Annotated in this window: 50 protein-coding genes (1 of these 50 running past the window's edge); 25 read left to right on the top strand and 25 right to left on the bottom strand. The window is 52.8% G+C overall.

The window, feature by feature from the left end:
• From H8K43_RS18220 to H8K43_RS18200, 5 genes are all read right to left on the bottom strand, one after another.
• On the bottom strand, positions 1–1,585 hold the 5' portion of the coding sequence (locus H8K43_RS18220) for an ATP-binding protein (RefSeq protein WP_186905174.1). 1,229 nt of this gene lie to the left of the window's left edge; only the first 1,585 of its 2,814 coding nucleotides appear in the window; its start codon is at positions 1,583–1,585; its stop codon lies off the left edge, out of view.
• Between the two features lie 5 nt (positions 1,586–1,590).
• Complete coding sequence (locus H8K43_RS18215; protein WP_186905173.1) at positions 1,591–2,301, bottom strand: hypothetical protein; 711 nt, start codon at positions 2,299–2,301, stop codon at positions 1,591–1,593.
• A complete protein-coding gene (locus tag H8K43_RS18210) occupies positions 2,298–3,641 on the bottom strand; it encodes a hypothetical protein (RefSeq protein ID WP_230404102.1) in 1,344 nt (447 codons plus the stop codon). The genes H8K43_RS18215 and H8K43_RS18210 overlap by 4 nt, the downstream gene beginning before the upstream one ends.
• A 141-nt stretch (positions 3,642–3,782) precedes the next feature.
• A complete protein-coding gene (locus tag H8K43_RS18205; protein WP_162021457.1) occupies positions 3,783–4,115 on the bottom strand; it encodes a hypothetical protein in 333 nt (110 codons plus the stop codon).
• A gap of 119 nt (positions 4,116–4,234) precedes the next feature.
• Positions 4,235–5,158 carry a LysR family transcriptional regulator gene (locus H8K43_RS18200; protein ID WP_186905172.1) on the bottom strand — a complete coding sequence of 308 codons (924 nt, stop codon included), beginning with the start codon at positions 5,156–5,158 and terminating at the stop codon, positions 4,235–4,237.
• A 206-nt stretch (positions 5,159–5,364) separates the two neighbouring features.
• Between H8K43_RS18200 and H8K43_RS18195 the strand changes: the two genes are divergently transcribed.
• The 3 genes from H8K43_RS18195 (at position 5,365) to H8K43_RS18185 (ending at position 7,436) form a co-directional block, all read left to right on the top strand.
• On the top strand, positions 5,365–6,015 hold the full coding sequence (locus H8K43_RS18195; protein WP_186905171.1) for a DsbA family protein: 651 nt from the start codon (positions 5,365–5,367) through the stop codon (positions 6,013–6,015).
• Between the two features lie 252 nt (positions 6,016–6,267).
• Positions 6,268–6,798: a peptide-methionine (S)-S-oxide reductase MsrA gene (gene msrA / locus H8K43_RS18190; protein WP_408058564.1), complete on the top strand. Its 531-nt coding sequence runs from the start codon at positions 6,268–6,270 to the stop codon at positions 6,796–6,798.
• Between the two features lie 125 nt (positions 6,799–6,923).
• Positions 6,924–7,436, top strand: a complete 513-nt coding sequence (locus tag H8K43_RS18185; protein WP_186905170.1) for a lysozyme — start codon at positions 6,924–6,926, stop codon at positions 7,434–7,436.
• A 35-nt stretch (positions 7,437–7,471) separates the two neighbouring features.
• On the opposite strand, the gene H8K43_RS18180 is transcribed toward H8K43_RS18185, so the two are convergent.
• The 6 genes from H8K43_RS18180 to H8K43_RS18155 form a co-directional block, all read right to left on the bottom strand.
• Positions 7,472–8,107: an SRPBCC family protein gene (locus H8K43_RS18180; protein WP_186905169.1), complete on the bottom strand. Its 636-nt coding sequence runs from the start codon at positions 8,105–8,107 to the stop codon at positions 7,472–7,474.
• Positions 8,108–8,137: 30 nt separating this feature from the next.
• On the bottom strand, positions 8,138–8,746 hold the full coding sequence (locus tag H8K43_RS18175) for a dual specificity protein phosphatase family protein (RefSeq protein WP_222611084.1): 609 nt from the start codon (positions 8,744–8,746) through the stop codon (positions 8,138–8,140).
• Complete coding sequence (locus H8K43_RS18170; RefSeq protein ID WP_186905168.1) at positions 8,743–9,213, bottom strand: hypothetical protein; 471 nt, start codon at positions 9,211–9,213, stop codon at positions 8,743–8,745. Before H8K43_RS18170 ends, H8K43_RS18175 begins: the two co-directional genes overlap by 4 nt.
• Before the next feature lie 10 nt (positions 9,214–9,223).
• Positions 9,224–10,351, bottom strand: coding sequence for an MGDG synthase family glycosyltransferase (locus H8K43_RS18165; RefSeq protein ID WP_186905167.1), 1,128 nt, complete (start codon positions 10,349–10,351; stop codon positions 9,224–9,226).
• A 179-nt stretch (positions 10,352–10,530) separates the two neighbouring features.
• The gene (pdxH, locus tag H8K43_RS18160) at positions 10,531–11,166 is read right to left on the bottom strand and encodes a pyridoxamine 5'-phosphate oxidase (protein ID WP_186905166.1); all 636 of its coding nucleotides are present in this window, start codon (positions 11,164–11,166) and stop codon (positions 10,531–10,533) included.
• A 53-nt stretch (positions 11,167–11,219) separates the two neighbouring features.
• Entirely contained in the window at positions 11,220–11,750 is a 531-nt protein-coding gene (locus tag H8K43_RS18155; protein WP_186905165.1) for a hemerythrin domain-containing protein, read from the bottom strand.
• A gap of 115 nt (positions 11,751–11,865) precedes the next feature.
• Here H8K43_RS18155 and tcdA point away from each other — a divergent pair, with 115 nt between their 5' ends.
• On the top strand, positions 11,866–12,669 hold the full coding sequence (gene tcdA / locus H8K43_RS18150; RefSeq protein ID WP_186905164.1) for a tRNA cyclic N6-threonylcarbamoyladenosine(37) synthase TcdA: 804 nt from the start codon (positions 11,866–11,868) through the stop codon (positions 12,667–12,669).
• Between the two features lie 70 nt (positions 12,670–12,739).
• Positions 12,740–13,231, top strand: coding sequence for a chemotaxis protein CheW (locus H8K43_RS18145; protein ID WP_230404101.1), 492 nt, complete (start codon positions 12,740–12,742; stop codon positions 13,229–13,231).
• 49 nt (positions 13,232–13,280) lie between these two features.
• Here H8K43_RS18145 and H8K43_RS18140 read toward each other — a convergent pair whose 3' ends face one another.
• The 4 genes from H8K43_RS18140 to H8K43_RS18125 all read right to left on the bottom strand — a co-directional run bounded on the left by H8K43_RS18140 (position 13,281) and on the right by H8K43_RS18125 (position 19,583).
• Positions 13,281–14,060, bottom strand: a complete 780-nt coding sequence (locus H8K43_RS18140; protein ID WP_186905163.1) for an energy transducer TonB — start codon at positions 14,058–14,060, stop codon at positions 13,281–13,283.
• A gap of 574 nt (positions 14,061–14,634) precedes the next feature.
• Positions 14,635–15,675, bottom strand: a complete 1,041-nt coding sequence (locus H8K43_RS18135) for a GMP reductase (RefSeq protein ID WP_162021445.1) — start codon at positions 15,673–15,675, stop codon at positions 14,635–14,637.
• A 199-nt stretch (positions 15,676–15,874) separates the two neighbouring features.
• The gene (locus tag H8K43_RS18130; protein WP_186905162.1) at positions 15,875–16,795 is read right to left on the bottom strand and encodes a metallophosphoesterase family protein; all 921 of its coding nucleotides are present in this window, start codon (positions 16,793–16,795) and stop codon (positions 15,875–15,877) included.
• 130 nt (positions 16,796–16,925) lie between these two features.
• Positions 16,926–19,583 (bottom strand): heavy metal translocating P-type ATPase, encoded by a 2,658-nt coding sequence (locus H8K43_RS18125; protein ID WP_186905161.1) that lies wholly within the window; start codon positions 19,581–19,583, stop codon positions 16,926–16,928.
• 181 nt (positions 19,584–19,764) lie between these two features.
• Here H8K43_RS18125 and H8K43_RS18120 point away from each other — a divergent pair, with 181 nt between their 5' ends.
• The 8 genes from H8K43_RS18120 to H8K43_RS18085 all read left to right on the top strand — a co-directional run bounded on the left by H8K43_RS18120 (position 19,765) and on the right by H8K43_RS18085 (position 28,124).
• Positions 19,765–20,196 carry a MerR family transcriptional regulator gene (locus tag H8K43_RS18120; protein WP_186905160.1) on the top strand — a complete coding sequence of 144 codons (432 nt, stop codon included), beginning with the start codon at positions 19,765–19,767 and terminating at the stop codon, positions 20,194–20,196.
• Positions 20,197–20,369: 173 nt separating this feature from the next.
• The gene (locus H8K43_RS18115; RefSeq protein ID WP_186905159.1) at positions 20,370–20,612 is read left to right on the top strand and encodes a hypothetical protein; all 243 of its coding nucleotides are present in this window, start codon (positions 20,370–20,372) and stop codon (positions 20,610–20,612) included.
• 61 nt (positions 20,613–20,673) lie between these two features.
• Positions 20,674–21,945 carry an efflux RND transporter periplasmic adaptor subunit gene (locus tag H8K43_RS18110; RefSeq protein ID WP_186905158.1) on the top strand — a complete coding sequence of 424 codons (1,272 nt, stop codon included), beginning with the start codon at positions 20,674–20,676 and terminating at the stop codon, positions 21,943–21,945.
• Positions 21,946–21,954: 9 nt separating this feature from the next.
• A complete protein-coding gene (locus H8K43_RS18105; RefSeq protein ID WP_186905157.1) occupies positions 21,955–22,680 on the top strand; it encodes an ABC transporter ATP-binding protein in 726 nt (241 codons plus the stop codon).
• 13 nt (positions 22,681–22,693) lie between these two features.
• Positions 22,694–24,007: an ABC transporter permease gene (locus H8K43_RS18100; protein WP_186905156.1), complete on the top strand. Its 1,314-nt coding sequence runs from the start codon at positions 22,694–22,696 to the stop codon at positions 24,005–24,007.
• An 8-nt stretch (positions 24,008–24,015) separates the two neighbouring features.
• Positions 24,016–25,272, top strand: coding sequence for an ABC transporter permease (locus H8K43_RS18095; protein ID WP_186905155.1), 1,257 nt, complete (start codon positions 24,016–24,018; stop codon positions 25,270–25,272).
• A gap of 84 nt (positions 25,273–25,356) precedes the next feature.
• The gene (locus H8K43_RS18090; protein WP_186905154.1) at positions 25,357–26,706 is read left to right on the top strand and encodes a sigma-54-dependent transcriptional regulator; all 1,350 of its coding nucleotides are present in this window, start codon (positions 25,357–25,359) and stop codon (positions 26,704–26,706) included.
• Entirely contained in the window at positions 26,703–28,124 is a 1,422-nt protein-coding gene (locus H8K43_RS18085) for a sensor histidine kinase (RefSeq protein WP_186905153.1), read from the top strand. Before H8K43_RS18090 ends, H8K43_RS18085 begins: the two co-directional genes overlap by 4 nt.
• A gap of 92 nt (positions 28,125–28,216) precedes the next feature.
• On the opposite strand, the gene H8K43_RS18080 is transcribed toward H8K43_RS18085, so the two are convergent.
• Complete coding sequence (locus H8K43_RS18080) at positions 28,217–29,314, bottom strand: alkene reductase (RefSeq protein WP_186905152.1); 1,098 nt, start codon at positions 29,312–29,314, stop codon at positions 28,217–28,219.
• Between the two features lie 138 nt (positions 29,315–29,452).
• Positions 29,453–30,079, bottom strand: a complete 627-nt coding sequence (locus H8K43_RS18075; RefSeq protein WP_186905151.1) for a TetR/AcrR family transcriptional regulator — start codon at positions 30,077–30,079, stop codon at positions 29,453–29,455.
• Between the two features lie 287 nt (positions 30,080–30,366).
• On the opposite strand from H8K43_RS18075, the gene H8K43_RS18070 reads away from it, so the two are divergent.
• The 5 genes from H8K43_RS18070 (at position 30,367) to H8K43_RS18050 (ending at position 38,382) form a co-directional block, all read left to right on the top strand.
• A complete protein-coding gene (locus tag H8K43_RS18070; RefSeq protein WP_186905150.1) occupies positions 30,367–32,679 on the top strand; it encodes a putative bifunctional diguanylate cyclase/phosphodiesterase in 2,313 nt (770 codons plus the stop codon).
• Between the two features lie 401 nt (positions 32,680–33,080).
• Positions 33,081–35,003 carry a PrkA family serine protein kinase gene (locus H8K43_RS18065; RefSeq protein WP_186905149.1) on the top strand — a complete coding sequence of 641 codons (1,923 nt, stop codon included), beginning with the start codon at positions 33,081–33,083 and terminating at the stop codon, positions 35,001–35,003.
• Positions 35,004–35,148: 145 nt separating this feature from the next.
• Positions 35,149–36,420, top strand: a complete 1,272-nt coding sequence (locus H8K43_RS18060; protein ID WP_186905148.1) for a YeaH/YhbH family protein — start codon at positions 35,149–35,151, stop codon at positions 36,418–36,420.
• A gap of 8 nt (positions 36,421–36,428) precedes the next feature.
• Entirely contained in the window at positions 36,429–37,970 is a 1,542-nt protein-coding gene (locus tag H8K43_RS18055) for a SpoVR family protein (RefSeq protein WP_186905147.1), read from the top strand.
• Positions 37,971–38,061: 91 nt separating this feature from the next.
• A complete protein-coding gene (locus tag H8K43_RS18050) occupies positions 38,062–38,382 on the top strand; it encodes a hypothetical protein (RefSeq protein ID WP_186905146.1) in 321 nt (106 codons plus the stop codon).
• Here the strand turns inward: H8K43_RS18050 and H8K43_RS18045 are convergent.
• Entirely contained in the window at positions 38,379–40,652 is a 2,274-nt protein-coding gene (locus H8K43_RS18045; RefSeq protein ID WP_186905145.1) for a heavy metal translocating P-type ATPase, read from the bottom strand. The two genes, H8K43_RS18050 and H8K43_RS18045, sit on opposite strands and share 4 nt — an antisense overlap.
• Positions 40,653–40,760: 108 nt before the next feature.
• On the opposite strand from H8K43_RS18045, the gene cadR reads away from it, so the two are divergent.
• Positions 40,761–41,213, top strand: a complete 453-nt coding sequence (cadR, locus tag H8K43_RS18040) for a Cd(II)/Pb(II)-responsive transcriptional regulator (protein WP_186905144.1) — start codon at positions 40,761–40,763, stop codon at positions 41,211–41,213.
• On the opposite strand, the gene H8K43_RS18035 is transcribed toward cadR, so the two are convergent.
• Positions 41,190–41,870, bottom strand: coding sequence for a MarC family protein (locus H8K43_RS18035; RefSeq protein ID WP_230404100.1), 681 nt, complete (start codon positions 41,868–41,870; stop codon positions 41,190–41,192). The genes cadR and H8K43_RS18035 overlap by 24 nt on opposite strands.
• Before the next feature lie 228 nt (positions 41,871–42,098).
• Here H8K43_RS18035 and H8K43_RS18030 point away from each other — a divergent pair, with 228 nt between their 5' ends.
• From H8K43_RS18030 to H8K43_RS18020, 3 genes are all read left to right on the top strand, one after another.
• Entirely contained in the window at positions 42,099–42,695 is a 597-nt protein-coding gene (locus tag H8K43_RS18030; RefSeq protein WP_186905143.1) for a GNAT family N-acetyltransferase, read from the top strand.
• 33 nt (positions 42,696–42,728) lie between these two features.
• The gene (locus tag H8K43_RS18025) at positions 42,729–43,811 is read left to right on the top strand and encodes a calcium:cation antiporter (RefSeq protein WP_186905142.1); all 1,083 of its coding nucleotides are present in this window, start codon (positions 42,729–42,731) and stop codon (positions 43,809–43,811) included.
• 74 nt (positions 43,812–43,885) lie between these two features.
• A complete protein-coding gene (locus H8K43_RS18020; protein WP_186905141.1) occupies positions 43,886–45,580 on the top strand; it encodes a M28 family peptidase in 1,695 nt (564 codons plus the stop codon).
• Positions 45,581–45,671: 91 nt separating this feature from the next.
• On the opposite strand, the gene H8K43_RS18015 is transcribed toward H8K43_RS18020, so the two are convergent.
• The 3 genes from H8K43_RS18015 to H8K43_RS18005 form a co-directional block, all read right to left on the bottom strand.
• The gene (locus H8K43_RS18015) at positions 45,672–47,114 is read right to left on the bottom strand and encodes a PepSY-associated TM helix domain-containing protein (RefSeq protein WP_186905140.1); all 1,443 of its coding nucleotides are present in this window, start codon (positions 47,112–47,114) and stop codon (positions 45,672–45,674) included.
• 181 nt (positions 47,115–47,295) lie between these two features.
• On the bottom strand, positions 47,296–49,608 hold the full coding sequence (locus H8K43_RS18010; protein WP_230404097.1) for a TonB-dependent receptor: 2,313 nt from the start codon (positions 49,606–49,608) through the stop codon (positions 47,296–47,298).
• 194 nt (positions 49,609–49,802) lie between these two features.
• The gene (locus tag H8K43_RS18005) at positions 49,803–50,174 is read right to left on the bottom strand and encodes a DUF2946 family protein (RefSeq protein ID WP_186905139.1); all 372 of its coding nucleotides are present in this window, start codon (positions 50,172–50,174) and stop codon (positions 49,803–49,805) included.
• Positions 50,175–50,453: 279 nt separating this feature from the next.
• Between H8K43_RS18005 and H8K43_RS18000 the strand changes: the two genes are divergently transcribed.
• From H8K43_RS18000 to H8K43_RS17990, 3 genes are all read left to right on the top strand, one after another.
• Positions 50,454–51,917 carry an APC family permease gene (locus tag H8K43_RS18000; protein WP_408058565.1) on the top strand — a complete coding sequence of 488 codons (1,464 nt, stop codon included), beginning with the start codon at positions 50,454–50,456 and terminating at the stop codon, positions 51,915–51,917.
• 94 nt (positions 51,918–52,011) lie between these two features.
• Entirely contained in the window at positions 52,012–52,482 is a 471-nt protein-coding gene (locus tag H8K43_RS17995) for a CreA family protein (RefSeq protein WP_186905138.1), read from the top strand.
• Positions 52,483–52,768: 286 nt separating this feature from the next.
• Positions 52,769–53,632, top strand: coding sequence for an HDOD domain-containing protein (locus H8K43_RS17990; RefSeq protein ID WP_186905137.1), 864 nt, complete (start codon positions 52,769–52,771; stop codon positions 53,630–53,632).
• 79 nt (positions 53,633–53,711) lie between these two features.
• Here H8K43_RS17990 and H8K43_RS17985 read toward each other — a convergent pair whose 3' ends face one another.
• The 3 genes from H8K43_RS17985 to H8K43_RS17975 form a co-directional block, all read right to left on the bottom strand.
• Positions 53,712–55,838, bottom strand: a complete 2,127-nt coding sequence (locus tag H8K43_RS17985) for a peptidase domain-containing ABC transporter (protein WP_186905136.1) — start codon at positions 55,836–55,838, stop codon at positions 53,712–53,714.
• 105 nt (positions 55,839–55,943) lie between these two features.
• Positions 55,944–57,329, bottom strand: coding sequence for a M16 family metallopeptidase (locus tag H8K43_RS17980; protein WP_186905135.1), 1,386 nt, complete (start codon positions 57,327–57,329; stop codon positions 55,944–55,946).
• A 73-nt stretch (positions 57,330–57,402) separates the two neighbouring features.
• Entirely contained in the window at positions 57,403–57,564 is a 162-nt protein-coding gene (locus H8K43_RS17975; protein ID WP_186905134.1) for a hypothetical protein, read from the bottom strand.
• Positions 57,565–57,671 lie beyond the last annotated feature (107 nt).

Raw genomic sequence — 57,671 nt, 5'->3', positions numbered from 1 at the left:
CAAAATGATAGGCATCCGGTGTGATCCATTCCTGCTGGCGTGCCAGCTTCATGCCGCTGTCAATAGAATCGACTGTGACTATGCGTTGTAATTGCTCGATCAGCCAGGCGGGTGCCTGAGCGGTGAAGTTGACTACAGAGAGCAGGCTCTTATCTTTGACGACAGGCGCACTGATGCGTTCCGGTACGATGAAGTGATTGTATTTTTGTTTTTCACCGATGCGATAAGCAGCGCTGGCATCACTGGCCTTATCCAGCAAAATGACTGAGGTATAGGCGCGCAGCACACCCTCAATGGCGGCCTGCCATTTGGGTTCTGTGACCTCTACGATATCGGTTAGCATGCAGTGAGCGATATCAGCTTCCGACAGTGCACGCCGCATTTGCCGCACGTTCTCCGGCTCCGGCATGGAAGACTTACCCTGTAACGCAGCGATCGTATCCATGTCGCTCGCGATGCGCTGATTTAAGGTATCGCGTTCCTGCTTGAGGCGGGACAGACTGGCTTCTTTGTTTTCCAGATCGTTGGCGATATGCGCGACATCTGCATCCGCTTCAGCAGCCAGCTTTTGCAGACGGGTTTTCTGTTCGAGCAGACTTTCCTGGGGCTTGAGTTTTGCATTAATCTGCTGCAGTTTTTCACGCAGCGCTCCTTCCTCTGCCTCTAGCGTGGTTTCGGCCTGCTTGGCTTCGCTCAGCAATTGTGCTTGCTGCGCTAATTGTTGACGACGACCAGACAGCGCCTCATCCTGAGTTTTCAGAAAACGGCGTGAGGCACGTAGAGCATCACTGGTGGTCGCTGCTTTCGCCAGATCTTCGTGATATTGCAAGGTAGGTAAAATCGCTTCCTGCAAGTCGCGTTTTTCTTTGTTCAGACTCTCGTATTGATGATAGTTCGCGACTTTGAGGCGTAAGCCTTCCAAATTGGCTTTAGCCGCTTCCAGCTCAGTTTCAAATCGTTGTAATTCCAGTTCAGTATCCTGCTGATGATGTTTGGCATCATCATAGGCATCCAGCACTTCTTTATCACCGAATACCTGAAACACCAGGTCGAGTAACTGGCGTGGAGAATACTCACACAATTTATCGGTTTCACCTTGTTCCAGCGCGAGCACTTTGCCCATCGCATTAGATAAACCCGCATGCGACAGACGTTTGCGATAGCTTTCTACACCCAGCCAGTCATTGGCATCAATGATGTCTTCGATATCGACTTTACCGCCGCGCATCAGATACTGACGCTTCCAGTCACCGCCATTTTTTTCTATCTTGCAGAACAGCGTGACTTCATCTTCATACAAACCGGACAGGCGGAAGGGACGGTTAGAAATCTGTGGCCCCACCGCGCTGTTATCCACGACAGCGCGCAACCATGCGGTTTGCTGGCCAGAATGGCGTGCATAGTGTTTATACGAGCGGCCCATCGAGCATTCCAGTCCAAACAAGGTGCGTAAGGCATCCAGCAGCGTTGTTTTTCCTGATCCGTTTTGGCCGGCAATGGTGATGATTTTTGCATCCAGCGGGATATTTTTAATACGTTGCCAGTAATCCCAATGAACCAGTTCAAGTGATTTGATATGAAACATGGTGCTTAATTTTCTTCTGTATCGGTTGGGCCAGGCATATCGGAGTCTGCAAGTTGATCGGTGTTAGCGATGATGGTTGCGGGTGTCCGCGCTACCGGGATATGGAAAATATCCGAGAGTGCACCATTGATGATGCGGTCTTTCAGAGTGTCGGTATCCATCAGCAGATCAAGCAAGGGACCTTCCACGATCAGATCCGCTTTTTTCTCGACAAAGCCCAGCCTGACCAGTTGACCGAGATTCATATCCATGCGGGTTTTCTTGCCCAGTTTGTCGCCGAAATCGGCCAGCAAAGCCCGATAAGAAATTCCAATTGAGGTATCTTCCGCGCGTGGCAATGGCTTCTCTTTGCCGAACATATCGTTCTGATCTTCTTCCGCCAACTGATGCGCTTCTTGCCGCTCACGTTTCGGTAAGATGATCAGTGACCACAGCACCACCAGTAAGGCGACGCCATCGCGTGCCAGACCAAAATTATTATTTTGCCAGGTGTCTTTGGTGCCGAATACTTTGGATTCACTATCCCGTGTGAGCGCCAGCGTCACATGGTCAGCATACACATTATCGACAAATTTCATGCCACAGGCTTTGAGTCGTGTATCCAGTTCTACGCGGAACAGTTCATCGGATAAGGCGCGTTTAACCAGTTTGTCTTCACGGCGCAAAGTTTGATGCGCGAGCAGTCGCGCAATCAGAATTTGTACATCTTCAGTCATGGTGTTTCCTGAATAGGGGAGGCTGCAGTTGGTGTATCGTCTGCGCGTGGCGCAGCGACCAGACTGGCAATGGAAATCGCAGCGAGCTGCGTATCATTGAGCTTCTGCATTTTGTCTTTGGACTGAAATATCAGTGGCAGCCGTGCCAAAGTGCCGGTTGCACCTTGCAAGGCAGACTCATTGGGATCACCCAGTAAAGGCAGCATGGAGGCGCGGTAAGACGCAACTGCAAAGCTGGCGGGCAGCAGCAAATCCTGGAGTGGAACACCTTTTTCACCAGGCTCGATATTGCTCAGCAAGTCCAGCCAGTGATCGAGTTCATGCAGTGCATCGTCATTGTCATTAGCGATAGAAACTGCATTTTCACCTGCCGGTAAAGCACCGGCCAGCGCTGATACACGGTGGCTCAGCAACTCACTTTCTGCCACGTCTATCATTTCTGAAGGCGTGATAAACAGGGGCGTCACCGGATGTGCGAGGGCCTGATCTGCCAGTGCGGCCAGGTCCTCTTTTTGCAGCAGCCAGGTTTTGATATCTGTAGTAGATAAGCCCGATTGGCCGAGATGTACCCGCTGTCTTTCTATCTGATTCAATGCGCGCGAAAACATGCCCTGCATATTCAGCAGCGCACTCTGGGCGCGTCCTATCGCCTGAGCTGCTTTGTGAGTCGCCGCATCAGCGCGTTCATCATGGGTAATGGCATGAATAATCTTTGAGCCTTTTTCGACCCAGTCGCATGCGGTATGCCATTTCTTTTGCGCTGCGCGTAACTGAAATTCTGAGCCGGACGCGATCGCGTCTGAAAATTCCTCAGTCAGTTCTATCAGTCGTCCCAGCAAATGATGTAATTGTTCGACCGATACGCCACCGACCGCCTGTGCACCGGCTACCTGGGTCAGCATATAACTCATTTCCGCCTGGTCATTGTGTTCCTCGACCTGTATCAAGGACTCCAGTGCAGCCATCACATTTCTTGCTGTCGGCGTGATGCGATAAACCCCGGCGCCGGAATCCCAGGCCAGCAGGCCATTGCCGCGTAAGCGCGATAGTACGGTTTCCAGTGCCTCTGGTTCCAGATAAGCCAGTTTGGCATTGATATCCGCACGTGTTAAAGACGGCGATTCCACATCGGCCGCCAGTTCGCGCAGCACCAGCAGACGTAACAGCACTGCATTAAACCCACCGTGAAACAATGCGGTAAAAGCCTGTAACACAGGCTGGGCACGTTTAAGTGGGAATACAGCGGAAACGTCGTCGGGTGAAATTCCTGCTTTGAAATACGTCTGCAGCGCGAGGTCATCCCCGGTCTGGACGTGAGCGTCGTCACTAAAATTTTGCATACGGCATTTTACCCGCTTGCAAGAGGCTTGAATATTGTTTTAAGTGAAACTTTTATGCATGATTACCTATGCCTGAGACTGGTCAGGATGTCAGTCAGGAACACTGCGAATGTGTCGCTAAGGCTTTCGCTAAGGCAGTCGCTATTCCAGTCTGCTGCGTGGATAGCGATAACTGATCACGCGCTGATGGATATGCTCGCGTTCTTCCTTCGACGCGCTTAACATGCGTTGCACTGCATTGCGTGGCACCCGGAAATAACGGCGGCGGTTTTCCCGCATATCCATGGTGCGCCATCCGTGGCCAGTCAGCCAGTCCCATTGCTCGTAGTCGATGGGGAGAAACAATTGAATCTTGATTTGTTGATTAACGATAGTCGCGCCGAATGCCGGCTTGGGCCCCGGCGGTGGCAAACTACGTTGCTGGCGTATACGGAATAAGCTACGCAGACAGTCTTGGATATCTGAGATGTTCATACCATCCTGAAATGCAGAAAAAAAGTTTCTGCATTGTAGACGGATTTATTGTTACTGCTGCAACTAGCTTGTAATGCTTTGTAAGTGATGTAAAACCGGCAGCGGGTGCCGGCTCAAGCTCAGCTCTGTAGCGGCGGCAGCCACACTTTGTTCTCGAGATAGCGGGTCAGCGCTGTGATAGCCGCCTGTACTTTGGGTGGTTGCAGCTTGCGCTTTAATGTCACCGCAAAAATTCCACCACCATGTAGTTTCCAATCTGGTAGCAAGCGTACCAGGCTGCCCTGCTGAATTTCATCGGCAACTGTGAATGAAGGTACTCGCGCAATTGCATAAGAGTGCACACACATTGCGACCATGGTAGTGACGCTGTCGGTCATCGCATATGCTTGCATAATAACTTTTTCCTGATGGCCATCCAGGTGCTGCAGACTGAACTGGCATGGGTCATTGAGTCTGGTCAGGCTGATCATCTTATGTTTTTGCATTAGTTCTGCCGGGGTTTTTGGTACGCCGGCTGAGCGTAAATAAACTGGGCTGGCGACCAGAATTTCATCCAGATCAGCTAGTTTACGCGCAACCTGTGCAGACTCCCTTAACCAGCCGGAACGGATGGACAAATCGATCTGATGTTCAGCCAGATCTATGATTTGATCGGAAACGCGGATATCCAGCATCAATTGTTTATGGTTCGCTGCCATAGGACCTAGCGCAGGAAGCACGATACTGGTGGCGACATCAGAGGCGCAGGCTATCCTTAAGCGACCACTGATTTCGCCTGAATGTTCATGAATGATCTCTTGTGCTGTCTCTGCAGTCGACAGCATGTCGGCACATTTTTCGTAAAATTCCTGGCCAATTTCAGTCAATGACAGACTGCGGGTTGTTCTGTGCAACAAGCGTACGCCAAGTTCATCTTCCAGTTGTGTAACTGCGGCACTAATGACAGAGGTTGTTAAGTCCTGCGCTCTGGCTGCTGCTGAAAATGAACCGTATCGTACCACTTGTGCAAATATGGCCATGCGGCGTAGTTGGTCAAATTGCATAACGCTGTTTCCTTCTTTTGAGAACAGTATCTAAACTGAGCTTAAAAGATTTGGAAATAGCAAAGTAACTTTTTTTGCAATTGTTATCAATTTAATTAATAAGATTATTTCACTAAACAGAAAAGTGATTTTCACTAATATCACTAGGTCCCGCATCTTGTGCTGATTACAATTACTTACATCCTGCTTCTGTAGAGATAAAATGTATGAGCATCAAGCTGCATTTAATTTTTGATCCACTATGCGGATGGTGCTATGCGATGCAGCCTTTTTTGCGTGCCAGTCAGACTTATTTCGAAGGCCGCTTGAAATTAGAGTTCCATCCAGGCTTGCTGTTTCCTGAGCCCATGCCAATCTCGTCTGAATATCGTGAACATATGCTGAATTCGGATGCAAGAATTGCTGCACTGACTGGCGTTCCATATGGCGAGGCCTATGTGAACAAACTGATGCGGGATCATGAGCTCAGCTATCATTCGGTGCCACCTGCCATTGCGGTTTTATCTTGTGACCGGCAGTCAGTAAATCTCGCGTTATTGATGCTGGAGAGAATTCAATATGGACATTATGTCGAAGGACAGGATGTGTGTGACTTGCAAGTTCTGGCAGCTTTTGCGGAAGAATTAGATTTCTCGAAGACAGCCTTTCTGGATAGTTATGCGGAACTGGTTCAGTGTATCGCTGAAAAAAACAGCACCTGTCAGGAATTACAGCACAGTGTGGGTTGCAGTGGATCACCCAGCCTGATACTGGAAATAAACGCTAAGCGGCGCTATCTGAATCCCAGTCTTGCTTACCAGGCGCCACGCCAGATGATCCTGCTGATAGCGCGACAACTGCTGCATCATCAATCTTAATCCAAGTTTAATTCATCGTATCTTCATTGCTACCCAAAATCGTTCAAGGCGATCAATAATTTGGTGAATGCAAGCTTCAATTCACAAGCAGCACTGCAATCAGCTTCGATTCAATAACGGCGACTGCCTGACGCTAGCTTGAAGCAAGAAATGACAACCTCTGTCAGAATAGCTGACAAAGATTTTTTTTGCGATGATTTGCATTTCGTGCATATCATGCAGATCAGAACGTCTATCTGGGAGGAAATGACTATGCGCGAATCAGCGACTTTGGGTGGCGGTTGTTTTTGGTGTTTAGATGCTGTTTACCGACGTATTCATGGTGTGCTCAGCGTCGAGTCTGGCTATAGCGGTGGACAGCTTCATCAACCTAGCTATGAACAAATTTGTACCGGCAAAACCGGGCATGCGGAAGTGGTCAGGCTCAGCTTTGATCCCGCCATCATCAGCTATCGCGAGATACTGGAGATTTTTTTCTTAATTCATGACCCGACGACACTGAATCGTCAGGGCAATGACGTAGGTACCCAATACCGCTCCGTGATTTACAGTCACAGCCCTGAGCAGCATGCAATTGCTGAATCCGTCAAAACCGCTGTGGCTGAACACTGGGACGCACCTATCGTGACTGAGCTAGCGATGGCACCCATGTTTTACCCGGCAGAAGACTACCATCAGGATTATTTTACCCGGCATCCTCAACAGGGTTATTGTGCTTTTGTGGTCGCTCCTAAGGTGAGTAAGGCACGTCAGGCCTTCCAAAAATTTTGGAAAGAGGGCTGATATTTTTTCGCATTTGAGGATGGGTTTTTGTTAATATTCTTCCTGCGAAACAAGTGCTTATATGTAATTTTTCTGCGCTATCGTTACGCCTCTGTATTTTTTCTAATTCAGCCGGAGAGTGAACTATGGCGTTACGCAATGTGAATCAGGCTACGCTTGATCTGGTTCAGCAGTACGAAGGAATTCCAGATGGAAATTCCATCACGCAGAATATTGATCCCTATCTGGATCCGGTTGGCATCTGGACCATAGGCTGGGGCCATGCAATTACATTTCAGGGCCGTTTTTTAAAAGGTGAAGCGGACCGCGCGCAGGTGCTGGCTTTGTATCCGCAAGGTATCACGATGGCGCAGGCACAAAGTCTGCTACAAAGCGATTTGATGAATGCGGGCCGGGATGTCTCATCGGTGGTCAGCGTGGCCTTGAATGACAACCAGTTCGGCGCCTTGACCAGTTTTACTTTTAATCTGGGCATAGGCAATCTGAAGAGTTCGACCTTACTCAAAAAACTGAATCAGGGTGATTATCAGGGCGCTGCTGATGAATTCGGCCGCTGGGTGATGGCCGATGGCAAACCTTTCCCCGGCCTGGTGAAGCGGCGCGCAGCAGAGCGCGCCTTATTCCTGAAGCACTGCTGAACCATCAGCCAGGGCTTGTTAACACATTGAGCGGATTAGCGTAGTTTAGTCCGCAGCGCTTCCAGCATTTTCGGGATACTGTCTTTACTCATGCTGTCGACGATCCAGCCCAGCCCTAACGGAACCGGTCCCGGATCGGTTTCCACCACATAGCGCACCACCGTCTTTTGTGTGTCATTGCTGACACTGCTGAGTGACCAATAGCCTTGCGTGTCTGCGATGGTTTCTTCCTGTTTTAAGCCTTCCCAAGGCAGCATTTTCCAACTCAGATGGCAGTTAGTGCCAGTCTGTTTAGGTGTCATCCTGAGCCGGTATTTTTTGGTTTTACCCAAAGGCAGTGACAGTGTGAAATCCACTTGCGAGGCATTGTCATTCAGTTTGACAACGCTGACTTTGCTGGTATTTGGCATAAAAGACGGATAGCTGTCATACGCCATAATTGCCGCACATACTTGCGCGACTGGTGCATCCATCAGAGTCGCAGCTTCAAACCGTTTAGCGCGGCTGTCGGCTTTGCTTAAATCCAGCAACTGAACACTGTGATTGATTTTGCTCAGTTCTATCTGTTCTGCCTGGCTGCTTTGACATAACAAAAACAGACTGGACAGGCCGACTAGTGTGCGTGTGCAGATTGTGCGCTGTAGCGGGACAAGGTAGCGATGACTATTCATAGAAAAAGAAGTGAACTTATAAAGACAGAATTAGGGAAGATTGACGCCCTGACGGATTTTTTCTACATCTACCCGGCGCAGATAATCAGGTATGTTTTTCCACATGCTGTGATAGCCGTAGCCACCCTGAGTCAGTTCTTCCAGCGCCTGTTCCTTGCTCCATGACTGATACAGGATGCGGTACATCGCAGTGATCAGGCCGGTACGGTCTGCACCGTGCTGGCAGTGTAATAACACCGGGCCTTGCTGCTGTGCGCTGCGCAAAGTGCGCAAAGCCAGGATGACATTGTTATCGTTGATATCCCAGGTATTGATGCCGATACGCTGCATGCGTATGCCACTGTTTTTCAGTATCTGTTCATCCGAATGAAACGCACGCAGACTGACCACCGTTTTGATACCCAGGGCTTGCAATGTAGGTAGTTGTTCTGCCTGTATCTGCGCACTGCGATAAAACGCATCGTTCACTTTGAATAAATTGGCAGTGCTATCGACCGCTTGCGCCCATTGTTGCGGACGCTGGATTGCGGTCGAGGTTTGAGTCGCAGCCCCGGCTGCGACGGCATTCTGCTGCCAACTGAACAAACTCAGGCACAGTGCCAGCATCAGGCCGCCGGTACGCAAATCGTAGCGCATCATTTTCTCCGGTACGAAAGATAAAATAAAACAAAAGCCGCCGCGCTTCCCAGCCAGTAATCGACCGGCAAGCCCCACCACCAATGGTGATGCCAGGGCACAGTTTCCGGGCGCAAGGCATGCCAGCCAAAGGCAGGATTCATAATGAACCAGCTTGCATCTTCTATGATCCAGAACACGATGATGCAGGCTATCGTACGTGCCTGTAAGGCCAGAGACCATTGCTGCAGCATAAACATAGGGAAGTGAAAAAACATCGCGATCAGCGGAAAGACCCAGGCATGGTAGCCGGTCATGGCACGCCCACCCCAGAACAGATCAAGCAGCCAGTGTTGTTCTATGCGCCAGGTCGGCAAATTCACGGCCCAACCCGCGCTGCCTTCTATCTGGATTTCTACCTGGGCAAAAAATATCGCCAGCAAGGCAACCCAGCTCAGGGTGAGCAGTATCGAGTTTCGAGTAGATTTCATGCTTACTCCATTACAGATCAGCCGTTACCATTGCGAGTACGCGTGCAGCAGCATCCGGTTTGCCCAGCGCCTTGGCGCGCGAACGCATAGCGCTGAGTCTGGCCGTATCGTTCAGCAGGTGCTTCACGCGATAGGCGAGGCTGATGTCATCATAGGCTTTCAAAGCCACGCCTTGCTCCAGCAGAAAATCTGCATTGCGTTCTTCCTGACCAGGTATCGGCGAGTTCACGATCATAGGCAAACCCAGCGCCAGACATTCAGAGGTAGTCAGGCCACCGGGCTTAGTAATCACCAGATCTGAGCATGCCATCAGGCGCTCCACCTGCTTGGTAAAACCTTGCGGGAACAGGCGGCCAGGGTAGCGTAGCGCCAGTGTTTGCAAGGCTTGCAGCGCAGCTGCATTTTTACCGGCCAGTGCAATCAGTTGAAAGTCGGGCTGTTGACTTAATAAGCGTGCCGCAACCTGATCCAAACCGCCCAGGCCAGCACCGCCTCCCATCAGCAAGATAGTTGTGCGCTCAGCTTGCAATCCAAACTCTGGGGCACAGCTTGCACGTTCCAGTTTTTGCTGGAACGCAGGCATGATGGGGATGCCGGTGACGTGAATTTTTTCCGCCGGAATTCCATTCTCCAGCATACGGTCTGCGACTTCTTCGCTGGCTGCAAAATAGCCTGCCATATGTTCATGTACCCACATACGGTGCAGGTCAAAGTCGGTGACTTGCACCCAGACCGGGCAATGCAAACGCTGTTTGCGTATTTCGCGCGACAACATCTCAGCGGGTAAAAAATGGGTGCAGATAATGGCGTCAGCCTGAAACTCTTCTATCGCTTTCAGCAGGCTGCGTGCATTCAGGCGTTCCAGTGCACGACGCAGTTTTTCCGTCGTACTGTCGCTTTGTGCTTCGTTACTTGCATGGTAGAGATAGCCCCATAATGCAGGCGCCTTATTGACCAGCTTGATATAAAAATCGGTGTAGATTTTACGAAAACCAGCTGTCACAAACTCCATCGCATCCAGATGCAGTACGTCGAACTGGCTGTCCTTGAGCAGCGCTGCACTGCGTATGGCCTCAGCTGCACGTTGATGTCCGGCGCCCGCAGAGACGCTCAGTAAAAGAATTTTTTTCTTGCGCATGGCATGCCACCAAAAAGTCGGAATCGGAGAAACAGGTGGGCAGAATACCATGCACTTGTCAATATCGCCATTCAGTAAGTGTAAGAGATCGCGACATAGATCAGGGTAAAAATGGGAACATAAAAAAAACGGCCTGCCCTATGACAGGCAGGCCGCAGCATTGCTTATTTCAACCTGAATCAAGGTTGCAGGCGCGAGATGCTCCAGCTGTGATCCGCATTGCGGGTGTAGACGATGCGGTCATGCAGGCGTGAGGCACGACCTTGCCAGAATTCCAGACGCTCGGGAATCAGGCGATAGCCACCCCAGTGTTCCGGGCGCGGCGGCTGATCGCCAAATTGCGCAATCACAGCTTGCAGTTGCTGCTCCAGGACTTCGCGACCAGCCACAGGCTGACTCTGATGCGATGCATTCGCGCTTTGCTGACTGCCCAGCGGGCGGCTATAAAAATAACGGTCGTTTTCTTCAGCAGTGATTTTCTCTACCTTGCCTTCGATGCGGACCTGGCGTTCCAGCGCGGTCCAGAAAAACAGCAAGGCCGCATGGGGATTTACGTCCAGATCACCGCCCTTGGCGCTGTCGTAATTGGTGAACCAGCAAAAACCACGCTCATCAAATTCCTTGATCAGTACGATGCGCGATGATGGGCGACCCTCAGCATTGACCGTCGCCAGGCTCATGGCATTCGCTTCCGCCACATCGGCTTTCAATGCCTGTTGAAACCAGATGCCAAACTGCGCAAACGGATCGGCCTGCACATCGGCCTCGGATAAACTCGCTTGTTGATAATCTTTACGAATGTCAGCAATAGACATAGATTTCCTTGTTAATTAAAAAATCAGCAGTGCTGGTCTTTGCGCTGGCCAGCTCAGGTGATGCCACGCCGGGCTTGCATCGATGCGCCCAGCTGTTTCATTTGCGCCTCGCTCAGCACTCTTAATGCCATCGGTGCGATCTGCGTTTCCTCGATTTGCATATGCGCCTGATACAGGGTGGTAAAGTCGTCTACGTCTGAGGGCGATAAATCGTAGCCGCTGCCATCTTCCAGCGCTTCCAGCTGAACCTGCAATATCTTCCATTGCTGATCCATTTGCGCATGGTGCTGCATTATCGTTTTGCTCAGCTCGTTGAGTAATTCCGCATCAGCGCCACTCACCGTCGCCCGTAAGGCTGGTAACAGATCGACTTCTTCATCCTGATGATGCAGCGGTGCCGCTTTGATGAAGTATTTCAGCACTGCTTTGGCAGCCTGCTGCACACTCTCATCCACGCCCCGGTCTGGCAGATAATTGACTAATTTATCCAGCGTTGCCAGTTGTTTGCGGATACGATCATGGCAATGTTTTAACACGGCGATAGGCGTATCGAAACCGGGTGCAGCATCAAATAAAGTGCTCATAGTGACTCCTTTGGGAGAAGCAAGTTCGCATTATGCAGTAGGTACCTGGTACGTGCTTGCGTCATATCAAGCGCGCTCTTGTAAAATGTAGTCTGAATTCACCATTACTTCAATTATGCAACAAGATTTAGAAATTGACTTTGAACGTCGTTTTGGCGGTGTCGCACGCTTGTATGGCAGTGCCGGACTGGCACGTTTTCAATCCGCACACATCTGCGTGATCGGCGTCGGTGGCGTGGGTTCCTGGGTGGTCGAGGCGCTCGCACGCAGTGCCATCGGTCGCATCACCATGATAGATCTGGATAATGTGGCGGAATCGAATATCAATCGCCAGATTCAGGCCACCACCGATACGCTGGGCAAAGCAAAGATTACTGCGTTGTCGGAAAGAATACGGCTGATTAATCCAACTTGTCAGGTTACAGAGCTTGAAGATTTCATTACAGCTGATAATCTGGAACAAATGTTGTCGTCGTCTTTTGATTATGTGATCGATGCGATTGATGACGTGAAAGCAAAAACGGCGTTGATCGCGTACTGCCGTCAGCACCAGCTTCCTTTAATCACGATAGGCGCGGCTGGTGGACAAACCGATCCGTCGAAAATAGAAATTCGCGATTTGTCGCGTACTGAGCAGGAACCTTTGCTGGCGCTGGTACGTAAGCGTTTGCGGCAGAATCATGGTTTCCCGCGTGGCACCAAGAATAAGTTCGGGATTGATGCTGTGTTTTCTATGGAAGTGCTGAGCATGCCAGAGACAGCCGAGCTGTGTGAGGTGGATGCCGCTGCGGCAGAGAATGCCGGGATTACCGGCCTCAATTGCGCAGGGTTCGGATCCTCCGTAGTGGTGACCGCATCGTTTGGACTCATGGCCGCAGCCCATGTGCTGCGTAAGTTGGCCGGCTTAGATCAGAAATAGAGCAGAAATAGAGCAGTAACTACGTTTAGCATAATCTTGACGATGGACTGAACTTTTCAGGGAGTGAGCAATGAGTGAAGCCGTATTGCAGGATGAAGCTGTACAGGATGGTACAGGTGAGCAGGAGTATCTGGCATTTCGGCTGGGGCCGGAAGAGTATGGCATACATATTCTGCAGACCCAGGAAATCCGTAACCTGGAACCACTGACGCGGATTGCCAATGCGCCGGACTATCTGCGCGGCGTGCTGAATCTGCGTGGGGTGATCGTACCGGTGGTCGATATGCGCTTACGTTTTGCGACCGGTGAGGCCAGGATGGATGAAGCGACCGTGAATATCATCCTCAATATCCGTGGTCATGTGATCGGTATGATGGTCGACAGCGTATCGGATGTGGTTACACTGTCTCAGTCTGCCATCAAGCCGCCGCCAGAACTGGGTTCGGTATTTTCCACTGACTTCATCACCGGTCTGGGCGAAGTAGATCAGCGTATGTTGATTTTGCTGGATATAGACAAGCTCATGAGCAGCCCTGAGCTCGGTTTGATACAGCCTGCCTGATGTGCATACCGGGCCGCATAGACTGCTGCCCGGTATGTGACGGCCACGGTTATTGATCCAGTTTAAAGCTGAATTCAGCAACCGTGGTCTGCGCCTTGGAGACAGGTGCGTATTTCCATTGGCTGGCGGCCGCAATGACTTCTTTATCAAACATTTTTGGTGGTCTGGCCTTCAAAATTTCAACCTGGGATACCCTGCCATCCGCCTCCACATGTAGTCTGGCACTCACGCTGCCTTCGGCGATACCGGCGCGCGCCGCAGCGGTCGGATATTTGGGTTGCACCCTGTTTAGCAATTTCAAACTGGTGTTTTGTTCTGGCTCAGTTGCTTTGGCGACCGGAGCGGGTGCCACAGTGGCTGGTGCGACTTCCGGTGCTTTGGTGGCTGGTGCTGCGGCGGCAGTCTGCACGGGGGCAGGCGTGGCTTGTGCCGGCGCCTGAATTGGGGTCACCGTTTCTTTGATAGCGCTGGTCGCAGTTTTAGGCGCTGCAGCTTTGCTTTCCAGTGCCTTCTTCGCGTCTGCTGCCTGTTTTTCTTTTGCTTCGCGCGCCAGTTTTTCTTCTTGTGCGATTTGTGCCGGTGTTTTCTTGGAAGCCTGATCCATCCACTTGGTCACGTCGGCGGTATGCGCATGTTTGACCGGGTCTTTCACCAGTCCGGTAGGTTGCGCATTGTTGCTGCTGGCAGCACTGGCAGCACTGGCGGCATCGGCTGCCGGTGCAACTGGTTCAGGATCTTTGGAACAGGCGGATAACAACATACTGCCGCAAACAAAAACAAGTGCTGGCGCAGCCATGGCTGGCCATGCCTTATTGACTACCTTCTTCATATCTCTCCACTCACAAATTTGGTTTTTTTATTTCTCAGGACTTAAACAAAAGTGCTGCAGCGGCATGATGCTTGTCTGTGGTATCAGTCATCGTCATCGCTTACCGCAAAAAATCGGCAAAAGTCCTGTTCTGAATCTGGCATAGCAGCGATCTGCGTCGGCTTTTTACTATGGAAAACTGGCTCACTCAGCACAGCATGATTCAGTATGCATACGGTTTATATTGAAACTATGCTGCCACGGAAATTTTCTTATCGCAATATTCAATGAATAACAATTTTCATTCCTGCCTGCTGCAATGCTCTGTTTTACCTAGCAGGGATCGTGCCAATCAGAAATATAATGTGTGGTAATTTTGCCGCATAGACAGATACAGACTGGCTGCAGAGTAGCTTAGGACAGTTGCAGGCAGTTTCCCGCTATGGACAGGATACAAGGACAGTCTTGCCGCAGCTCGGGTTAAAGAAAAAGCCGTGTCGCATGCTGGTGCAACACGGCTTTCAGATCGGGCAATATCGCACGATATTTGTTTAGTATTTGCTCAAGGTCAGCTCAATCAAGGATCAGTAATCAATCAGGACTTACCAAACACTTCATTCAACTGCTGCGTTACGCGGATGAAGGTGGTACGTTTGGTCAGCTCCTTGAGCTTGTGCGCGCCGACATAGGTGCAGGCAGAGCGTACGCCGCCCAGAATGTCTTGCAGGCTGGCATCGACCGGGCCACGGTAAGGAATCAGCACTTCTTTACCTTCCGAGGCACGGTATTTCGCCACACCACCCGCATATTTATCCATCGCAGCACGGCTGCTCATGCCGTAGAAGCGTTTGAATTGCTGACCATCGCGCTCGACCAGATCACCGGCACATTCATCGTGACCAGCCAGCATACCGCCCAGCATGATGAAGTCGGCGCCGCCACCAAAGGCCTTGGCCAGATCACCCGGAACCACACAACCACCGTCGGCGCAAATTTGTCCACCCAGACCGTGGGCAGCATCCGCGCATTCGATAATCGCCGATAACTGCGGATAGCCAACGCCCGTCATTTTCCGTGTGGTACAGACCGAGCCGGGACCAATGCCGACTTTCACGATGTCCGCGCCAGCCAGAATCAGCTCTTCGGTGATGTCACCGGTTACCACATTGCCGGCCATGATGGTCAGATGTGGGTAGGTATCGCGGACTTTTTTCACGAAATGGATGAAGGTTTCGGTGTAGCCATTGGCGACGTCGATGCAGACGTATTCGATCGCATTATGGGCACGCGTCATCACGGTGGTGAATTTTTCAAAATCACTCTGGGTGATACCCATGGAGTAAAACGCAGTCGATTTTTTTTCCAGCGAGCTGAAATACGCGACCAGGGTATCGACGTCGTAATGCTTATGCAGGGCGACCGATAACTGATGGCCTTCCAGTGCGCGCGCCATTTCTATGGTGCCGGTGGAATCCATATTGGCTGCGATGATAGGAATGCCGTGGTAAGTTTTACGTGAATGGCGGAATACAAATTCACGCGCTAATTCGACTTGGGAACGGGATGTCAGGGTTGAGCGCTTAGGACGTATCAAAACGTCTTTAAAGTCCAGTCTCAGGGTTTCTTCGATGTGCATAACGACTCCGTAATGCGTCTGGCGGACGCGGGAAAAGGCAGTTTTGTCGAGAAGACGAACAAAACCGTTGAGCCGTAGTTCAGTATAGTCCTGAAGCGGCCTTCGTTTGCATCAGATTTATGGATACCGGGTATCACGCTTCGCGTATACCCGGCGCAGAGTCATGACTGAATTAACTCAGTCTCAACTCAGTCTCAACTTAGTGGCAACTGCCTTTGCCTTTGTCGCTGAAGTTACTGTCACCAACAGAAATGAAGTCCCATTCATAGGATTTTTCATGCAAAACCAGCTTCAGCACGCCATGGGTATTGTTGTCACGGATTTCTGTCGTGCCCTTAGGGAAAAACATAGGCGTGAGTTTGGCACCGCCAGTGCCAACCACGAAGCTGCGTATGCCACCTTGCTCATCTTTGTCGCCATTGCCATTCATCGGTGCGAAGCGTTCGTAATCGTGGTCATGTGAGGTCAGTACAATATCCGTTTTGGCATCGGCCAGCATTTTCCAGACCGGGTGCATGAAACTGTTATTGCCATGTCCGCCGGAGCTGTAAGCCGGATGGTGCCAGAATGCGAGTGTGCATTGCTTTTGATTGCTGCTTAATTCTTCGCGCAGCCACTCGATTTGTTTTTGCATCTGGCTGCCGCTCAGATTGCTGTTGATCGACAGGATATGCCATTGCCCTATGCGCTTGCTGTAATAGCCGCGTCGTTCCGGACCTGCGATGTCGCCGAAATAATTGTAATAACCCAGAGCCTTAGGCTGACCGTAGTCATGGTTGCCGGGTGAGGGCAGGGTGCGCTCCTTGAAGCGGCCCCAGGTCGGATCGTAGCAATTCGCGAATTCTTCTGGCTTACCAATCGGGTAGGTATTGTCACCCAGGGTCATGGCATAGGCATTGCTGTCTTTTTCCAGCGCAGCCAGGATCAGATCCGACGTGCGCGCCGCCATGGTCTCACTCGCAGGCTGCTTACGGCAGTCGGCAATATCACCGGCGATATACAGCGTGAGCGGGCTTTTCAGTTTTTGGGGTTTTCTGACTTGCGACCCAGTATCGTTAGCACGCAGACTGGTGCTCAGTAACAGGCCGGAAAGCAGGGGAAGTAAATAATACAGTCGCATAATTGAGATCACAGGTGCAGGTACAGGTGGCACGCGGCAGCGGCTAAGATTGGCTACCAAAATGCGTATTTTACCTGAGGCCGCTGGACAGAGCCCTATACGGTCTGTCCGCAGCGGCACTTGGCATGACTTACAGACGCGCGTGTCGCAAACGCAGCGCATTGGTGATGACAGACACCGAACTCAGACTCATCGCTGCGCTCGCGATCATGGGACTCAGCAAGATGCCTAACCATGGGAACAGAACACCGGCCGCGACTGGCACGCCTGTCAGGTTATAGGCAAACGCAAAAAACAGGTTTTGACGGATGTTACGCATGCTGAGTTTAGATAACTTGCGCGCTTTCGCGATGCCGCGTAAATCGCCTTTGACCAGCACCACATGGGCGCTCTGCATCGCGATGTCGGTGCCATTACCCATAGCAATACCGACGTTCGCCTGCGCTAATGCGGGGGCATCGTTAATGCCATCGCCCGCCATCGCCACGACACTGCCTGCGGCCTGTAATTGCTGCACCATGCGGAATTTATCTTCAGGCCGCACATCGGCATGAACTTCCCGTATGCCCAGCTGGGTGGCGACCGCGTTGGCGGTGGCTGCATTGTCGCCAGTCATCAGGATCAGACGCAGGCCTTGTGCCTGCAAATCAGCGACCGCTTGCTGGCTGCTGGATTTGATGCTGTCCGCCACGCTGATCAAGGCCAGACATTGCTGACCGACGGCCAGCCCCATCACTGTGTGCGCTTGTTGTTGGGCGAGCTGGGCCTGATGTTGCCAGTAGGTGGTATCGATGCCCAGCGATTGCAGATAACTGAGCTTACCGAGTATCACGGTCTGTGCACCGGCCTGCATACCGGATGGTGTAGCGATCTTAGCGCGTACCCCCATGCCGGTGACCGCTTCAAACTGGCTCAGTTGCACATCTGGCAGGCTGGCTGCGGAATGTTCAGATTCTGCATAGTGCACGATGGCTTGCGCCAGCGGATGTTCGCTCTGGCGCTCCAGTTGTAAAGCCAGACTTAGCAGTTGTTGGCGATCGGCCGTCGGATGAATCTGGAAGCTTTGCAGTCGTGGCTTACCTTCGGTCAGGGTGCCGGTTTTATCGATGATCAGGGTATCGACGCGCTCCAGCAGTTGCAGGGCTTCTGCATCTTTAATCAATATACCTTCGGATGCCCCGCGTCCTATGCCGACCGTGACAGAAATCGGTGTTGCCAGTCCCAGTGCACACGGACAAGCGATGATCAGCACCGATACCGCAGCCATCAGACCGTTAGCCAGTGCGGGTTGTGGGCCGAAAAAGGCCCACAGGCCAAACGCAGCAAGGGCGATGAAAATCACAGCCGGTACAAACCAGCCCGCTACCGCATCAGCCAGTTTTTGTACCGGTGCGCGTGAGCGGCTGGCCTGATTCACCATCGCGATGATGCCAGCCAGCAGGGTATCGCGGCCTACCCGTTCTGCACGCAGGGTGAAGCTGCCTTGTTGATTCAGGGTGCCGGCTGCGACCGTATCGCCCGCCTGTTTTGCCTGTGCCGCCGCTTCGCCGGTAATCATGGATTCATCGACATAGGATTGCCCGTCCTGCACTTTGCCATCGACCGGAATATGGGCACCAGGTTTGACACGCAATACGTCACCGGCCCGCACCTGATCCAGTGCCACTTCCTGCTCGCTGCCGTCGGGCAGCACACGCAAGGCGGTGGCCGGTGTCAGTGATAGCAGCGCTTTAATCGCACTGCTGGTTTGGAAGCGCGCGCGCAGTTCCAGCACCTGACCCAGCAATACCAGACTGATGATGACTGCCGCGGCTTCAAAATACAGCGGCACCATGCCATCCATACGGAAGGCGGGTGGCAGACTGTCAGGGAAAATCAAGGCGACCAGACTGAACAGATACGCGCTGCCGGTGCCGACGCCTATCAGGCTGAACATATTCAGATGACGGCTTTGAAATGAGCTGAGTGCACGTTCAAAAAACGGTCGCCCCAACCACAGCACCACTGGTGTTGCCAGTGCAAACTGTAGCCAGTTAAAGACTTGCATACCCAGCAGCCTGTGCATGGACAAGGCTGGCACCATATCCAGCATGGTGAGCAGCAACAGGGGCAGTGCCAGCAGCAGACTGATGCGGAAGCGGCGCGTCATATCATCCAGTTCGCTGGTATCTTCATGCATGCTGGCTTCCTTCGGCTCCAGCGCCATGCCGCAGATGGGGCAAATGCCGGGACCGATTTGTTCGATCTCGGGGTCCATAGGACACATATACACGGCGCCGGGATCGGCCGCTGCAGCAGTAGGGCGCTGCGCAGGATCGAGCCAGCGTTGCGGTGACTGACTGAATTTTTGCAGGCAAGACGCGCAGCAAAAATAATAGGGCTGTCCCGCATGCGTGGTCTGATGCACGGAGCTGGCATTGACGCGCATGCCACAGACCGGATCGGTGTGCGCACCTTGCGGGTCGCTTTGCATTGCATCGCTGCCGCCGCAACAAGACTTACTTCCCTTAGCAATTTCAGGTGCCGCTGTCGTTGTTGCTACTGCGCTGGCAGCAGCAGGACTGCTCTGACCCAGTTGTATCACCTTCTTGGTTTTTACGTAGCGCCCTGGTTCAGCCTCGAACCGGCTGACACAGGACGGGCTGCAGAAGTAATACGCGACGCCCTGAAAGCGCGTGCTCTTCTCGCTTTTGGCGACTTGCATACCACACACCGGGTCGGTGTATTTTTTTTCATTCTGCTGCGCTGGCTGGTGTGCGCAGCAATCGCCTAGGTGCTGATGGTGCATAAGAACTCCTGAGTCTCTGTTTTCTGTTAGGACTTAGGCAAAACAGACGCTGGCGTTGTTGCGTTCGCCTCGCCGTACAGTTGTACTGTCTTCGGCTCCGCGTCTAGCCAGCGCAATTTTGCGTAAGTCCTATCTGTATCATAGACTCTGTACCTGAGAACGGAGTCAAGGAGAATTTAAAATGTCAGCTAAGTCAGCGAAATCTGATCAGGATCAACTCACCATAGGCCAGCTTGCGCGCGCGGCGGGCGTCGGTGTCGAAACCATACGCTACTACCAGCGCCGTGCTCTGTTACCGGTACCACAGACAAGCAGCGGTTTTCGTACTTATCCAACTGCATTGGCAGAGCGGATACGCTTCATCAAACGTGCGCAGGAACTGGGCTTCAGCCTGGACGAAATCGGGCATTTACTGATGCTGGAAGAGTGCAATGACAAAAGTGCGATACGCGATATCGCGCAAGACAGACTGACGCAGGTCAGATCCAAACTGGCGGATTTACGTCAGATGGAAAGCATGCTGTCGCAACTAATTCATGCCTGTGCTGCCGCCTCGCAGCAGGCGCAATGTCCCATCATCGAGGCCTTAGCCCATCCTTCACAGGACAACTGAACGTCGTCCGGCCACCTGTCCGCAAGCTGTCCGCACCACTGTCCGCTTCGTGTGCGGACACTATCTGAGTTTCCTGAAAAAAATAAATCCCGAATAAAAACAAGGGCTTAGCGTTTTCCTCTGGCCTGGCACGCATTCTGCAATAGAGTTGACCAGCACCCGAGGAGAAACAGATGGCACTTTTTGTTGATGTTGAAAACAGTTTGCGGATAACAGCTTGCCTGCGACATCTGATGTCGTTTGTGCTGGCTGCATGCTGCCTGTTAAGCGGCGTTCATCTGTGGTCGCAGGGCAGTCAGCGCATCACCACTACGCAGTATGTGACGCAAGCGGACAGCAGCGCGGTGCGCCTGGTGACGCACACCTGGCACTGGGATGGCGTCATGCTGCAAGTCCGTTACATCCGCCGGGCTTAGTCCCGAAACTGTACGCAATGTAGCAACAGCTAGAAATTTAATGGAGAGGGATAGAGAAAAAATGGGTATCAGGGATACTTCACAACAGGATATGGTGATCGCCGCACCGCGCTGGTGGCATCAGCGCCGTTGGCAAATTGCTGTGCTGGCTATCGCTGTGCTGGCGCTTGTACTTTACTTCAGTCTGCGTATGCGCAGCGATAGTTCGCGTTCCTTTTCTATGGCGCGCATCAGCGTGGCGGAAGTGAAAACCGGCACGCTGGTACGCGATGCTGCAGTCAATGGCCGGCTGGTCGCTGCCAATAGCCCAAGCTTGTTTGCGGGCAGTGCCGGTACCGTGCAATTGCTGGTCAAGGCGGGTGATGCGGTCAGGAAGGGTGATGTGCTGGCTGAATTGGAATCGCCGGATTTGCAATCTGAACTCAAGCGTGAGCAGGCGATTCTGGATCAGCTGGAGGCAGAAATCGCACGTCAGAAAATCCTGGCGCGCAAACAGAAATTGCTGGCGGTCAGAGATGCTGACCAAGCGGAAATCGAGCGGGTTGCGGCTGAGCGTGCTTTTCAGCGCATAGAAAAAGCCGGTGTGGCCGGGGTAGTACAAAAAAATGAATTCCAGCGCGTACAGGATAACCTGCACAGTGCGGAAATCCGCGCCAGACATGCGTCTCAGGCCAGTTTGCTGGAAAGTGAGGATGTCGATCTGGTGCTGAAATCCAGAATCGCACAATGGCAGCAGCAACGTCTGCACAAGGAAAATCTGGAGCGGCGGGTGGCAGAATTACGCCTGCGGGCACCGGTTGATGGTGTGGTTGGAACACTGGCGGTAGCGAATCGTAGTGTGGTGACTGCCAATGCCGCTTTGATGACGCTGATCGATTTGTCGCAGTTAGAAGTTGAGCTGGAAATTCCGGAAAGCTATGTCGCTGATTTAGGTATAGGGATGCGGGTCGAGCTTGATATCAATGGCATTAAGGCGCAAGGCAAGCTATCCGCCATGTCACCGGAAGTGGTCAAAAATCAGGTGTTGGCACGGGTCCGTTTTGATGCCGAGGTGCCAGCCGGTTTGCGCCAAAGTCAGCGTGTGTCTGCACGTTTGCTGATAGAAGAAAAAAAGAATGTCTTACTGGTACAGCGTGGTGCTTTTGTTGAAAGCGAAGGCGGTCGCTATGTGTATGTACTCAAAGACGGTATCGCTACCCGTACCCCGGTACGCATGGGTGCGACCAGCATTGCAGCAGTTGAATTCATCAGCGGTCTGAAGCCCGGCGATCAGGTGATCATTTCCGGAACTGAGTTATTTGAACAAGCCCAGGCTGTCCGCATTCACCCTTAGGAGTCACAGATGTTACGTATGAACGCATTGAGTAAGGTGTACCGCACTCATCTGATCGAAACCCACGCTTTACGCGGCTTTGAAATCCATGTGCGCGAAGGCGAATTTGTTACCGTGACCGGACCATCGGGTTCCGGCAAAACTACCTTTCTGAATATCGCCGGTTTGCTGGAAGATTTCACGGAAGGCGATTATTTCCTGGATGGCGTGAATGTGAAAGGCTTGTCTGACCGCGAGCGTACCCGTTTGCGGAATGAGAAGCTGGGCTATATTTTTCAGGGCTTTAATCTGATTCCGGATTTGAATTTGTTCGACAATGTTGACGTACCTTTGCGATATCGCGGCCTGCCTGCCTCAGAGCGAAAACGCCGTATCGAGGAGGCGCTGGCGCAGGTTGGTCTGGCCTCCAGAGCAAAGCATTTTCCCGCTGAATTATCGGGCGGGCAGCAACAGCGGGTGGCGATTGCGCGTGCACTGGCCGGTGAGCCTAAAGTACTGATGGCGGATGAACCTACCGGTAATCTCGATACCCAGATGGCACGCAGTGTGATGGAGTTACTGGAAGAGATTAATGCACGTGGCACCACCATACTGATGGTGACCCACGATCCCGAACTGGCGGTGCGCGCGCAAAGAAATGTCCACATCATTGATGGACAAGTGTCTGATCTGGTGCGCTCATCCCCGACGCTGGTGCAGGCTGGCATTGCCAGCAGCGCCAGTCCGCAGATCTGAGACAGGAGGCAGCATGTTTTCTTATTACCTGTGGCTGGGCTTTCGCAGTCTGCGCCGCCATCCCTGGCTGACTGGCCTGATGATACTGATATTGTCAGTCGGTGTGGCGGCCAGCATGTCTACCCTGACCATACTGCATGTGATGTCTGCTGATCCTATTCCGTCTAAGAGTCAGCGCCTGTTCATCCCTGTACTGGATAACGGCCCGGCGGAAGACTATACGCCAGGCGATAAACCGCGTGAGAAGCAGATGTCGTATCAGGACGTGAACAATCTGCTGCACAGCCCTATAGGCCAGCGCCGGGTTGGTCTGTACGGCATTGATGCCGTGATAGAAATGCCGCGCCGTGATCTGGGCGTGTTAGAAATCAATGGTATGGCAGCCAGCCGGGATTTTTTCGGCATGCTGGATGTGCCTTTCTTATTCGGCAGCAGCTGGTCGGAGCAGGATGATAAAGAGGGACGTGATGTCGTCGTACTGAGTCGTACCATCGCAGAGAAAATGTTTGGCAAGGTCAATCCGGTAGGAAGTCAGGTGACTATGTGGGGACGTAGTTATCAGGTCAGTGGCGTGATGGATAACTGGCGTTCTGAGCCTAAGTTCTATCGTTACAATGGCCGTGGGGCCGCCTTCAATGCGGAAGAGCAGTTTATCGTGCCTTTCTACAGCGCGATGCGTAACGAAACGCCGCATGCCGGCAATATGAGTTGTACCGGCAAGCGCGATCCGGGCTGGCAGGCATTGTTGCGCTCAGAATGTCTGTGGCTGACATTTTGGTTTGAAGTGAGCGATGCGGCTGAGCGCAAGCAAGTGCAGGCTTATCTGGATGGCTATGTCAGTGAACAACAAAAAATCGGACGTTTTCCACGTCATGCTGCCAACAGCCTGTTCAATGTTCCTGAGTGGCTGGTGGAGGTGAAGCTGGTGGGTGATGACGATAAATTATCTGCCTGGCTGGCGGCTGGTTTTTTATTGTTATGCCTGGTGAATACCATAGGTTTGTTGCTGGCAAAATTTTCCAGCCGGGCCGCCGAGATAGGTGTCAGGCGCGCCTTGGGCGCTTCGCGCCGGGATATCTTTTTTCAGGTATTGATAGAAAGCGGTGTGATCGGTCTGGTCGGTGCGCTAAGCGGCATGCTGTTATCCCTGCTGTTCCTGAAACTGATCGCTTTACAGGCCGGGTATTTGCGCGCTGTCGCCCATATGGACTGGCGTATGTTGCTGCTGACGCTGCTGATGTCTATTGCCGCCGCCTTACTGGCTGGTCTGCTGCCGACCTGGCGCGCCTGCCAGATTTCTCCAGCCCTGCAATTAAAGTCACAGTGAGGCTAACGATGAATTCTATCCATTCTTATTTTCCAATTAAACCTATTTTGCTGGCGCTGTTCAGGAATAAAACCGGTCCGTTGTTAGTCGCATTGCAGATCGCCTTAAGTCTGGCGATTTTATCCAACGCGATTTATCTGGTGAATCAACGCCTGACCATGGCGGCACGTCCTAGCGGTATCGCGCAGGAGCAGGATGTGTTTTATCTGCACATCAGTAATCAGCGCGCTGCCGGGCATGAGGAGCAGTTAGCCATGCAAAAACGCGAGGAGCAAGTGATGCGCGCAGTACCCGGTGTACTGGGAGTGGCAAGGACCAATTCCATGCCCATGTCGCAATCTGGCAGCACTACCAATGTCGCGAGTCAGCGCGATGGTCCGGCGACTGAGGGTAGTGCTGCCATGTATGTGTCGCCCGGCTCACTGATTCAGGTATTGGGTCTGCGCCTGACCGAAGGGCGGGATTTTTCGCCGCAGGATGTGGTGGAGCTGGATCAGAATGCCGCCAGTGATTTGCCGCCAGCGGTGATCATTACTCAGGCCATGGGCAAGCTCTTGTTTCCGGATGCAAGTGCTTATCTGGGCAAGGAGTTTTTTTTCGGACGTGGACCGGGCGCAAATTCGGTACGTATCATCGGCGTGGTTGAGACGATGCAGACTTCAAGTGCGATGGAGGGCGTGACAGGCGAGATTTCGGCGCTGATTCCTGTCAGACTGAGTAATGACGCGTATTCCGGCTATGTGTTGCGTGCTGCACCGGGTCAGCGCGACCGCGTGATGCAGCAGGTGGAACAGGCTTTACGCAAGGATAGTGTCACATCACTGAATATCCGGCAGCGCACGGCAGATGCGATGCGGGAAGGACGTTACCGGCATGCGAAAGGCCTGTCCTGGATGTTGTTGGCTGTCTGTGGTTTGCTGATCCTGGTGACCGCCAGTGGCATCGTGGGCATGTGTAGTCTGGTGGTGAATCAGCGCAAACGGCAGATCGGTGTGCGACGTGCTCTGGGTGCCACCCGCTTGCACATACTGCTGCATTTTCTGACGGAGAATGCGCTGATCAGCTTGCTTGGAGCAGGCATGGGTTGTGTGCTGGCGCTGGCGCTGAATCAATTCCTGGTGAAGCAACTGGAGATCGCTCAATTGCCGCTCATGTATCTGGGCTTGTCGGTCGCTGTGTTCCTGATCCTGGGCATCGCTGCCGCATGGGCACCTGCCTGGCGCGCAGCTGGTATAGCGCCTGCCACCGCCACCCGCAGTGTATAAGTGATGAAGTGATGACTGAATAGACGACAGCGTGCCCAGGCAGGATAATATGCGTTCCTGGCCGCTGCCTGCAGAGAAGAAACGATGCCTACTGTATTAATTATTGATGACAATCTGTCGGTCGCGACCGCACTCGAAGTCTCCTTGTCCTTGCATGATCTGGATTGCGTGATTGCCACTACACCGGAACAAGGGCTGGATTACCTGTCAACGCACAGTATCGATCTGGTGATACAGGATATGAACTTCAGTGCTGATACTACCTCGGGTCAGGAGGGGGGCGCGCTGTTCAAACGCATACGCGCGCACAGTCCCGACATGCCGGTGATACTGATTACCGCCTGGACCCATCTGGATATGGCGGTGGAACTGATCAAGGCAGGTGCGGCAGATTACATCGCCAAACCCTGGGATGATCAGCGTCTGATTACCACGGTACGCAATCTGATCGAACTGGGTCAGGCGAACCGGACACTGCAGCGCCGCAACCAGCGCGAATTGCAGCAAAAACAGGCGCTGGAGGCAGACTTTGATTTATGCGGCTTGATCTGGCAGGACAGAGCGACCGCTAAGGTACTGGAAGTCGCTTGCCAGGTCGCGCGTTCCGGCGCACCGATATTGATTACAGGGCCGAATGGTGCGGGCAAAGAGCGGATTGCTGAGATTGTGCAACGTAACTCGGCCGTGTGTGACGGGCCGTTTGTGATACTCAATTGCGGCGCCTTACCTGCCGAGCTGATCGAGGCAGAATTGTTCGGCAGCGAGAGTGGTGCCTACACGGGAGCGATGAAGGCACGTGAGGGCAAATTTGAAGCTGCAGATGGCGGCACCCTGTTTCTGGATGAAATCGGCAATTTGCCTTTAGCCGGACAGATGAAGCTGTTGCGGGTATTAGAGACCGGACGCTTTCAGCGCCTCGGTGCGAATCGCGAGCGTCAGGTCAGCGTGCGTATCATCAGCGCCACCAATGCGGATTTGCCTGCCATGATCAAGTCTGGTCAGTTCCGCGAGGACCTGTATTACCGCCTGAATGTGATACAGCTGCATCTGCCTGCCTTAGCGGCCCGTCCTGACGATATTTTGCCGTTGGCTCGCGCATTTCTGGGCAAGGAAAAACACTTGAGTGAAGCTGCCTGTGCTGCTTTGCTTGCGCATAACTGGCCCGGTAATGTGCGTGAATTGAAAAATTTGATGCAAAGGGTGCAGCTGTTGAGCAGTGCTGCGCAGATTACCGCGGCTGATCTCGGACTCAGCGTAGCAGTCACAAAAAGCCTGACCGAGAATGAACCTGATAAAGCCGCCATCGAGCAGGCGCTGGTACAGGCCGAAGGTGTGATTGCACAGGCTGCCGCCGCGCTGGGCTTGAGCCGGCAATCTCTGTACCGGCGTATGGATCGTTTTGGTATTCCTCGCTCAGGCACAGGCTCAACATGACAGACCAGGGCACACGGCATACCCAGCCTACCCGCCACTTTGTCTCCGTGATCTGGCGGCTGTTCGCGGCGTTCGGTAGCCTGCTGCTGCTGGGCATAGCGGGAAGCGCCTGGATCATGCAGATCAGGCCAGCCCAGCAGTGGCAACAGCTGGGCTGGCTGGCCTTGTTTGCGGGCCTGATGCTGTTGCTCACCATACTGCTGCTGTATACGCTGCTGGCTCCGGTACTGGCGCTGTTCCGCGCCATCAGCGGGACTGTGCACAGTTATCGCGATGCTGACTACACCTTTAGCCTGTACTGGCCGCATCAGGATGAATTATCGCAATTGGTGACGGCGCATAATGCGCTGGGTGACACGCTGCGGCAGCAAAGACTGGATCTGGTGCAGCGTGAATTGCTGCTCGATACCATGGTGCAGAATACCCCGGTCGCCATGCTGCTGATCGCAGAGCAGGGTCATATCGTGTTTGCGAATCTGGCCGCGCGCCAGCTTTTATCTGAAGGCAAAAGACTGGAAGGCCTGACTTTGCCCACGCTGTTGAATACCTTATCCCCTGCGGTGCGTGAGGCGATGGATAAAGGTGCAGATGGTTTGTTTACTGTGCCTGTACTGAAGCTGAATTCCAGTGCGGCAGATATGGCTGAGTCCGGCACAGCGGAAGCTGTAGCCGATGAAGATGACGGCGAGCAGGTCTATCACCTGGCGCGCCGCCAGTTCAGTCTGAACGGCAAGTCGCATGAGCTGATCCTGTTACGTCATCTGACGACGGAGTTGCGGCGGCAGGAGGTGCAGACCTGGAAAAAACTGATACGAGTGATCAGTCATGAACTGAATAATTCACTGGCGCCTATCGCTTCACTCGCGCATTCCGGGCAAGAGTTAGTACGGCGTGGTCAGACTGAACGTTTGCCAGCCATACTGGCCATGATGGAAGAAAGGGCGCGCCATCTGGAGCAATTTATTTTGGGCTATGCGCGTTTCGCCAAGCTGCCTGCCCCCAGGTTGGAAAGTGTGAGCTGGTCACATTTTTTTGCTGGTTTGCGCAATCAGTTTGCATTCGCCGGACCTGAGCATGGAACTGACGGCTATGGATTGATGGATGTGGCGCAGATGGAGCAGTTGATGTTGAATTTGCTCAGGAATGCGCATGAGTCTGGCAGTGCTGTCGGCGACATCAGCGTGGAGTTAAGGCCTATCTTTGAGGGCTGGCGTATTGATGTCTGCGATAGGGGCAGCGGTATGTCAGATGCAGTGATGACCAATGCGCTGGTGCCTTTTTACTCGACTAAACGCAGCGGCACCGGACTGGGGCTGGCATTAGCGCGTGAAATCATCGAGGCGCACGGTGGCCGCATCATGCTGAATAACCGGCCCGGTGGTGGGCTACAGGTCAGCCTGATACTGCCGGGGCGCTGAATTGAGTAAGGCTGAAATGAGTAAGCCTGCCATCCCTGCCGCGGGGAGGCAGCAGGAGCAGCAGGGATAATCATTGCCTCCGCAGTGGCCGCTTAGGCCATGAAAGGATAATCGGTATAGCCTTTTTCTTCGCCACCGTAGAAAGTGCTGCGGTCTGGGGTATTCAGTTCAGCACCCGCAGCAAAGCGCTCCACCAGATCCGGATTGGCGATGTAAGGACGACCAAAAGCAACCGCATCGGCCAGACCACTGGCGATCAGCGCATCAGCTTCAGCAGCTGTGTAGCCACCGCAGCAAATCAAGGTGCCGTTAAAGGCTTCACGCAGTGCATGGCGGAAGGTGTCGGACAACTCTGCACCGCCAGCCCAGTCAGGTTCTGCGATATGCAGATAGGCGATTTGGCGACGGCTGAATTCGCGTGCCAGATACAGGGCCATCACTTCTGCTTCGGTGTCGGCGATGCCATGTGCGACAAAATTAGGTGAAATCCGCACGCCCACCCGGTCGGCACCGATTTCTGCAATGGCCGCATCGACCGCTTCCAGCGTCAGACGCGCACGGTTTTCCAGGCTGCCACCATAGGCATCGGTACGCAGATTGCTATTGGTTGCCATGAATTGCTGCAACAGATAGCCATTCGCCGCATGCACTTCAACCAGATCAAAGCCTGCTTCGCGTGCACGGAGTGTCGCCTGGCGATATTGTTCTACGATGCCGGGGATTTCTGCCAGTTCCAGTGCGCGTGGTACATCGGTCTGTACATTGGCTGGTGTGCCGTCTGGCTGCACCACGAAGCACTGACTGTTCGCTGCCTGCAATGCAGAAGCGGATACCGGCGGCTGTGCGTTTTCCTGCAACAGATGATGTGAGATACGGCCTACATGCCATAACTGCAGCGCGATCTTGCCAGCTTTGGCATGCACTGCCTGCACCACTTCCGCCCAGCCAGCCTGCTGCGCATCGGTATAGATGCCCGGTGTCCACGCATAACCCTGGCCTTGACGCGAAATCTGGCTGGCTTCGGTCACGATCAGGCCAGCACTGGCGCGCTGTGCATAGTATTCGACATTCAGGGCACGCGGTACGTCGCCTGGCTGACCGGCACGCGAACGCGTCAGCGGTGCCATCACGACACGGTTTTTCAGTGTGGCTTTGCCTGCAGTCACAGGTGTCAGTAATTTATCTAACATGGGATTTCCTTTTGAAAAATTAACCGGTAAATTAGACCGGTCGTCTAGTTTTTGCTTCAAAAAAAAGGGCCAGGCCCTGATGAAGTCAGTCCAGGTATCCTGTTTGCTGCACATCAGGACACCCGGACTTACCTAAGCTTATACTTTTGGCGCACTGTGCCGGGACTCAGCCAGTAATTGCTGCGTTTGTAGCCATGCAGCTTCCAGCGGCGCAGTTTGCAAATAGACTTTTGTTAACAGCGATGCGCCCACCCACTGACTGTACAGCGTGGTGGCAAGATGCTGTACATCCTGCCCGGGAGCGAGTTCTCCTTGCTGCATTGCTTCTTCCAGCACGCCGGCAATCAGGTCTATCACCGTTTGCATGCCCTGCGCCAGTGCCTGTCGCATGGTTTGAGACAAGTCTGAGACTTCCGCGGCCAGTTTAACCGCGAGGCAAAGCTTATGGCATTGCGACTGGCGTGTTGTGCTTAGCCAGAATTCAAAATACTGTAGCAAGCGATTCGCCGGAGTATGATGCTGATCGCCGAACATCGTGCGCAAATGTTGGTGGTATTCTTGGAAATAGCGCTCAATCAGCGCGACGCCGAACGCTTCTTTGGAGGCGAAATAGTGGTAGAACGAACCTTTCGGGACTGCGGAGGCGGACAGAATCTCGCTCAGGCCCAGTGCGCTGAAGCCTTTGCCCAGGATCAGTTCCTCACCCGTTGCCAGGATGCGTTCACGGGTATCGTTGCTGCTTAATTTGGTTGCAGATGTCGTCATAGTGCTACATCATATTAGACCAGTCGTCTAGGGTCAAGTAAAATGCAGTGTGCGCTGGATTTTATGCTGCAATGATATAGAAAAAAATGTAACAATATCTGGGCGAGGCTGGCGCTGTTGTGAGAGAATGCAAAATTACTTGTCGGGAAATTAAACTTTGCGTGCCTGAGCAAGCTTGCATTCGATGTTTTGCTCACATCAGCTGGTTTAAGCAACTGACTTTAACAAGCTTGCGCTTATAAGTTTGCTTTAACTACTTAACCCATTCATCAATCAGAATACACACTATGTTTCGCTGGCTCTTTTTACATGAGAATACTCTCGCGCCTGCCGAAAACACAGCATGGAAAATCAGCACGCTCAGAATTATCCTGGTCTCCAGTTTTCTGCTGGAAGCCTGGATTGCGATACATAGCGCCATCAGTGCCTATGCGCTGGGACGAACGCAGATAGGCTGGCTGATCATTTTTTTCTATGTACTGAAATCGGTAGCGATCTATGTATCCTCGCGTTCAGTGAAGATGAGTGCTGCTTTGCTGCTGATGAATATGTATGGGACGGCACTGGCTATCATCTCTTTGACCCATGATCAGCAACTGGCCAGATTAGGGTATCTGTTCATGTACACGGTGCCGGTGTTTGCCCGTCTGTTTTTCAATGCCAGGGTGGCACTGGGTTTCATGGCCTTTAATGTGATTCCCTTCGCATTTTTGTTCATGGACGTACAACTCAATCGTAACAGCAGCTTCTTTGGTGATCTGCCTGATGCGCAGTTGTACTTACACACATTGCTATTCCTGTCTTTTAACATCTGCATTCCGCTTGCGGTATTCAGGGTGCTGCATGCGCTGGATAAGATGCTGGTCCGGATTCACGACACCAGCGGAGCATTGGAAGTCAGTTATGTTCAGTATCGCGAAGTGTTTGAAAATGCAGGTACGGCGCTTTTGCTGACGGATGCCTTTGGCCAGATTTTGCAGGCAAATCAGCAAGCGAATTTACTTTTAGGGCGCAACCCTGCAACGGATCAGGAACTGGGCTTATTCGGCTGGCTCGCGATGGAAGGCAGTATTCGTCTGAAAGTGAGTCAGGGCGAAGAAACCGGTGGTGTCAAAACCTCGGCTTACCGTACCCGTGATGGTCGTATGGTTGCGCTGGATAATATCTCTCAAACTTCGTCCGATCATTACATCGTTGCTTTGCGCGATGTATCGAATCTGCATAAGATGCAGCACGCTTTGCAACTTAGCATGGAGCGCGAAGACTATCTGAACAGTCATGACTCCTTAACTAATCTGCCTAACCGCGAGATGTTACGTCAGTATTTGCAGCGCGTGATTGCCAGCCAGGATGGCAATAATGTGACTGCCCTGGTGTCATTCCGCCTCAATAGTGTGCGGCATGCGAATCAGCAGTTTGGGGCGCATACCGGTGATGTGCTGTTACGTCGCTTCGCGGATGAACTGAGTCAGGTGCTGCCGAAAAGTTGTTTCTGTGCGCGTTTGCGCAGCATCGTGTTTTCCTTCGTGATTGATCAGTTGCGAACAGCGAATGATGTTGTGCAATTCGTCAATCAGGTACGTGAAGCGATGCCTAAAGAACTGCAGGTCAACGACGAAGTATTATTGGTGCAGTTTTCTGCTGGCATAGCGCTGGTACGTACCGAAGAAACCGATCCGGATGAGTTGATACGTCGCAGTGAAGTGGCGCTCGATACGGCGCGCCGTTCCAGCGACCAGAGTGTCACCTTGTTTGATGAAGATGATGCCTTCCATATCCGTCGTAATGTGGAAATTGAAGTCGGGATTATGAATGGCTTGAAACAGGGTGAGTTTTCACTGATGTATCAGCCCAAAGTCGATCACAATGGTCTGATCGCTGGCGTGGAGGCATTGATACGCTGGGATTCGCCGAGTATGGGGCGTATCGCACCGGCTGAATTTGTGCCGATCGCTGAGCGCAGCGGGCTGATACGCCATGTCAGTGATTTTGTGCTGGATCAGGTTTGTGCGCAGATACGCAGATGGCTCGACGAATTTGGTCAAAGTCCGGTGGTGGCATTGAATTTGTCGGTCAGCGATATCGCGCGGCCTGACCTGATCGCGCTGATAGACAGCTGCTGCGAAAAATATGCGATCAAAACCAGCTATCTGGAATTTGAGATTACAGAAACCGGATTGATTGCCAATGAGAGTCAGTCCATTACGCACCTGAATGCCTTGAAAAATCGTGGCTTTGGTATTGCGATTGATGATTTTGGTACCGGCTATTCTTCGCTGTCCAAGCTCAGTCATTTTCCCGCGCATACCGTCAAGATAGACCGCTCTTTTGTGGCGCAGATAGGCTATAACCGCAAGAGCGAAATGATCATTAAAGCCATCATATCGCTGTCTGAAATTCTGAACTGTTCCACCATTGCCGAAGGCGTAGAAAATGAGAGTCAGGAATTATTCCTGAAAGAAGTAGGCTGTGACTATTTCCAGGGCTATTTCTATCATCGCCCGCTCGATGTGCCAGCCATGAACCTGTTACTGGCTCAGCAAAAAATACAACATCGTCCAGCGATCATGGCGCAGCTGCCAGGCTCGGTACGCGTCTGAGTCAGTCAGCATATATTCCTGAGCTATTACTGGGCTATTAATTAAAGTCTCGCAAAAAAAACTAAGATCGTATAAGTCCTTTACGCTGTATGCCTCTTCCATGTGCAGCATCGTGGCTGCTGCATTTCGCACGTAGTTTTATATTCGGAACTTACGCAAAACCGCCCCAGCTGCGTTATGACTCCTTGTCGTACTGTGCGTACTGCCTGCGTCGCCATGCCTTGTTGGGACAATTTTGCGTAAGTCCTAATATTTTGTGAAATGCAATAATTTGCCCAGCATATTTCTTCAAATTCAACTACACTAAGCTCGTAGTCTGCTGGAAAGTAATGCATTTCTCCCGCATCTGCTGCCAGCGCTGTTTGGTCTTTGCAATGTCTTGCTTAACCCAGGAGGTCAGGATGACTATCTTTGACAACTACGCAGCACGTTACGAACGTACCAGGGAAGAAGAGTATTCCATGCAGGAGTACCTCGAACTGTGTAAAAAAGACAGACTCGCTTTTGCTACTGCCGCTGAGCGTATGCTGGCAGCGATCGGCGAACCTGAACTGGTTGATACCCGCCACGATCCGCGTTTATCCCGCATTTTCTCCAATAAACTCATCAAAATTTATCCTGCCTTCCGTGAGTTTTACGGCATGGAAGAAGTGATAGAACAAGTCGTTTCTTACTTCCGGCATGCCGCGCAGGGATTGGAAGAACGTAAGCAGATACTGTATTTGCTGGGGCCAGTCGGTGGCGGTAAATCTTCCATCGCTGAAAAACTCAAATCCCTGATGGAAAAAATTCCCTTTTATAGTATTAAGGGATCACCAGTGAATGAGTCGCCTTTGGGCTTGTTCAGTGAAATCGAAGATGGGGCATTGCTCGAAGAAGACTTCGGTATTCCACGCCGCTATCTGAAATCCATCCCTAGTCCTTGGGCTGTCAAGCGCCTGCATGAATTCAATGGCGACATCAATAAATTCCGTGTCGTCAAACGCTATCCCTCGGTGCTTAGACAAATTGCGGTATCGAAAACTGAGCCTGGGGATGAAAATAATCAGGATATTTCTTCGCTGGTCGGCAAAGTCGACATCCGCAAACTGGAAGATTATTCTCAGGATGATCCGGATGCTTACAGCTATTCCGGTGGCCTGTGCCTCGCCAATCAGGGGCTGATGGAATTCGTCGAGATGTTCAAGGCACCGATCAAGGTTTTGCATCCCTTACTGACCGCGACCCAGGAAGGCAACTTCAAAGGTACCGAAGGTTTTGGGGCGATCCCCTTTGATGGCGTGATACTCGCGCACTCGAATGAATCGGAATGGAAGGCATTTAAAAACAATAAAAACAATGAGGCTTTCCTGGATCGTATTTACATCGTGAAGGTACCTTACTGCCTGCGTATTTCCGATGAAATCAAGATCTATGAAAAATTGGTGCATACCTCTTCACTGGCAGCCGCACCTTGTGCACCGGGCACTCTGAAAATGATGGCACAGTTTGCGGTGCTGTCGCGTTTAAAAGAGCCGGAAAATTCCAGTATCTTCAGCAAGATGCTGGTGTATGACGGTGAGAATCTGAAAGACACCGACCCTAAAGCTAAGTCGCATCAGGAGTACGCGGATTATGCCGGTGTGGATGAAGGCATGAATGGCTTGTCGACCCGCTTTGCATTCAAGATTTTATCCAAGGTGTTTAACTTCGATAACACAGAAGTTGCCGCCAATCCTGTGCATTTGCTGTATGTGCTGGAGCAGCAGATAGAGCGCGAACAGTTTGCACCTGAAGTGGAGCAAAAATACATCTCGTATATCAAAGAATATCTGGCCCAGCGTTATGCGGAATTCATCGGTAAAGAAATTCAGACCGCTTATCTGGAAAGCTATTCTGAATACGGACAGAATATTTTTGACCGCTATGTCACCTTCGCCGACTTCTGGATTCAGGATCAGGAATTCCGTGACCCCGATACCGGTGAGAGCTTTGACCGGGATGCCTTGAATAATGAACTGGAAAAAATCGAGAAGCCGGCAGGCATTTCGAATCCTAAGGATTTCCGTAACGAGATCGTCAATTTTGTATTGCGTGCACGCGCCCAGAATGCAGGAAAAAATCCGGCCTGGACCAGTTATGAAAAACTGCGCACAGTGATAGAGAAGAAAATGTTCTCGAATACAGAAGAGTTATTGCCAGTGATATCGTTCAATGCCAAAGCCAGTGCGGATGACGCCAATAAACATCAGGAGTTTGTTGAGCGTATGGTCAGCAAAGGCTATACCACCAAACAGGTCAGATTGCTGTGCGAGTGGTATCTGCGGGTCAGAAAATCATCCTGATCCTGAAGATATCTGAAGGACTTCACTGACAAAGGGATAGGACTGAGGCCAAACCGTTATCGTGATACAGCGACAGATACGGACAGTGTGTTTGTCGGGCTGCGCATCAACGGGTAATGCTGGCTCAGTCCTGAGGGAGAATATCTTGGTGCATCTGATCGACCGCCGGGTTCAGGGAAAAAACAAGTCTGCGCCTAACCGTGAGCGTTTTTTACGGCGTTACAAGGGGCAGATCAAAGAGGCTGTTGCGCGTGCAGTCAAAGGCCGTTCTATCACCGATATGGAAAATGGTGAACGGATTTCTATACCAGTGAAAGATGTCGGCGAACCCAGCTTTGGCCATGCGCGCGGAGGTGTCTGGGAAGGCGTACATCCGGGCAATGAGCAATACCAGAAAGGGGACCAGATCGCGCGTCCGCAAGGTGGTGGCGGTGGCGGCAAGGGGAAGGGGCAGGGCGGTAACAGCGAAGAAATCAGCGAGGATGATTTTGCGTTTCAGCTGAGCAGGGAAGAGTTCATGAACTACTTCTTTGAAGACCTGGAATTACCGAATATGGTCAAAACCCAACTTACGTCGACCACCGATTTCAAAAGCCAGCGCGCCGGTTACAAAACCAGCGGAACCGCTTCCAGTCTGCATGTATTACGTTCTTTACGCGGTGCGATGGGACGGCGGATTGCGGTGGGAGGCAAATCTTCACGGCGCTTAAAGCTGGCGCTGGAAGAGTTGGAAGCCGCGCTGGCAGAACCAGTGCAGGATGGCCTGCGCATTAGCGCGCTGCGTGAAGAAATCCGTCATTTACGGACCAGAATCGCCGCGATTCCATTTCTCGATCCTTTCGATCTGCGTTATAGCAATCGTATCAAAGTCCCCAAACCGGCCAGCCAGTGCGTGATGTTTTGTCTGCTGGATGTTTCCGGTTCTATGGATGAGCAAAAAAAAGATACCGCGAAGCGCTTTTTTATTTTGCTGTATCTGTTCCTGACACGGGCTTATGAAAAAATAGAGGTGGTGTTTATCCGTCACCATACGACAGCGCAGGAAGTGGATGAAAACGCTTTCTTTAACTCGCGTGAATCTGGTGGGACGATTGTTTCCTCGGCCTTGGTCTTGCTGGAGCAAACCATACGTACGCGCTATGCGGCGGGTGACTGGAATGTGTATGTGGCGCAGGCCTCAGATGGCGATAACTGGGACAATGATTCCATCGCTTGCCGCGATATTTTGCGTCAGCGCATTATGTCGCTGGTGCAGTATTACGCGTATGTCGAAATTACTGAGGGTGAGCCGCAAAATCTGTGGCTGGAATATGAGCGGGTTGCAGAGGAATTCGCGCACTTCGCGATGCAGAAAATTGAGAATCCTGCTGATATCTATCCTGTATTCCGGGAGCTGTTTAAAAAACAAACGAATTGAGGCCTGTCATGGACACTCAAACGCAAACTGGCAGAGCCAGACATCCGAATGCCTTACCGGACAAGTCGGAATGGACCTTCGAACTGATAGAACAGGCGCATGAAGAGATACGCCGGGTCGCAGCACAGTTTGGCTTGGATACCTATCCGAATCAGCTGGAAATCATCACCGCCGAGCAGATGATGGATGCCTATGCCTCAGTCGGTATGCCGGTGTCATATAACCACTGGTCCTTCGGTAAGCATTTTATGTCTACCGAAAAAAGTTATAAGCGCGGGCAAATGGGGCTGGCTTACGAGATCGTGATTAACTCCAATCCCTGCATTTCCTATCTGATGGAAGAGAATAGTCTGACCATGCAGTCGCTGGTGATTGCGCATGCGGCGTACGGACATAACTCTTTTTTCAAAGGGAATTATCTGTTCCGGGCCTGGACCGATGCTGAAGCGATTATCGATTACATGGTATTTGCCAAAAATTATGTCGCGCATTGTGAGCAGCGTTATGGTACTGAGGCGGTGGAGCTGATCCTGGATTCCTGTCACGCCTTGCAGAATTATGGGGTAGACCGTTATAAACGCCCAGCCCGGATTTCCCTGATCGAGGAGAGAGAGCGCCAGACTGAACGCGAAGCCTATCTGCAATCGCAAATCAACGATTTATGGCGCACGTTGCCACGCCGTCCTGAGGTGCAGGAAAGCCAGCAGGAGCATCAGCGCTTCCCGCGCGAACCGCAGGAAAATCTGCTGTATTTCATCGAAAAATACGCGCCATTGCTTGAACCCTGGCAGCGCGAAATCGTGCGTATCATCCGGAAAATTTCGCAGTATTTTTATCCGCAACGTCAGACCCAGGTCATGAATGAGGGCTGGGCTACGTTCTGGCATTACACCATCCTGTATCAATTGTATGAAGAGGGTGTAGTGGGGGACGGTTTTATGATGGAGTTTTTACAGAGTCATACCAACGTGATTTATCAACCGCCGGTAGGCAGCCGTTATTACAGCGGGATTAATCCTTATGCGCTGGGCTTTGCCATGATGCAGGATATACGCCGTATTTGTGAACATCCTACTGATGAAGACCGCGAATGGTTCCCGGATCTGGCTGGCTCGGACTGGAAAACTTCGCTGCAGTTTGCGATGCGTAATTTTAAAGATGAGAGTTTTATTGCCCAGTATTTGTCGCCTAAGCTGATCCGTGATTTTCACTTTTTCTCGATACTGGATGACGATAGCAAGGACAAGCTGAAAATTTCAGCCATCCATGATGAATCTGGCTATCGCTATGTCAGACAGCAACTGGCAGGACAATACAATTTGGGTAACCGCGAACCGGACATCCAGGTTTGGGCGGTGGATATGCAGGGCGACCGTTCGCTGACCTTGCGCCATCATCAGTATTTGCGGCGCCCGCTGAATAACCAGACCAATGAAGTCCTCAAGCATGTCGCGCGTTTATGGGGCTTTGACGTGGTGCTGGAAACCGTAGATCAGCATGGAACTGTATTGACTAAACAAGACTGTCGTTGGGAAAAAGGCAGTCGCTGAAGCCGGACTGTTGCTGAATATCAAAAGCAGGTAGGCGCGCGCGCTGGCTTCGGATAGAATCCAGCAGATCACATTTGATGAAGAGGGCATTATGTATCTGGATCATCCGAAAATCTCGGCCACGAACAGCGAAACTGAACCAGATCGCATCGAGCGTCTGAGCCGCGTATATGGCTATGCCATTGGTCTGGCTGATGTCGATGGCAATACCGTCTGTATCACCAAAATCGCCAAAATCCATGACCATAAAGGCGTGCTGATGGTGATTTGGTATGAGCCTCCGACAGCCCAGGAAAAATCCTATTTCCTGCGCGCCTGGCAAAGCCGGGTCGGGGATGAATCGACCCTGGTTGAGCATGCGCTGATGTTGCAGGAAACCCTGCCAGCAGTGGATAACGAAGCAGCAGCTTAATTCAGTTTTGCTTTCAGTAAGCGCAGACCATTGAGCACCACCAGCAGGCTGGTGCCAGTGTCTGCGAACACCGCCATCCACAAGCTGGCATGACCGCTTAATGCCAGTGCGAAAAAGATAAATTTTACGCCTAGTGCAAACGCGATATTCTGTTTCAAAATGCGTGCGGTCTGCTGAGACAGGCGGATAAATTCCGGTATTTTTTGCAAATCATTTTGCATCAGCGCGACGTCCGCAGTTTCCAGCGCAGTGTCGCTGCCAGCCGCCATCGCCAGACCGATGTGCGCGCGTGCCAGAGCCGGAGCATCATTGATACCATCTCCCGTCATACCCGTTACGCCTTGTTGCGCCAATTCTTCAATAATCCGCAGTTTATCGTCCGGCAGTAATTCGGCGCGTACCTGTTGTATGCCAGCCTGCGCAGCGATCGCATTCGCCGTATGGGCATTGTCGCCGGTCAGCATCAGCACCTGCACCCCCAGTTGCTGCAATTGCTGTATTGCCGCCTGGCTGGTGGCGCGTAACTGATCCGCAACCGCAAACAGCGCCAGCAATTGTCCTTCACGACACAGCAGTATTACGGTATTACCTTGCTGCTCCAGCGTACTGATTTGGGCTGTGAGTGGCGATGGCGCTATGTTTAATTCCTGCAGCAAGGCCTGATTGCCGAGCTGATAGCTGCGTCCATCAACGACGCCTTGCATACCGCGTGCACGTCCGATTTCCAGCAAGCTGACCTGTTGCGCTTCCAACACCGGCAGCTCGCAGGCTTGCAGCAGTGCCTGAGCCAAAGGATGGCTGGAGTGCGCATCCAGGCTGGCTGCGATTTGTAAGGCCGCGGCTTCACTGATGCCGTCGCTGCGTATTTTCTGCAGTTGTGGTTTACCTTCGGTCAGGGTGCCTGTTTTATCGAGTGCCAGATGACGCAACTGCCGGCCTTGTTCCAGAAAGACACCGCCCTTAATCACGATGCCACGGCGCGCAGCGGCTGCCAGCCCGCTAACGACGGTGACCGGCGTTGAAATCACCAGTGCACAAGGGCAGGCAATCACCAGCAAGACCAGCGCACGGTACAGGCTGTCATGCCAGCCATGTTGTAACAATAAGGGCGGCAGCACAGCCAGCAAAATCGCTGCGATAAATACGACCGGCGTATAGACGGCAGCGAAGCGGTCAACGAAGCCTTGAGTCGGGGCGCGCTGGCTTTGTGCGTCTTGTACTGATTGTGCGATGCGTGCCAGCATGGAGCTGCCAGCATTGGCCGTAACGCGTATCTGCAGTGCTGCACTTTGGTTGATGGTGCCAGCAAAAACGGTATCGCCAGGCTGCTTCGTGACCGGCATACTTTCGCCGGTAATGGCGGCCTGATTGACCGAAGACTGTCCCTGTTCGACCACGCCATCGAGCGCGATGCGGTCACCAGGGCGGCACAGTAACAGCGCGCCGACGGCGATCTCTGCTGTCGGTGTGCTGAGCCAGCTAGCATCAGCTTGTTGCACCAGCGCTGTTTCCGGCGCCTGGGCCAGCAAGCCGCTGATGGCATCCCGTGCGCGTTCCAGACTGGCCGCTTCTATCATCTCCGCGACCGCAAACAGGCAGATCACCATCGCCGCTTCCGGCCACTGGCCGATGGCGAACGCACCGATAACGGCTGCCGTCATCAGTAAATGGATGTTCAGTGTGAAATGGCGCAGCGCGATCCAGCCTTTTTTCAACGTCGGCAGACCGCAAATCAGGATGGAACTCAATGCCATCGCGGCGACTGCCAGCGTTTGATCAGCTTGCTGCCACCAGGCGATCGCTTCTGAGCCAAAGGCCAGCAAGCCACCAATTGCAACCCGCCAGCGCAGTTTGCTGTCGATGGCAGAAACCGGTGTCGGCTGTACCCCGGCTTCCAGCAATTGCGGCTGCATGCCCAGCGCGACTAAAGCTGCGCTGACACGGTCGGTGTCTGGTGTACGCTGATGTACAGTCAGGATACGGTTCAGTAAATCGAAGTCCAGTCTCAGGATATTACTGTCGCTGGAGAGTTGTTTGCGTATCAGGGCTTCTTCGGTCGGACAATCCATGGCCGCGATATGGAAGCGGCTGCTCACCGCATTGGCTGGCGGCTGCTTGCTGTTCACAGCGAGCGTCGCCGGGGCGCAGCAGGCATCAGCCTGTGCAGCATGTTCATGTTTGTGCTCATGCTCATTTTTATGTTCATGGCCATGCTGATGCGTACATGCGGAACCAGCGGCGTGGTTATGTTCGTGAGGTGTGTGCGTCATGTGAGCGTGCCTGTAACGGTAGAATGAAATCAGTGTAGACTCTGGAGTCGCTACAGGGTCAAGCTTTTTTTTGTGGCATTAATTAACGGAGTAAATACGGAGTAAAGTATGCGTATCAGTGAGCTGGCAGCTGCAACCGGGGTCGATCTGGAGACGATTCGCTATTATGAAAAACAGGGCTTGTTGCCTGAGCCTGAGCGCGAAGCGAATGGGTATCGCCGCTATAGCGCACTGCATCTGGAGCGTTTATCGTTTATCCGGCATTGTCGTGCACTCGATATCCCTTTAGCCGAGGTAAGGCGCCTGGTGGCGTTTATGGTGAGTCCGGCTGAGGACTGTGGCGATATCAATTCGCTCATTGAACAGCAGATTGCGCGGGTCAGGGCCAGGCTGGCCAGTATGCACGCGCTGGAGAAGCAACTGTGCAGCTTAAGAGCCAGTTGCGATGAAAGACATCAGGGGAAGGAATGCGGCATCCTGCATGAGCTGGTCGCCGCAGCGCATGGCGAGGCCTGTGCCTGCCATGCGGATGCAGAATCAGCGCGCCAGGTCGCTGAGTAATTCAGATACGCCAGCCCAGCCGATTTCTATACCGATACAAACCAGGATGAACGCTGACAGACGCATCAAGACGGTGCCGCCGACGTCGCCCAGGAACTGACCCATATTGCGTGCAAAGCGGTAGCACAGATAGACCACCAGTGTGGTCAGCAGCACACCAAGCGCTGACGCGACGCTGGTGACCAGCCAGTCTATAGGCTTGCGTGGCATTTGGGTACCGATGGTAATCGAAGCCGCGATAGTGCCGGGGCCGACGGTCAGCGGGAAGCTGAACGGATAAAAACTGCGGCGGCGTAATTCTTCCTTGCTCCAGGCGCCGGTATGCGAAGCGGCGACCGAGTTCAGTAATTTGTCCTGACTCTGGTCATTCAGCAGCTTCCAGCCTGCCATGCCGACCACGATACCACCGGCGATACGCACGATGGGTAAGGAAATGCCGAAAAAATTCAGTACATAAGAGCCGACAAAGATCGTGACCATCAACATGAAGAAGCAGTTGATCGCAATCCGTTTCGCCATACGTTTCGCGACTTCGGGCTCTTGCGGCCCCGTCATGGACAAGTAAATCGGCGCAATCGCAATCGGATTCACGAGAGGTAATAAGGTGATAGGCACCAGTATCATTGCCTTAAAAAATGCGATCATGGCCAAACTCATAGCAACTCCTAAAAAAAACTTCCGCCGATTATACTTTTACGGCTAAGCATAGGGTAGCTAAAAGCGGGGAATTATTCCGACTTAATATTAAAATAGAACACACAAAAAGCTTACTGTGACAGGATACTAACTGGCCTGAGCGCTAGCGGTGGTGCCCATCAGGGGGAGCTGGCAGCACCTGCGCTGTGAAAAAAAATGAACACTTATGAATTGAAGATGGATAGAACCATGAACCAAGCTGCCAGCTTCCCACAACTCCAGACCGGACGATTTATTCTGAGGCAGATCATGCCTGCTGATCAGCCCGCGATTTTTGCCGGTTTATCGGACGAAGCAGTGACTGCCTATTACGGCATCAGTTACGACACGCTGGAATCGACTCAGGCGCAGATGGACTGGTATGAGCTGGTCTGGAAAACCCGCATCGGTATCTGGTGGGGTATCGCTGAACGTGAACACCCGGAGCAATTGATAGGAACCTGCGGTTTGCATGAATGGGAACAGGAAGACCATTGCGCGGAAATCGGTTTCTGGTTAACACCTGCATTCTGGCGCCGCGGCGTGATGGCAGAAGTGTTACCGGCTATTTTGGCGTGCTGCTTCCGCGATCTGGGCCTGCACCGCATACAGGCGCTGGTGGAGCCGGACAATGCCGCCAGCTGGCGTCTGGTCGAGCGTCATGGCTTTCAGCTGGAAGGCATACTGCGCGAATGTGAGTATAAAAACGGCAAATACCAGGATTTACGCTGTTATTCTTTGCTCGCACACGAAGCACAGGAACTCATGATGAAATCGCTTGTCCCTATTTCATCCGATACGCATTGATTTCCCTTATTGATTTTTACAGACCCTATCCTTATGAAAATTTCTGACAAACTTCCGCGCTGGTCGGTGCTTACACCGCTGGCTGCCTGCCTGATCCTGGGTGGCAGCCTGCTCTGCAGCGCCGGCTGGTATGGAATACTGCTGACCGCCGCTTTATTTGGCGGTGTGCTGACCGCCGTGTTTCATGCCGAAGTAGTGGCACATAAAATCGGCGAACCCTTCGGTACGCTGTTATTAGCGATTGCCGTCACGTTGATCGAAGTCGCTTTGATCGTGTCGCTGATGTTGGCGGGCGGTGAAACCACGGCCGGGCTGGCCAGGGATACCGTGTTCGCGGCGATCATGGTGATCCTGACCGGCATCATAGGACTTTGTCTGCTGGTGGGCGGTATCCGCCATCGCGAGCAAAGCTTTGGCCTGCAAGGTGCCAGTACCTCACTCGCCACGCTGGCCGCCTTATCGGTGCTGACGCTGGTGCTGCCTAACTTTACTTCGTCCGTGGCAGGGCCGTATTACAGTGCCAGCCAGCTGGGCTTTATCGCTATCGTCTCTGTCGTGTTATACGGAACTTTCGTGCTGGTACAGACGGTCAGACACCGTGATTATTTTTTACCTGAAAGCCATGCTGCCGATGAAGACGTGCATGCGCCGCTGCCATCGGCGCGTATGGCCTGGACCAGTCTGGGCCTGCTGTTAGTTTGTCTGGTAGCGGTGGTGCTGCTGGCGAAAGCACTGGCACCGGCACTGGAATCTGCAGTCGCTGCAGCCGGTGCGCCTAAAGCTCTGGTCGGTATTATTATCGCCATCATTGTGCTGTTGCCGGAAGGTCTGGCCGCACTCAGCGCGGCGCGTGCCAATCGTCTGCAAACCAGTATCAATCTGGCGCTGGGTTCTGCACTGGCGAGCATAGGTTTGACGATACCGGTGGTGGCCGTGATTTCTATCCTGACCGGCTGGCAGCTGTCGCTCGGTATCGATGCGAAATCGACCGTGCTCTTGCTATTGTCGCTGATTGTGACCACCATCTCGCTGGGTACTGGCCGCACCACCATTATGCAAGGCACTATCCATCTGGTGATTTTCGCCGTGTATTTGTTTACGACCATCGTGCCCTGACTTATTTGCAGCGCACGCTGAGGCTTCTTACTCTTTTTGCCCGGCCTGAACCGCCGGTCTTATTCATGATCTCTATGACTTCAAAAAATTTGACGACCCGCTCGCTGGCACTGCTGCTGGCTTCCGGCTGCCTTTTGGGTAGCGCCAGCCAAGCGGTGCTTGCCGCGTCCGCCAGCACTGCCACCAACACGAACATCAAGCTTGGCGCGCCTTTGAGCGAAACCCATTTACGCGCTCATTTATCTTTTCTGGCTGATGATTTACTGGAAGGCCGCGGTACCGGTCAGCGCGGTGGTGATCTGGCCGTGCGTTATCTGGAAACCCAGGCTGCGCTGACCGGCTTGCAGGTGCTGCCAGGTGACAAGGTGCAGGGCTATCGCCAGGCGGTCGACATCATAGGCAGCCAGACCTTGGCGGACAGCCAGATACGCTTTTCTGCCGGTGGTCAACAGTGGACGCCGGTGTTGGGTAAAGACGTGGTATTTGGTTCTTCCGGTGGTCGCCAGCAAGTGAACTTCTCTGCGCCGCTGCTGTTCGTCGGCTATGGCATCCGCGCCGCTGAAGAAAACTGGGATGACTTCAAGCAGGCTGATGTCAAAGGCAAATTGCTGGTGATGATGGTCAATGATCCGCAGCCGACTGCAGCAGAGCCACAGCGCTTTGGCGGGGCAGCATTGACCTATTATGGCCGCTGGACGTATAAGTTCGAAGAAGCTGCACGTCAGGGCGCGGCCGGGGTGTTACTGATCCATACCAATGCCTCGGCAGCCTATGGCTGGAATGTGCCGCAAACCAGTTTCAGTCACGAACGCTTTAGCTCTCCTGGTATGGGCAATCCGCTGGAAGGATGGATACAGGAAGAAGCGGCGCGCCAATTGTTTGCCGCGGCAGGTCAGGATCTGGATCAATTACGCCAACAAGCCGAGCGGCGTGATTTTCAGCCGGTGGCGTTGAATGCGACGGCACAGGTGGAGGTACATAATCAGGTGCGTCAGGTAAGGCAGTACAATGTATTGGGCATGGTGCCGGGCACCGATCCTGTGTTGAAATCAGAGGCTGTGATTTACTCGGCACACTGGGATCATCTGGGCATGGAAACCGATGCCAATGGCAAGACCCAGATCTGGAATGGCGCAGTCGATAATGCATCCGGCAGCGCCGCCTTACTCGAAATGGCACGGCTCGCTGTGCGTCAGCCAACCCGGCGTACCCAGATTTTCCTGTGGCCAGCCGCAGAAGAACAGTATTTGCTGGGCAGCGCAGCCTATGTGCAGCAGGCACCGTGGCCACTGGCGAAGACAGCCGCCGATCTGAATCTGGATAGCATGAATTTTGTGGCAGCGACCAGGGACATCGGTGTGGCGGGCAGTGAGCGCAGCAGCCTGTATCACAGTGCAGTCAAAGTGGCGAAGGCGATGAAGCTGCGTATCGCACCGACAGTGCCGGATCTGGGTGGTGCGTATTTCCGTGCTGATCACTTTAATTTTGCACGCGCCGGTATCCCGGCTTTCAATGTAGGCTCTGCGGTATTTTCGGGCGATGGGCATTTTGACTTTGATAAAACGCCGCCCGATAGCTATCTGAAAAAAATGCGCGATTTCAAACAGGATTACCACACCGTACGCGATGTCTATCATCCTGACTGGGACCTGAGCGGCATGTTGCAGCAAGCTCTGTTTACACTCAGGCTGGGACAGGAAGTCGGCAATGCACCGGCTATGCCGGTCTGGAAGCGCGGTGAGGCGTTTGGAAAAATTCCGCGTCAGTGAAATACTGCTTCATCTAAGCTGAGGCCAGACGCGGATCTGGCCTCAGGCCTCAGTTTTCAGCGCTCAGTACTTAGATCTTTGGTCTTAGATCTTAGGCCTTAGGCCTGAGCAGTAAGACGCTGGCCTCGATCAGCAACATCAGCAACAGGCTGATGCCGAATACCGGCATGCAGTACGCCAGTACTGCTGCAACCACTACCAGCCACCACGGCAGTGCGCGTACATGGCTGCCGTGCAGCGCAGGGGCTGACACGCTGGCCGGACGGCGGCGCTGCCACCACATCGCATAACCGGATAACACAGAAAAAATCGCGCTGCAGCCTATCGCCAGTAACAGTGCCTGATTCCACCAGCCGAATTCGCCACGGTGAAATGGAATGCCAACGGCTGTCGCCTTCGACAGCAAGGGTAACTGATCCCAGTCCGCATAATACAGACGCTGGCCGCTGTAGGCATCCAGCACTAGCTGAAAGCGCTTCTCAGGCTGGCTGCGATCATCATTTTCTATACGCCATACTCCGCTCGCATTGTTAGGCGGCGTCATGCGCAGACGGATGGCAGGTGCCTGTGCTTTGGCCAGGGTGTAGATCTGTTCTGCACTGAGAGGCTGCTGTCCCTCAGTGACCAGCGAAGTCAGATCACGCGGTGGCTTGGGCGTGGCTTGTCCGGTCGCGTTTTGCAGAGCGCGGAAATTTTCACCGGTATATTTCGACCAGGTCAGCCCGGTCAGCAAGATCGTCAGTGTGAACAGCGCCAGCAGCACGCTGCTGATGCTATGCCAGTAGCGCCAGCTGGCGCGGCTATGGCCTGCTCCATTGCTGGCCGCTGGCAGTAAGGCCTTGCGCCAGCCAGCGCGGCCACGTGGCCACCACAGATAGAAACCGGTCAGCATCATCACCAGCATCCAGCTGGCACCGAGCTCGATCAGCCAGCGCCAGCCATCGCCTTGCAGCAGACTGGAATGCAGCTTGCGCGACCAGTTCTTAAAGCGTTCCGCATCCGGTAAATTGCCTTGTACGGTCGCTGTGCCGGGATCGACATAGCTGGTGATTTCCTTCGCTGCGCTGTGATGCTCAGTGCTGCTGATGGCAGACGCAGCGCCTGGCGCGCCACCCAGATGGCTGGCATGTTGATCAGCATGCTGATGCGCCGGATGGGGTGCCGTTGCGGGGTTTGCGGCGGCCGCTTTTGGCATGCCGCGCATTTTTTGTTCACCGAATAAAACCAGACTGGTTTCACCAGGCGTATAGGCCGGTACGATGGCTTTGACTGGTAAGCCGGGCACGGCGGAACGTGCTGCCGCAAGCTGCTGATCCAGCGGCAGCGGTGGCAGTGGCGCAGGTATTTGAGCCACGCGATCCAGCTCAGCATGGCGCAGCGCCTCGATTTGCGGCGTGAAGATATACAGTATTCCAGTCAGTGCTGCCAGCAGTACGATAGGCGCAGTCAGTAAGCCTGACCAGAAATGCAGACGCCAGAACAGCCGGTGCAATACCGCACTGGTGGAATGGCGGGCAGGGGAGTGCGTAGTCATCAGGGTCTCCGGAAAATAGTGCACAGCGGCCTGTGCTAAATAGCGCTGGCCGCTGGATTGGTCACATCAAGAGCGCAGGCGGCTTCCAGCCTGAAAAGGTCTGGAGAGCCGCACTTTTCCTGGGGTTTATCAACTGTCAGCCAGGTGCCAGCTGATGCCTCAGGTGTTAGCTTGCAGCGCCTTAGAAGTCGAACTTCAGCTCCGCAACGACGCTGCGTTGCGTGTAGGGATGGAAGGCCCAGTATTTTTTATTGTTCAGATTGTCTATCCCTATCGCTGCACTCCATTGGCGTGCGACCTGATAGCGTAAGCGCAGGTCGGCCACCAGAAAATCCGAGAAACCAAAGTAGGTGTCGGCATTCACGTCGCTGTTATCGAGTGCACTGTATTGCTTGCCGCTGTAGCGGATACCAAGTGAGCTGCTGAATTTGTCAGTGACGCGATAACTGAGCAAGAGATTGGCGCGCCAGTCTGGTATGCGTGGCTGGCGCTTATTCACACTGGCCGGGAATTTGTCATTGCGTACGATTACAGAATCGGCATAGGTCAGGCTGGCGGAAATATCCAGACCTGGCAGCAGCACATCATTGTCAGCAAATGCGATTTCCAGTCCGGTAGTGCGGATGTCATCCACGTTTTGGATGTTGGTGACATTTGGCGTGACCAGGGTATTGGTCTGGGAATACAGCGCATCTCTGGTACGCTCATGGAACAGGGTAGTGCGTAATAAGCCACGCCCATCATGCAGGCTGCGTTCTGCACTCCATTCTGTGGTCCAGGATTTTTCCGGTTTCAGATTCGGATCGTTGTTGACGATGGTGGTATTCGAAATCGTTCCCTGATACAGCTCAGACACGGTAGGCATACGCACCGCACGGCCCAGTGATGCCTTATAGGTCCAGTCACCACCGCTGGCGTAGGCGATAGCGGCTTTAGGAGAAACAAAGTTTTCCGAGCGGGAGGCGAAATTCAGCGTGGAGCTGGCATTGGCCAGCGCACCATTATCTGCCTTCCATTGTTCAGCCCTGACACCGATGATGGTTTTCCAGTGCGGCGTGATACGCCAGGCATCTTGCGCATACAGGCTTTGCAGGCTGGTGTCGCCACGGAAGGCTGAGAATTGTTTTTCCGCTTCGCCTGAAATCCAGTTGCCGGTATCCGACACCAGGGTTTTCAGATGATAGGCTTCGCGTTGATAGCCGAATTCCACCGTGTGCCGGGTATCCGGACGCCAGATACCTTTCAGTGCCAGGGTATTCCAGCCCGTGCCGGACTGATCTGTGATGCGGCCTGCACCACCGCTATCGGCGGTCGGAATCGCCACCAGTGGTGAGCGCGCGATATCTTTGTTGTAGTCATACAGGCTGGCCGCCACTTCCCAGTCAAACACGCCTTTGCTGCTGCTTTTCAGATTCAGACCATGGCTCAGATGTTCGAGCCGGTTTTGGCTGTTCGACATATCGGTCGCACTCAGCGTGTATTTTTTGCCCTTGATATTCACGTCGCCGCTAACCACAGGATTGCCGCTGGCATCGCGCAAATAGCTTTCTACACCGCTGTCCATCTTATTGCGCCAATAGCCAAAGGTGTAAGCTGCATGCAGCGTCGGGCTAAAGTCATAGGCCAGCTTCACTTTGGCATGGTCTTGTATGGTGTGGTACTGCCCGGTCGCACCGAGTATCCACCAGTCCTGATTTTGTGGATTTTTACCAGCCACCGCGCCTGTGACCACTTTACCCGCAGAGCTGGTGACGCCAGCCGACATCAGCTTATTGGTGAAGGCTATCGGATGGCCATCGCTATCGAGCTGATTCAGATTCAGCCACCAGGAAAAATCACCTTGGCGGTTACCCAGACTGGCGCTCAGTTGTTTGCCGCTATAAGTCTTGTCAGTGCCATACAATTGAAAATTTTCGCTGAAGCCCAGAACTTTGGCATGCGCCTCGAAGGCCTTAGGCATACGGGTACGGTAATCCACCACGGCACCCACAGAATTGCCCGGATATGCTGCAGAGAAGGGGCCGTACAGCACATCGACCCGCTCTATTTCTTCCGGCGTTACCAGGCCCCAGCGTGGTGTGAAGGTCGCACCGTTGCCGAGTAAATTGGACAGCAGGATGCCATCGGCATACACCATAGAGCGCGCGCTGTTGCCAGTGCCGGAGGCGCGGGTCGCCAATACCGCATGGTTGTAATCGCCGACATAGCGTTTGCGTACTAACAGGCTGGGCAGATATTTCAGCGCATCTTCAGCATCGATGGCATTGATGTTGCGTTCAATTTCTTTGGCTTGTATGCCTTCGATGGTGGTTGGAATTTCAGTCGGTAAGGATGAAGGTTTGTCGCCCTGTACCACGACCTGAGAGGTCTTGGCGTCCGCTTCGGCGGATAAAGTCAGCGCATAAGTTGGCAAGGCCGGAAAGGCGGCAGCGATGGCAGCGACCAGGGTCGCGCGGCGTGCGTTCAGACGCACACGGAACATAGAATTTTGCATGATTCAGACAAGTAAACAAAAGCAGTACCAGGGTACTTGGACGGTATGCATGCGGCTGTGGCTCAGCAATGAGGGCTGAGCAAATCAATCAGCCAGACTGGCGCGTGACGTATCACAGCGCGGCCAGGCATACCGGATACTAGGGCCTGTTAACATTTAAATTGCGTAATTTGAATGTTAACAGGCGCTCATGTTCAGAGGTCAGTGGGTGGCCCACGCGCGGGCAGCGGGGCGGAAATGATAGCCGCCAGTCTGGCGGCCGGGATGGACTGTGTGGCATACGACAAGGCATGCTGTGCCTGCCAGTCTGAGGTATCGAGCACAGTCGGCGGCAAACCGCTGGCGACGCATAAGGGACAATCGAGAATATGAGAATTACTGCGCCCACTGTCCGGCTCGCCTTTCACACTGATCATTTTGTAGCCTGTGCTGGTACAGATCAGGGAGCCGGTTTCGGTTTTGGCTAAAGTCGCAGCCATGGCGACACCCAGCGTCAGTACATAAAACATCAGTACTGCACGCACCAGACGGTGAAACAGGCGGGGTGACATGGACAGGCGGCTCATAGAGTGCGGATTCTAACACTGATGCGCAGGTGCTGGCTGCAGCCGCATTGAGAATTGGCACAAAACTTTGCTCTGCAGCAGCGCATAGTCAGAGCGGCTGCAGGGTTTGTCGTAAAAAACGCATTTTGTATGGCGATATCGGCTACCCAACACATCATCGCCGGGAGTTTTGCGGCTATGATGGCGCTTTTACCGTCATATGCATGACATATTCCGGTGCGCCGTCCCGTCCTTGTACGCAGGCTGGCTGCACCCGTTAGGCTTTCTGCACAAGGAATTATTTTGAGAAACTTTTTTCAGCAGTTAATGCGCACCCGTCCGGTGGACGCGCCAGAAATTATTGTGGAAGGCCAGTCGCAACATACTTTACATCGCTCGCTGGGTTTGTTTGCACTCACCATGATAGGGGTGGGTGCCACCATCGGTACCGGGATTTTCTTCACCATGGTGGAAGCCGTGCCTAAGGCCGGGCCGTCGGTGATCCTGTCTTTCCTGATCGCGGCGCTGACTGCCGGGCTGACCGCTTTATGTTATTCAGAATTGTCAGCCAGGATTCCGGCGTCCGGTTCTTCGTATTCGTTTGCCTATGCCACGGTCGGTGAATTTGCGGCCTTCGTGGTGGCGGCTTGTTTGTTGCTGGAATACGGTCTGGCGGCCAGCGCGACCGCGATAGGCTGGTCAGCCTATCTGAATAATTTCCTGGAGAATGCATTGGGCTGGCATATTCCGGCTGCCTTGCGCTCGCCCATGATCGTAGCCGGTCCGCAGGGTGCAGAAATCCACATGGGCCAGTTCAACCTGCCACCTGTGATATTAGTGGCGATATGCTGTTTCCTGTTATTGCGCGGTGCCAAAGAGTCTGCGACCGTGAATGCGATCATGGTCATGATTAAGCTGGTGATCCTGGTGTTCTTTTCCGTGATCGCATTTACCGGTTTTCAGGCTGAGCATTTCACGCCGTTTTTTAATACCGATAACAGCAAAGGTCTGGCCGGTATGGCTGGCGTGACTGCGGCGGCCGGTACCGTGTTTTTCTCGTTTATCGGTCTCGATACCGTAGCCACCGCCGGTGCGGAAGTCAAAGATCCTAAGCGCAATGTCCCGCTGGGTATCATGCTGGCGCTGCTGGTGGTCACCGTGTTTTACATGCTGGTGGCAGTGGCAGCAGTCGGCGCGCAACCCGCACATATGTTTGAAGGTCAGGAAGCAGGTCTGGCTGTGATCCTGCAAAACGTGACTGGTAAGAGCTGGCCTGCTTTGATTTTATCGGCCGGTGCGGTGATTTCTGTGTTCAGCGTGACACTGGTGACTATCTATGGACAAAGCCGTATCTTGTTTGCGATCTCTAAAGATGGCCTGATTCCAGCCTCGTTTCAGGTGGTGAATCCGGTGACCCGTGCACCGGTCGTCAACACGGTGCTGGTCTGTCTGGTGGTTGGCATTGTGGCTGGTTTAGTCGATGCGACCTTTCTGTGGGATATGGTGAGTATGGGGACCCTGGTCGCCTTCATCGTGGTGTCAGCCGCGATTCCTGTGATACGCGCTAAAAAGATAGGGCAGGACAATGCCGGTTTCCGCGTGCCATTTGGTCCTTATCTGATACCGGGTATGAGTATTTTTGCCTGTCTGTACATCCTCAAAGACTTGTCACCGGCGACCTTTAAAGTGTTCTTTATCTGGATGCTGGTTGCGCTCAGTGTTTATTTTTTATACAGTCGCCAGCATTCCCGCTTGAATAAATAAGCGGCTACGCAATATAAGAGGGAGGAAAGCAGGCTTTCCTCCCTTTTTTTAAATTTTATTGTTACCCAGCCTTAATCTCATCAGGACGATAAATATGAAAGCTCAATGGATAGTCATGGCAGCCCTTGCTGGTCAGACCATGCTGGCACACGCAGAAACCGTGGGCAGCGTCGATACTGCCTTCAAACTGATCGGCCCCGATCATAAGGTGGTGGTGGAAGCCTATGATGATCCCAAGGTCAATGGCGTGACTTGCTATGTATCACGCGCCAAGACTGGCGGTATTTCAGGTGGTCTGGGATTCGCGGAAGATAAGGCCGAAGCCTCGATTGCCTGCCGTCAGGTCGGTCCTATCAGCTTCCCTGGCCCGCTCAAGCAACAGGAAGAAGTTTTTAATCAAAGCCTGTCTATCTTGTTTAAAAAGTTAAGAATCGTGCGCATGGTGGATCAAAAACGTAATGCACTGGTCTATCTGACTTATTCAGACAAGCTGATTGATGGCTCGCCCAAAAACAGTGTGACGGCGGTGCCGGTTGAGCGCAATATCGCGATTCCGCTTAAGTAAAGAAGTCGTTCAGTAGCAGCGCCACCCGCTCTGGGTGGTGCCAGCTCTTGCCTTGTTTGCCAAGCGCTGGTAGCTCGAGGCTAGCGCGCAGAATACGCTGAAAGCAGGCAGACAGCGGGCAAACTGGCCGGTGCTGCCTGTTTTAGTTTAAGCCTGGCTGATTACAGGGTTTTTCTGTTATTTCCATTTCCCGATGGTAATGTTTGGTTTAGAATGCGCTTTAGCTTGCGCCTGACCGTCCTTAGACGGGACAGCGACGCCCGGTTTGATCCCATCTCGCCCGACCATGACTTCAACAACCCAATTATCCGTAGCGAACGAGCAGTCAGTTGACGCGCTGGTCAAAACTATACGGATACCGCCCCGGCCCAGTATGCTGGCAGATGTTCAGCATGAATTAGCCAATACTGAGCCCAGCCCGCGCCGCTTAGCAGCAACCATAGCAAATGATGTGGCCTTGTCAGCTTCACTGCTGAAACTGACCAATTCTTCTTTTTTTGGTCTGCGCCTGAAGGCGACCTCGGTCGAGCATGCGGTACAGTTGCTGGGTTTGCGTCAGTGTGGTTTGTTGATGACCGGGATCATCGCGCGACAAAGCGTACAGGTAGAGAATGTGAATCTCACTAAGTTTTGGGATTTTTCATCCAAACGCGCGCAGGCAATGGCGCATCTGGCCAGCCGTATGCGCGTCAGCCAGCCCGATCTGGCGCATACCTTTGGTTTATTTTGCGACATCGGTATTCCGCTGCTGCTGGAACGTTTTCCTGACTATCAGAACACACTGGATATCGCTAACGAAGCGGCCGATGTGAAGTTCACCGAAGTTGAGCAGGAAAAACACAGTACCAGCCACACCTCTATCGGTGCCCTGATGGCCAGAACCTGGGGCTTACCTGAGCAGGTATCATCAGCGATCCTGCTGCATCATGATTATCAGGCCTTGACCGATGCCGCCACCGACGACAGCGTACGCAGCCTGATCGCCTTATGTCTGGTTGCAGAATTCAGTATCCACAAATACCATGGCCGTGAAAACCTGGCCGAATGGGACAAGGGCGGTGTTCTTGCCTGCGAATTCCTGGGTTTGTCGCACGACGAACTGGAAGACCATTTCGAAGAATTGCACGAGATTTTTAATCACGTACATTGAATCCTGTTTGGTCTAAGCCAGATCTGGAAGTCAGCCTATCAACTCCACCCGGCTCAGACAGCGGGTGGTGGCCTACCGTTCAAGCCACCCGCACCGCTTCAGTCTCAGCATCCGCCGCGACTTCCCCACAAGCCCTGATCTCCACCACCTGCCCCTCACGCAAGGCCACCACGCGCTGGGCGGCGTTGATGGTTTCGGGTCGGTGGGCGACCATGATGCGGGTTAAGTTGAGGCTGGCCAGTGCCTGATTGACCTTGTGTTCATTCTCGACATCGAGGTGGCTGGTGGCTTCGTCCAGGGCCAGGATTTTCGGTTGTTTGTATAAGGCACGTGCCAGCAGTACGCGTTGTTTCTGGCCGCCAGACAGGCTGCTGCCCATGTCGCCAACCAGGGTTTGGTAGCCCATAGGCATGGCGCTGATGTCCTCATGAATCGCGGCCTGACGCGCGCAGCGTTCAACCCGGTCACGGTCGGTGTGGGCATCGAAGAAGCTGATGTTGTCCATGATGGAGCCAGCCAGCAAGACATCATCCTGCATCACGGTGCCGACCAGCTGGCGCCAGGCTTTCAGGCCCAGTTGTTTGACCGGGATGCCGTCGATCAGAATTTCACCTTCGGTTGGTTTTAATAAGCCCAGGATGATTTTGCATAGCGTGGTTTTGCCGCAGCCACTGGGGCCAACTAAGGCGATACTTTGACCGGCCGGGATGCGGAGGTGGATGCCATTGAGTACCCATGGTTCGCCATCGGCATAACGGAATTTGATGTTATTGAGTGTGATGCCGGGCTGGATGCGCGACAGATCGGTTTCTAAGGCCTGATCGGTTTCGGCTTCTTCCAGCACGATATCGGCCAGCCGTTCGCTATGCAGGCTCAGCATTTTGAGGTTCACAAATAAATCGATCAGGCTGAAGAAGCGGCCTGAGAAAGTCCCTGCATAACTGGAAAAGGCCATCAGCATACCGACCGTGAGCGCATTCTGCATGACTTGTCCGGCACCGATGTAAAACAAGGCCAGCCCTTGAATACCGAACAGCGTGGTGTTAGCGACCTTGAACAGAATAGACATTTTTTGGGTCTTGATGTCGCGGTTCTGTACATCCATTTTGAGATTCAGCCAGCGTGCACGGCGTTCTTCTTCACGGCCAAATAATTTTAAAGGCGTCACGGCACGCAGGGTTTCCAGGAAGTGGCTGTTCTCTTTGGACGACAGGATCAGACGCTCTTGCGAGGCTTCACGGAAAGGCTGGTAAAAGGCCCAGCGTAACAGCGCGTAAATCAACACTGTCACCAACACCAGCGCCGACAGTTTGAGGCTGTAGACCAGCATCATGCCCAGCGCGAGCAAGGCCATCAGCCCATCGAGCGCGCTTTCTACAAACAGGCTGGTCAGCGTGCTCTGGATTGCACCTATGCTGCCAAAGCGCGACACCACATCGCCCAGATGGCGTTTTTCAAAAAAAGAGACCGGTAAATGGGTCAGATGCGCAAACACGCGCGCACTCCACTGAAAGCTGATGTCCATACTCCAGCGCATCAGAAACCAGCTGCGCGCCAGGCTAATTGCGGTCTGCGTGACCATCAGCAAGGCAAAACCAAACACCAGCACCGTGAGTAATTCCTTGTCCCCGCTCACGATCACTTCATCGATCACAAACTGATTAAACAAGGGCGAGCAAATCGCAAAAATCTCCAGAGCCAGCGCAAGCAACATCACCTTGGCAATCGCAGGACGCAGCCCCAGAATGTGTCCGGTTAAGTCATGGATCGCAATGCGCCGTCGCTCATCTTTGGCGACAAAGGCCGCGCTGGGTAATAACTCCAAAGCGACGCCGGTAAAATGCGCCGAGGCTTCTTCCAGCGAAACGCGGCGCTCACCGACCGCCGGATCCAGCAGCGTCAGACTGACCTTACCCTGCCAGTTCCTGGATACTTTTTTTAAGACGACGAAGTGATTCAGATTCCAATGCAAAATGCAGGGCAACTGCAGCTCAGATAACTCATCCAGTTCCAGCCGCAAAGGCCGGGTCGACAAATGCAAAGCCGACGCATGCCGCATCAACTGCGCGAGCGTCGCGCCTTTGAGACTGATCGCAAACTTACGCCGCAACTCCGGCAGATCGGTGTGATAGCCATAATGTGAGGCGATCATGGCGAGACAGGCAAGACCGCATTCGCTGGATTCGGTTTGGAGGAGGGGTTTCATTAACTAACTAAGCAAGCGAATAAAAAAACTATATTTTCTTATATAAATTTAATAAAGCAGAGCGACAGAATTCAGATCCTCTGCCACTTTCCACAATTTCACCAACTACTTTCGTGGCTTGCTAGCTCGCCCTGTTTCTGGCACCTGCGAAGTCTGACTATCACGTGGATCAATAAATATTCCTAGTGTCCTGTTTTCTGGTCTGAACCACTGCTGCACACTTTGCCGGTAAGTCGCTGCATCCAACTGCTCAACTTGCTCACGTAGGCGGTAATAACTTTGCCAGTCGCCACTCGCCACATGAGATGCAATACGCTCCACAAAGAGTTTTGGCGATTTTTCATTTTTATTCAAATCATCCAATAACTCTGCTTTTTGGGCATTAATCATCTTATCCGTCACCCGTAAAGCAAAATTCTTTTCTTCCTGTGCCAGAAATTTTCTCAGTTCCGCGAGCTGCTTCTCTGTACTCAAGCGTATCCGCAACATGAAAGCGCTGCCGTGTACAAATGGGAAGATGTAGGAGCCGACAGATTCTGCTTTTTTCGCGTCCAGCAAGGTCTTTTGCCAAATACCGGTATCCGTATCAGGGAAAATCAGTGCACTTGTCATTCGTGCGACGGCAAACTCCGGTGAATTCAGTGGCGGCACTTTATAGGCGACCCAAACCACTGGCTTGGCATTGTGCGCACGGCTGATAAATTCCCGCTCTCCATACTGCGGCAATTTCTGATATTCAAACTTCTTTGAATCGGGTTGCGAGACAGACAGGCTGGAGAATTGTTCCGTAATCAGCGCTAAGGTGCCAGGTAAATCGAAATTCCCCGCGATCACGAGTGTGGCGCGGTCCGGACGATAGTGTTCTGCCCAGTATTGTTTGATATCTTGCAAGGTGATGCGCTGTAAATCTGCTCTTTCACTAGCCGGATTGACCGCATAGGCTTCATTTCTAAAGATATCTTTCAACATCAGTCCGGATTCTTCAACGAACTTGTTCTGATACTTAGCAACGAGCTCTTTGTCGACTTCACCTATCGCTTGCTGCAGGTGTGGCAAATGATCTGTAAATTGGCTCATACGCTGCTTTTCCAACTTAATTACTGAGGACAGCTCTGACACAGCCTTCAATTTTGAGTAATAGTAAGTGTAGTCACTTGCAGTCACTCCCATCGCTTTATATTTCAAAACTGAAGATTCTAGCCTGACTTTTTCTTCACTCTGGATCACCAAATAATGTTCCAGCACATGACTAATTTCTCTCAATCCCAAGTGTTCATTTTTCTTACCGTTGTGATAAATCATATTCACCACCAGATCAGTGCTAGCCGTATCCGGTTTGAGCAAAATCTGCAATTGATTGTTAAGGCGATATTCATGCACGCCGTGATACTCGCCGACGTAGGTAGCGCTGTCCCTAGTAGTAGAGGTACCCCATGCACACTCGCTACTTATCAGCCAAGATAGCAAAACGATAAACGAAAAATAGCGCATATTCATTTCCAATTTAAGACAAAAATTGAATTTGAAAAACTGCAGCCATAAATTGGCTGCAGTTTTTCAACTATTACTTGCCTCGTCTTTCACGTTTGATCGTATCTGCTGCTTCACGCTCTTGTTGTTCGTCATATTCACGTTTTTCTTCTTCAGTCATACGTTTTTCAACATGCACGTAAACCTGATCCCCACCGCCAACCGCGAACAACTCATCATTTGTCATTAAACGCATTTTGTGTTACTCCTATACATGGTTGAATGAACTAACCCATCCTATACGGGTTAGCTTTGCTGCCTCCTGTAAGCATGTTTGCGTCATGCTTACAGGTTTTTCGACCC

The sequence above is a fragment of the Cognatundibacterium curvum genome (genome assembly GCF_014284235.1).
Lineage (GTDB): Bacteria > Pseudomonadota > Gammaproteobacteria > Burkholderiales > Burkholderiaceae_D > Undibacterium > Undibacterium curvum.
The sequence above is the reverse complement of the archived record's forward strand: the minus strand, read 5'-3'. Positions and strand labels throughout refer to the sequence as shown.

Excerpts from the sequence above, each read along its gene's own strand:
- H8K43_RS18215 (WP_186905173.1), bottom strand. The coding sequence starts at position 2,301 with ATGACTGAAGATGTACAAATTCTGATTGCGCGACTGCTCGCGCATCAA.
- H8K43_RS18210 (WP_230404102.1), bottom strand. The coding sequence starts at position 3,641 with ATGCAAAATTTTAGTGACGACGCTCACGTCCAGACCGGGGATGACCTC.
- H8K43_RS18205 (WP_162021457.1), bottom strand. The coding sequence starts at position 4,115 with ATGAACATCTCAGATATCCAAGACTGTCTGCGTAGCTTATTCCGTATA.
- H8K43_RS18200 (WP_186905172.1), bottom strand. The coding sequence starts at position 5,158 with ATGCAATTTGACCAACTACGCCGCATGGCCATATTTGCACAAGTGGTA.
- H8K43_RS18195 (WP_186905171.1), top strand. The coding sequence starts at position 5,365 with ATGAGCATCAAGCTGCATTTAATTTTTGATCCACTATGCGGATGGTGC.
- msrA (WP_408058564.1), top strand. The coding sequence starts at position 6,268 with ATGCGCGAATCAGCGACTTTGGGTGGCGGTTGTTTTTGGTGTTTAGAT.
- H8K43_RS18185 (WP_186905170.1), top strand. The coding sequence starts at position 6,924 with ATGGCGTTACGCAATGTGAATCAGGCTACGCTTGATCTGGTTCAGCAG.
- H8K43_RS18180 (WP_186905169.1), bottom strand. The coding sequence starts at position 8,107 with ATGAATAGTCATCGCTACCTTGTCCCGCTACAGCGCACAATCTGCACA.
- H8K43_RS18175 (WP_222611084.1), bottom strand. The coding sequence starts at position 8,746 with ATGATGCGCTACGATTTGCGTACCGGCGGCCTGATGCTGGCACTGTGC.
- H8K43_RS18170 (WP_186905168.1), bottom strand. The coding sequence starts at position 9,213 with ATGAAATCTACTCGAAACTCGATACTGCTCACCCTGAGCTGGGTTGCC.
- H8K43_RS18165 (WP_186905167.1), bottom strand. The coding sequence starts at position 10,351 with ATGCGCAAGAAAAAAATTCTTTTACTGAGCGTCTCTGCGGGCGCCGGA.
- pdxH (WP_186905166.1), bottom strand. The coding sequence starts at position 11,166 with ATGTCTATTGCTGACATTCGTAAAGATTATCAACAAGCGAGTTTATCC.
- H8K43_RS18155 (WP_186905165.1), bottom strand. The coding sequence starts at position 11,750 with ATGAGCACTTTATTTGATGCTGCACCCGGTTTCGATACGCCTATCGCC.
- tcdA (WP_186905164.1), top strand. The coding sequence starts at position 11,866 with ATGCAACAAGATTTAGAAATTGACTTTGAACGTCGTTTTGGCGGTGTC.
- H8K43_RS18145 (WP_230404101.1), top strand. The coding sequence starts at position 12,740 with ATGAGTGAAGCCGTATTGCAGGATGAAGCTGTACAGGATGGTACAGGT.
- H8K43_RS18140 (WP_186905163.1), bottom strand. The coding sequence starts at position 14,060 with ATGAAGAAGGTAGTCAATAAGGCATGGCCAGCCATGGCTGCGCCAGCA.
- H8K43_RS18135 (WP_162021445.1), bottom strand. The coding sequence starts at position 15,675 with ATGCACATCGAAGAAACCCTGAGACTGGACTTTAAAGACGTTTTGATA.
- H8K43_RS18130 (WP_186905162.1), bottom strand. The coding sequence starts at position 16,795 with ATGCGACTGTATTATTTACTTCCCCTGCTTTCCGGCCTGTTACTGAGC.
- H8K43_RS18125 (WP_186905161.1), bottom strand. The coding sequence starts at position 19,583 with ATGCACCATCAGCACCTAGGCGATTGCTGCGCACACCAGCCAGCGCAG.
- H8K43_RS18120 (WP_186905160.1), top strand. The coding sequence starts at position 19,765 with ATGTCAGCTAAGTCAGCGAAATCTGATCAGGATCAACTCACCATAGGC.
- H8K43_RS18115 (WP_186905159.1), top strand. The coding sequence starts at position 20,370 with ATGGCACTTTTTGTTGATGTTGAAAACAGTTTGCGGATAACAGCTTGC.
- H8K43_RS18110 (WP_186905158.1), top strand. The coding sequence starts at position 20,674 with ATGGGTATCAGGGATACTTCACAACAGGATATGGTGATCGCCGCACCG.
- H8K43_RS18105 (WP_186905157.1), top strand. The coding sequence starts at position 21,955 with ATGTTACGTATGAACGCATTGAGTAAGGTGTACCGCACTCATCTGATC.
- H8K43_RS18100 (WP_186905156.1), top strand. The coding sequence starts at position 22,694 with ATGTTTTCTTATTACCTGTGGCTGGGCTTTCGCAGTCTGCGCCGCCAT.
- H8K43_RS18095 (WP_186905155.1), top strand. The coding sequence starts at position 24,016 with ATGAATTCTATCCATTCTTATTTTCCAATTAAACCTATTTTGCTGGCG.
- H8K43_RS18090 (WP_186905154.1), top strand. The coding sequence starts at position 25,357 with ATGCCTACTGTATTAATTATTGATGACAATCTGTCGGTCGCGACCGCA.
- H8K43_RS18085 (WP_186905153.1), top strand. The coding sequence starts at position 26,703 with ATGACAGACCAGGGCACACGGCATACCCAGCCTACCCGCCACTTTGTC.
- H8K43_RS18080 (WP_186905152.1), bottom strand. The coding sequence starts at position 29,314 with ATGTTAGATAAATTACTGACACCTGTGACTGCAGGCAAAGCCACACTG.
- H8K43_RS18075 (WP_186905151.1), bottom strand. The coding sequence starts at position 30,079 with ATGACGACATCTGCAACCAAATTAAGCAGCAACGATACCCGTGAACGC.
- H8K43_RS18070 (WP_186905150.1), top strand. The coding sequence starts at position 30,367 with ATGTTTCGCTGGCTCTTTTTACATGAGAATACTCTCGCGCCTGCCGAA.
- H8K43_RS18065 (WP_186905149.1), top strand. The coding sequence starts at position 33,081 with ATGACTATCTTTGACAACTACGCAGCACGTTACGAACGTACCAGGGAA.
- H8K43_RS18055 (WP_186905147.1), top strand. The coding sequence starts at position 36,429 with ATGGACACTCAAACGCAAACTGGCAGAGCCAGACATCCGAATGCCTTA.
- H8K43_RS18050 (WP_186905146.1), top strand. The coding sequence starts at position 38,062 with ATGTATCTGGATCATCCGAAAATCTCGGCCACGAACAGCGAAACTGAA.
- H8K43_RS18045 (WP_186905145.1), bottom strand. The coding sequence starts at position 40,652 with ATGACGCACACACCTCACGAACATAACCACGCCGCTGGTTCCGCATGT.
- cadR (WP_186905144.1), top strand. The coding sequence starts at position 40,761 with ATGCGTATCAGTGAGCTGGCAGCTGCAACCGGGGTCGATCTGGAGACG.
- H8K43_RS18035 (WP_230404100.1), bottom strand. The coding sequence starts at position 41,870 with ATGAGTTTGGCCATGATCGCATTTTTTAAGGCAATGATACTGGTGCCT.
- H8K43_RS18030 (WP_186905143.1), top strand. The coding sequence starts at position 42,099 with ATGAACCAAGCTGCCAGCTTCCCACAACTCCAGACCGGACGATTTATT.
- H8K43_RS18025 (WP_186905142.1), top strand. The coding sequence starts at position 42,729 with ATGAAAATTTCTGACAAACTTCCGCGCTGGTCGGTGCTTACACCGCTG.
- H8K43_RS18020 (WP_186905141.1), top strand. The coding sequence starts at position 43,886 with ATGACTTCAAAAAATTTGACGACCCGCTCGCTGGCACTGCTGCTGGCT.
- H8K43_RS18015 (WP_186905140.1), bottom strand. The coding sequence starts at position 47,114 with ATGACTACGCACTCCCCTGCCCGCCATTCCACCAGTGCGGTATTGCAC.
- H8K43_RS18010 (WP_230404097.1), bottom strand. The coding sequence starts at position 49,608 with ATGCAAAATTCTATGTTCCGTGTGCGTCTGAACGCACGCCGCGCGACC.
- H8K43_RS18005 (WP_186905139.1), bottom strand. The coding sequence starts at position 50,174 with ATGAGCCGCCTGTCCATGTCACCCCGCCTGTTTCACCGTCTGGTGCGT.
- H8K43_RS17995 (WP_186905138.1), top strand. The coding sequence starts at position 52,012 with ATGAAAGCTCAATGGATAGTCATGGCAGCCCTTGCTGGTCAGACCATG.
- H8K43_RS17990 (WP_186905137.1), top strand. The coding sequence starts at position 52,769 with ATGACTTCAACAACCCAATTATCCGTAGCGAACGAGCAGTCAGTTGAC.
- H8K43_RS17985 (WP_186905136.1), bottom strand. The coding sequence starts at position 55,838 with ATGAAACCCCTCCTCCAAACCGAATCCAGCGAATGCGGTCTTGCCTGT.
- H8K43_RS17980 (WP_186905135.1), bottom strand. The coding sequence starts at position 57,329 with ATGCGCTATTTTTCGTTTATCGTTTTGCTATCTTGGCTGATAAGTAGC.
- H8K43_RS17975 (WP_186905134.1), bottom strand. The coding sequence starts at position 57,564 with ATGCGTTTAATGACAAATGATGAGTTGTTCGCGGTTGGCGGTGGGGAT.